The 42828-nt window shown below is 61.6% G+C and carries 44 protein-coding genes and 1 tRNA gene (1 of these 45 running past the window's edge); 35 read left to right on the top strand and 10 right to left on the bottom strand.

The genetic code is table 11. From position 1 onward, the window contains the following. Window positions 1-182 precede the first annotated feature (182 nt). Entirely contained in the window at window positions 183-1076 is an 894-nt protein-coding gene (locus AK81_RS04355; RefSeq protein WP_043197003.1) for a bestrophin family protein, read from the bottom strand. Window positions 1077-1284: 208 nt separating this feature from the next. On the opposite strand from AK81_RS04355, the gene AK81_RS04350 reads away from it, so the two are divergent. Next, the gene (locus tag AK81_RS04350; RefSeq protein WP_043197001.1) at window positions 1285-1581 is read left to right on the top strand and encodes an addiction module antidote protein; all 297 of its coding nucleotides are present in this window, start codon (window positions 1285-1287) and stop codon (window positions 1579-1581) included. Between the two features lie 10 nt (window positions 1582-1591). Here the strand turns inward: AK81_RS04350 and AK81_RS04345 are convergent, their stop codons facing one another. Both AK81_RS04345 and AK81_RS04340 read right to left on the bottom strand, forming a co-directional pair. After that, entirely contained in the window at window positions 1592-2071 is a 480-nt protein-coding gene (locus tag AK81_RS04345; protein WP_043197000.1) for a GNAT family N-acetyltransferase, read from the bottom strand. Between the two features lie 170 nt (window positions 2072-2241). Continuing rightward, window positions 2242-2889: a trypsin-like peptidase domain-containing protein gene (locus tag AK81_RS04340; protein WP_043197011.1), complete on the bottom strand. Its 648-nt coding sequence runs from the start codon at window positions 2887-2889 to the stop codon at window positions 2242-2244. Between the two features lie 341 nt (window positions 2890-3230). Here AK81_RS04340 and AK81_RS04335 point away from each other — a divergent pair, with 341 nt between their 5' ends. The 3 genes from AK81_RS04335 (at window position 3231) to AK81_RS04325 (ending at window position 6115) form a co-directional block, all read left to right on the top strand. Continuing rightward, window positions 3231-3653, top strand: a complete 423-nt coding sequence (locus AK81_RS04335) for a bleomycin resistance protein (protein ID WP_043196998.1) — start codon at window positions 3231-3233, stop codon at window positions 3651-3653. A 469-nt stretch (window positions 3654-4122) separates the two neighbouring features. Continuing rightward, complete coding sequence (locus AK81_RS04330; RefSeq protein ID WP_043196997.1) at window positions 4123-5538, top strand: NAD(P)/FAD-dependent oxidoreductase; 1416 nt, start codon at window positions 4123-4125, stop codon at window positions 5536-5538. Window positions 5539-5617: 79 nt separating this feature from the next. Beyond that, window positions 5618-6115 (top strand): RidA family protein, encoded by a 498-nt coding sequence (locus AK81_RS04325; protein WP_043196995.1) that lies wholly within the window; start codon window positions 5618-5620, stop codon window positions 6113-6115. A gap of 23 nt (window positions 6116-6138) precedes the next feature. Here the strand turns inward: AK81_RS04325 and AK81_RS04320 are convergent, their stop codons facing one another. The 3 genes from AK81_RS04320 to AK81_RS04310 all read right to left on the bottom strand — a co-directional run bounded on the left by AK81_RS04320 (window position 6139) and on the right by AK81_RS04310 (window position 7158). Next, window positions 6139-6357: a hypothetical protein gene (locus tag AK81_RS04320; RefSeq protein ID WP_043196994.1), complete on the bottom strand. Its 219-nt coding sequence runs from the start codon at window positions 6355-6357 to the stop codon at window positions 6139-6141. Then, entirely contained in the window at window positions 6344-6898 is a 555-nt protein-coding gene (abiEi, locus tag AK81_RS04315) for a type IV toxin-antitoxin system AbiEi family antitoxin (RefSeq protein ID WP_043196993.1), read from the bottom strand. Before abiEi ends, AK81_RS04320 begins: the two co-directional genes overlap by 14 nt. A gap of 175 nt (window positions 6899-7073) precedes the next feature. Continuing rightward, a tRNA-Leu gene (locus AK81_RS04310) sits at window positions 7074-7158 on the bottom strand. Window positions 7159-7265: 107 nt separating this feature from the next. On the opposite strand from AK81_RS04310, the gene queA reads away from it, so the two are divergent. The 6 genes from queA (at window position 7266) to AK81_RS04280 (ending at window position 13333) form a co-directional block, all read left to right on the top strand. Then, window positions 7266-8315, top strand: a complete 1050-nt coding sequence (gene queA / locus AK81_RS04305; RefSeq protein WP_043196992.1) for a tRNA preQ1(34) S-adenosylmethionine ribosyltransferase-isomerase QueA — start codon at window positions 7266-7268, stop codon at window positions 8313-8315. A gap of 14 nt (window positions 8316-8329) precedes the next feature. After that, on the top strand, window positions 8330-9445 hold the full coding sequence (gene tgt, locus AK81_RS04300) for a tRNA guanosine(34) transglycosylase Tgt (protein WP_016501406.1): 1116 nt from the start codon (window positions 8330-8332) through the stop codon (window positions 9443-9445). A 42-nt stretch (window positions 9446-9487) separates the two neighbouring features. After that, on the top strand, window positions 9488-9823 hold the full coding sequence (yajC, locus tag AK81_RS04295) for a preprotein translocase subunit YajC (RefSeq protein WP_016484964.1): 336 nt from the start codon (window positions 9488-9490) through the stop codon (window positions 9821-9823). A gap of 63 nt (window positions 9824-9886) precedes the next feature. Continuing rightward, window positions 9887-11749: a protein translocase subunit SecD gene (gene secD / locus AK81_RS04290; RefSeq protein WP_043196990.1), complete on the top strand. Its 1863-nt coding sequence runs from the start codon at window positions 9887-9889 to the stop codon at window positions 11747-11749. 10 nt (window positions 11750-11759) lie between these two features. Continuing rightward, on the top strand, window positions 11760-12668 hold the full coding sequence (gene secF, locus AK81_RS04285) for a protein translocase subunit SecF (protein ID WP_019472644.1): 909 nt from the start codon (window positions 11760-11762) through the stop codon (window positions 12666-12668). 122 nt (window positions 12669-12790) lie between these two features. Further along, window positions 12791-13333, top strand: a complete 543-nt coding sequence (locus AK81_RS04280) for a glycine zipper 2TM domain-containing protein (RefSeq protein ID WP_043196987.1) — start codon at window positions 12791-12793, stop codon at window positions 13331-13333. Window positions 13334-13547: 214 nt separating this feature from the next. Here AK81_RS04280 and suhB read toward each other — a convergent pair whose 3' ends face one another. After that, complete coding sequence (gene suhB / locus AK81_RS04275; protein WP_012270588.1) at window positions 13548-14366, bottom strand: type III secretion system regulator SuhB; 819 nt, start codon at window positions 14364-14366, stop codon at window positions 13548-13550. 151 nt (window positions 14367-14517) lie between these two features. Between suhB and trmJ the strand changes: the two genes are divergently transcribed. From trmJ to AK81_RS04170, 21 genes are all read left to right on the top strand, one after another. After that, window positions 14518-15273, top strand: a complete 756-nt coding sequence (gene trmJ / locus AK81_RS04270) for a tRNA (cytosine(32)/uridine(32)-2'-O)-methyltransferase TrmJ (RefSeq protein WP_043196986.1) — start codon at window positions 14518-14520, stop codon at window positions 15271-15273. Window positions 15274-15276: 3 nt separating this feature from the next. Continuing rightward, on the top strand, window positions 15277-16062 hold the full coding sequence (gene cysE / locus AK81_RS04265) for a serine O-acetyltransferase (protein ID WP_043196985.1): 786 nt from the start codon (window positions 15277-15279) through the stop codon (window positions 16060-16062). 179 nt (window positions 16063-16241) lie between these two features. Then, window positions 16242-16733, top strand: coding sequence for a Fe-S cluster assembly transcriptional regulator IscR (gene iscR / locus AK81_RS04260; RefSeq protein WP_043196984.1), 492 nt, complete (start codon window positions 16242-16244; stop codon window positions 16731-16733). Between the two features lie 46 nt (window positions 16734-16779). Beyond that, the gene (locus tag AK81_RS04255) at window positions 16780-17994 is read left to right on the top strand and encodes an IscS subfamily cysteine desulfurase (protein WP_043196983.1); all 1215 of its coding nucleotides are present in this window, start codon (window positions 16780-16782) and stop codon (window positions 17992-17994) included. A gap of 47 nt (window positions 17995-18041) precedes the next feature. After that, on the top strand, window positions 18042-18428 hold the full coding sequence (gene iscU / locus AK81_RS04250) for a Fe-S cluster assembly scaffold IscU (protein WP_007929523.1): 387 nt from the start codon (window positions 18042-18044) through the stop codon (window positions 18426-18428). A gap of 32 nt (window positions 18429-18460) precedes the next feature. Beyond that, window positions 18461-18784: an iron-sulfur cluster assembly protein IscA gene (gene iscA / locus AK81_RS04245; RefSeq protein ID WP_016501399.1), complete on the top strand. Its 324-nt coding sequence runs from the start codon at window positions 18461-18463 to the stop codon at window positions 18782-18784. 8 nt (window positions 18785-18792) lie between these two features. After that, window positions 18793-19314, top strand: coding sequence for a co-chaperone HscB (gene hscB, locus AK81_RS04240; RefSeq protein ID WP_016501398.1), 522 nt, complete (start codon window positions 18793-18795; stop codon window positions 19312-19314). Window positions 19315-19356: 42 nt separating this feature from the next. Then, complete coding sequence (hscA, locus tag AK81_RS04235) at window positions 19357-21219, top strand: Fe-S protein assembly chaperone HscA (protein WP_043196982.1); 1863 nt, start codon at window positions 19357-19359, stop codon at window positions 21217-21219. A gap of 3 nt (window positions 21220-21222) precedes the next feature. Beyond that, window positions 21223-21564, top strand: a complete 342-nt coding sequence (gene fdx, locus AK81_RS04230; protein WP_043196981.1) for an ISC system 2Fe-2S type ferredoxin — start codon at window positions 21223-21225, stop codon at window positions 21562-21564. Between the two features lie 10 nt (window positions 21565-21574). After that, window positions 21575-21775 carry a Fe-S cluster assembly protein IscX gene (gene iscX, locus AK81_RS04225; protein ID WP_003248529.1) on the top strand — a complete coding sequence of 67 codons (201 nt, stop codon included), beginning with the start codon at window positions 21575-21577 and terminating at the stop codon, window positions 21773-21775. Window positions 21776-22008: 233 nt separating this feature from the next. Beyond that, a complete protein-coding gene (gene ndk / locus AK81_RS04220; protein ID WP_033701183.1) occupies window positions 22009-22434 on the top strand; it encodes a nucleoside-diphosphate kinase in 426 nt (141 codons plus the stop codon). A 28-nt stretch (window positions 22435-22462) separates the two neighbouring features. Then, complete coding sequence (rlmN, locus tag AK81_RS04215) at window positions 22463-23608, top strand: 23S rRNA (adenine(2503)-C(2))-methyltransferase RlmN (RefSeq protein WP_043196978.1); 1146 nt, start codon at window positions 22463-22465, stop codon at window positions 23606-23608. A 14-nt stretch (window positions 23609-23622) separates the two neighbouring features. After that, the gene (gene pilW, locus AK81_RS04210) at window positions 23623-24384 is read left to right on the top strand and encodes a type IV pilus biogenesis/stability protein PilW (protein WP_043196976.1); all 762 of its coding nucleotides are present in this window, start codon (window positions 23623-23625) and stop codon (window positions 24382-24384) included. Continuing rightward, window positions 24381-25415 carry a RodZ domain-containing protein gene (locus AK81_RS04205; protein ID WP_043196975.1) on the top strand — a complete coding sequence of 345 codons (1035 nt, stop codon included), beginning with the start codon at window positions 24381-24383 and terminating at the stop codon, window positions 25413-25415. Before pilW ends, AK81_RS04205 begins: the two co-directional genes overlap by 4 nt. A gap of 3 nt (window positions 25416-25418) precedes the next feature. Continuing rightward, complete coding sequence (gene ispG, locus AK81_RS04200; protein ID WP_043196974.1) at window positions 25419-26528, top strand: flavodoxin-dependent (E)-4-hydroxy-3-methylbut-2-enyl-diphosphate synthase; 1110 nt, start codon at window positions 25419-25421, stop codon at window positions 26526-26528. A gap of 25 nt (window positions 26529-26553) precedes the next feature. Then, the gene (hisS, locus tag AK81_RS04195) at window positions 26554-27843 is read left to right on the top strand and encodes a histidine--tRNA ligase (protein WP_043196973.1); all 1290 of its coding nucleotides are present in this window, start codon (window positions 26554-26556) and stop codon (window positions 27841-27843) included. 39 nt (window positions 27844-27882) lie between these two features. Further along, window positions 27883-28524, top strand: a complete 642-nt coding sequence (locus AK81_RS04190) for a tetratricopeptide repeat protein (RefSeq protein ID WP_043196972.1) — start codon at window positions 27883-27885, stop codon at window positions 28522-28524. After that, window positions 28525-29667, top strand: a complete 1143-nt coding sequence (gene bamB / locus AK81_RS04185) for an outer membrane protein assembly factor BamB (protein ID WP_003248513.1) — start codon at window positions 28525-28527, stop codon at window positions 29665-29667. It begins immediately after the preceding gene. Between the two features lie 116 nt (window positions 29668-29783). Beyond that, on the top strand, window positions 29784-31247 hold the full coding sequence (gene der / locus AK81_RS04180; protein WP_043196971.1) for a ribosome biogenesis GTPase Der: 1464 nt from the start codon (window positions 29784-29786) through the stop codon (window positions 31245-31247). A 211-nt stretch (window positions 31248-31458) separates the two neighbouring features. Beyond that, window positions 31459-32607, top strand: coding sequence for a pyridoxal phosphate-dependent aminotransferase (locus AK81_RS04175; RefSeq protein WP_043196969.1), 1149 nt, complete (start codon window positions 31459-31461; stop codon window positions 32605-32607). After that, window positions 32595-33386, top strand: a complete 792-nt coding sequence (locus tag AK81_RS04170) for an amidohydrolase (RefSeq protein WP_043196968.1) — start codon at window positions 32595-32597, stop codon at window positions 33384-33386. The genes AK81_RS04175 and AK81_RS04170 overlap by 13 nt, the downstream gene beginning before the upstream one ends. Before the next feature lie 168 nt (window positions 33387-33554). Here the strand turns inward: AK81_RS04170 and AK81_RS04165 are convergent, their stop codons facing one another. Continuing rightward, window positions 33555-36110 (bottom strand): PepSY domain-containing protein, encoded by a 2556-nt coding sequence (locus AK81_RS04165; RefSeq protein WP_043197010.1) that lies wholly within the window; start codon window positions 36108-36110, stop codon window positions 33555-33557. Window positions 36111-36363: 253 nt separating this feature from the next. Further along, entirely contained in the window at window positions 36364-38655 is a 2292-nt protein-coding gene (locus tag AK81_RS04160) for a TonB-dependent receptor (protein WP_043196967.1), read from the bottom strand. Between the two features lie 221 nt (window positions 38656-38876). On the opposite strand from AK81_RS04160, the gene AK81_RS04155 reads away from it, so the two are divergent. Together AK81_RS04155 and AK81_RS04150 are read left to right on the top strand one after the other, a co-directional pair. Beyond that, a complete protein-coding gene (locus AK81_RS04155) occupies window positions 38877-39557 on the top strand; it encodes a Fe2+-dependent dioxygenase (RefSeq protein ID WP_043196966.1) in 681 nt (226 codons plus the stop codon). A 3-nt stretch (window positions 39558-39560) separates the two neighbouring features. Continuing rightward, on the top strand, window positions 39561-40310 hold the full coding sequence (locus AK81_RS04150) for a tetratricopeptide repeat protein (RefSeq protein ID WP_043196965.1): 750 nt from the start codon (window positions 39561-39563) through the stop codon (window positions 40308-40310). 156 nt (window positions 40311-40466) lie between these two features. On the opposite strand, the gene AK81_RS04145 is transcribed toward AK81_RS04150, so the two are convergent. Continuing rightward, complete coding sequence (locus AK81_RS04145; protein WP_043196964.1) at window positions 40467-41630, bottom strand: type III PLP-dependent enzyme; 1164 nt, start codon at window positions 41628-41630, stop codon at window positions 40467-40469. A gap of 494 nt (window positions 41631-42124) precedes the next feature. On the opposite strand from AK81_RS04145, the gene AK81_RS04140 reads away from it, so the two are divergent. Both AK81_RS04140 and AK81_RS04135 read left to right on the top strand, forming a co-directional pair. Then, entirely contained in the window at window positions 42125-42622 is a 498-nt protein-coding gene (locus AK81_RS04140; protein WP_043196962.1) for a sigma-70 family RNA polymerase sigma factor, read from the top strand. 20 nt (window positions 42623-42642) lie between these two features. Further along, window positions 42643-42828, top strand: the 5' portion of a protein-coding gene (locus AK81_RS04135) for a FecR family protein (RefSeq protein WP_043196961.1). It continues 777 nt past the right edge of the window; the window shows 186 of its 963 coding nt (coding positions 1-186); its start codon is at window positions 42643-42645; its stop codon lies off the right edge, out of view.

Genomic DNA, 42828 nt, shown 5'->3' with positions numbered 1-42828 from the left:
ATGTAAACGGCACGCTGCGAGCTCACCACGATGTTGGCCAGAAGTGAAAAACTTCCTCGAATAGGCCTGATACATAGATGCAACCGGGTTCCTATGTTCAAAAGCGGCTAGACAGTGTGGGCGAGTCCATACATAGGAGCGGCCTTGTGTCGCGATGGGCTGCAAAGCAGCCCCAAAATACCTCAGGCCCCCACACCCTCAGCACACTGCGCCTCCCGCTGCATCGACTCCAGGTTCCGCTCGATCGTCTCGCAAATGGTATCCATCTGGATCTGGTGCTCACTGAACCTGAACGGGCTCTGCAAATCAGTCCCGATCCGTTCGATAGCCAGCAGCATGAACCCTACTACCGTCGATGCCAGCGGCGTAAACCAACCCAGCGATTCCACCAGCCCCACCGGCACGATCAAACAGAACAAGGTGATGAACAGCCGCGGAAAATACACATAAGGGTAGGGCAGCGGGGTGTTGGCGATCCGCTCCATGCCACCCTGGGCATTGGACAGGTCTACCAGCGTCGACTCCAGCCTGGCCAGCCGGATACTGTCCAGCCGCCCGGCCTGGTATTCCCGGGCCAGCAAGGCCGCCGAACCGCCGAGAATGTCATTGGCGAAGTTGTTCGAACGGTTGCGCCGCTCGAATTCTGCCGGTGGAATGAACGCCATCAACTCGTCCGGGCACGGTTCACCCTTCAGGTGCGCCGCCAGGCAGTTCACATAGGCGATATGCCGGCGCAGCAACGTGGCCTTGACCGGGTTCAGGCCATCCTCCGTGTCATCGATCAGGGTCAGCGTCTGCCGCGCGAAGCTGCGCGACCCGTTCACCAGTGCCCCCCACAACGTGCGTGCCTCCCACCAGCGGTTGTAGGCGCTGCTGTTGCGAAAACTCACCAGCACCACCAGCGCCGAGCCCAGCAAAGTCAACGGGATCAGCGGCAGGGTGAACTTGCTGTTGAAGAACAGCATGAAATCGATGGTGACCAGCACATCCCAGATCAGCAGCCAGAACAGCGACCAGCCGATGTAGCCGATGGTCTTCACGACCAGGCGGTACTTGCGGGTGATGATGTCTTTCACGCGGGGTACCTCGAAACGCGGGGGATGCAGGATCGGACGTCGAGGCTCGGCGAAGGTTCGAGGGTTGTATGTTGCAAGGGATTTTTGTGGCTGTGGCGAAAGGCGGGTCCGACTTGAATGCTTGTATCTATATGGATACGATTGGATGATGATTTGATGTTTCTCGTTGAAAGGATGGAGAACTTTGCAGGCTGCTGAAGGAGATGAAATGAGCGAAAAATTGATCCCGTTTGATATGGCAGCCTTGTTGAGCAGCGATGAGGCAATCAGTGAATACCTTAACCAGGTGCTATCAGATGGCGATACCGAGGAAATCATTCGAGCACTTGGCCATATCGCTCGTGCACGGGGCATGACACATATTGCTACGGAGAGCGGGCTGGGTAGAGAAAGCCTGTACAAGGCGCTGAGCCCTGGCGCGAAGCCTCGCTTTGACACTGTATTGAGGGTCATTCGTGCCCTGGGAGTGGACCTTCTCGTTCAGCCACATGCAATGACCCGCTGATCCAGCTCGGTCAAGTCAGTATTTGCTTCATCTGCACCAACGCTACCCGCGTGCCGTCCCACGCCTGCCGCTCCTCGATGCCGAACGGTGTAAAGCCCAGCTGTAGATAAAGCAGCAAGCCGGCGGTGTTGTGATTGAAGCATGACACCCAGACCTCCCGGGCGCTGTACTGCTGACGGGCCAGCTCGTTCATGGCGGTTACCAGATAACGCGCTACACCAAGGCCGCGGGCGCTGGGGGCCACGACCACGTTGCCCAGGGCGCATACGCCGCCGTGTTCGGCTTTGTAGAAGTTGGCGAAGGCCAAAACAGCGCCGTTACCTTCCACTACCGTGGAGCCGCTGCGTTGGGCTATGGCGTCGCTCAACTGGTCGGGGGTGAGGGGGTAGGTGGCTTTGGGGAACATGTAGAACAGCTCGTCCGGGGTCTGCGGGAGGCTGCAGATGACGGGGATGTCTTCAGGCCGGACGGGGCGGTGGGTCAGGTGCATGGCAGGTCCTTCTTGCGCTGGCTGGCAGGGCTTCTTCGCGGGTAAACCCGCTCCCACAGGTACTGCACAAGACTCAAATCCTGTGCAGGCCCTGTGGGAGCGGGTTCACCCGCGAAGAGGCCATTAGCCGCACATCATAAGCCGCTTTCCATCCTCAATCGCGACCTGCCTCACGGCTTGGCGGCAACCGCCACGTAGCCTTTGACCGAAGCCGGTGCCTGAGGCTTGCCTTTGTGTGCCGTCAGGTACTGAAAACGCCGCCATTCCTTGTCGATCTCGCTGAACGACATGAACACGCTGATGCGGTCCTTGCCAGCCAGGTCCGGGCGCTTGCCCGCGTCGATCTCGCTGGTGGGAATGATGGCCACGTTGATGCCTACCACCTTGCCGTCATCGGCAAACACCGGCCCACCCGACATGCCCTTGGTGATCGGGCCGTCATGCACCGAGTAGAAGACGCTGCCAGGCGTACCTTCAAGCCGTACCAGTGACGGCAGGGCATGGCCCTTGCCCTGCATCGGCATCATGAAACTGTTGAAACCCACCGCCGTCACGGCTTCCCCCGGCACGTACTGGCGCCAGTGCGGCACAGCGCTGGCCTTGTGCTTGAAGAACACCACGTCACCGAGGCCCTCGTGGACAACGTTGCGCAGGAAGGGGGTGTGTTTGGCGGTTACTGCGTAATCCTCGTTCCACTGGATGGCGCTGGCCATCAGCAACATTGGCAGCGGGGCACCAGAAGTGACCACGAAAGCCTGGCTGTAGACGGGATCTGAAACGTACGACGTTGGCACTCCATTGCACCCACTGAGCAGCATCATTGCCGCCATGCAGGGCGCGATTGTTTTCATGTGTCACACAGGGCGTGGAGAAATGGGAGCGCAACTATGGCTAAGTGCCATTACGCTATCAATACTTTCGGCATATATCCGACGAATGACAGCTTAAGTGTTAGTCATGACGGCGGCCAATAGAATGCAGGTATTGCTACAGGTCCCAGAGCCATTGGGGCGGCGTCAAAGAGGAGGGATTTTTTCGGGCGGATCTGATGGGTGTGAGCTGCATTGAGCTGCGTTGGGCGACCACTCTGACAAGCTACCTTTTTCAGGGCGACCTGTTCATAGTTGCCAGTCGACTTACCCTGAAAGGAATCAGAACATTGTTTAAGCTAAATCCCTTGGTGCCCGAGCTGATTGTTTCTGATCTACCTCGCAGCCTGGCATTTTACTGCGGCGTACTCGGCTTCAAGATTGAATACGACCGGCCAGAAGAGCATTTTGCCTTCCTGTCTTTTGGTGGCAGCCAGCTGATGCTGGAGCAGGACTGGCAGAGTGACTCACCCTGGCGGGTCGGCCCGCTGGAGCCGCCGTATGGTCGAGGCATCAACCTGTCGATCGAATGCGCTGATGCACGGGCCTTGGTCGCGTCGCTGGGGGTTGCGGGGCATAGCATCAGAAAGCCGATTGAAGAGCGTTGGTACCGCCAGGGCGGCATGCTGGTCGGCCAGCGCAATTTCCTGGTGCAGGACCCGGACGGCTACCTGCTTCGGTTTGCTGAGGATCTCGGCATGAAGAGCGCCTGAACCAAGGGCGGACAGAGAAAATTGAGCCCAGTTTGCGCTGGGCATTGGACGGGTCTGCCACCGTCGGCTGCCGATGCCTTTGTCCATACAGAATATGTGGCGATGAAATGTCGCCACGGAACGCTATATCTCAAACGATTGCTGAATTCGCCGCATTCATTGCCTCAGCGCACGTTAGAAACTAATCCAGAATCTTCGCCATAACTAACTTTCCTCTTTCGAGTATTGGGTGTCGCCATATTAACTATTTATGTCACCTGCATGATAGTTTCAAAATGGCTGAACTAAGTATTTGCCCACAGCGCTTTTTCCCGAAGCGGGTCATCAACAAAATAGCCGCCCTTCAATTTTAAGCATCAGCCTGCACGCGACGGCCGCCAAGTTGACCGCGGCGGCTGGCGGCCAGGTAGGTGACTCGCCGCCTGTGGGCTGATGCAACCCACACCGAATACCAGGAAAGGAAAGTGTCATGGGAATGACGAGGCGTAAATTTTTGATCGGCGGCGGCGTCGTGGCTATCGGAGCGGGCGCAGGCATTCTGACCCCCTTGCTGACCCGCGAAGGCAGGTTGATCCCCGGCAAACCGCGGTTTGGTTTTGTAGAAGGCACCGAGGGGGCGCTACCCAAGCAGGCAGACGTCGTCGTTGTTGGCGCTGGTATTCTGGGGCTCATGACCGCAATCAATCTTGTCGAGCGTGGTCTCTCGGTAGTCGTCGTTGAAAAAGGTGATATTGCCGGCGAGCAGTCCTGCAGGTTCTATGGTCAGGTCATGACCTACAAGATGCCTGATGCGACGTTCCAGTTGCACCATCTTGCCAAACAACGTTGGCGCGAGATGAATGCCAAAGTGGGTGCAGATACCAGCTATCGCACGCAAGGCCGGGTCGAAGTTCCTTTCGATGAAGAAGACCTGGAAGGCGTCAGAAAGTGGATCGATGTCAAAAGCCGGGAAGTCGCAGCGGACAACCCCTTCAAGACCCGAATCATTCAAGGTAATGAACTCGAACAGCGGCTGCGCGGCGCATCATCGAGCTGGAAGGTTGCAGGTTTCGAGGAAGACTCCGGTAGCCTGGATGCCGAGCGCGCATCGTTTGTCATGGCGGAGTACGCCAAGAAAGTGGGTGTGCGCATCTACACCCACTGCGCCGCAAGGGGCCTGGAAACCCAGGCAGGCGTCATCTCCGATGTGGTGACCGAGAAGGGCGCCATCAGGACTTCTCGCGTGGTCGTGGCCGGCGGCGCCTGGTCCAGGCTGTTCATGCAGAACCTGGGCGTCGATGTGCCGACCTTGCCCGCTTACCAGTCCCAGCAAATCATCAGCGCGGCACCCCGTGCACCGGGGGGCAACGTCGCACTGCCAGGGAACATCTACTTCCGCGAGCAGGCCGACGGTACATACGCCACCTCGCCGCGTGTCGTCGTTGCCCCGGTGGTCAAAGAGTCGTTCATGTATGGCTATAAATACCTGCCATTGCTGGCCATCCCCGACTTCCCGGTGCACATCTCACTCAACAAGCAACTGATCGATTCGTTCACTCAGCCCACGCATTGGAGGCTGGACGAAGTCTCGCCCTTCGAGAAAAACAGGCTGATGACGGCGGCCCCGGATATCCCGGAGCTGGATGCATCTCTGGAAAAGCTCAAAGTCGAGTTCCCTGCCTTCAAGGATGCGAAGTTGATCGATCAGTGGAGCGGTGCCATGGCCATCGCCCCGGATGAGAACCCCATCATTTCGCAGGTCAACGAATACCCAGGCTTGGTCATCAACACCGCGACCGGTTGGGGTATGACCGAAAGCCCGGTGTCGTCCGAGTTGACGGCGGACCTGCTGCTTGGAAAGGCGCCGGTGCTGGACCCGAAACCCTTCAGCCTCTATCGATTCTAAGCACACATATCGCAATGGAATGACCCGTACACGCCTCATTGATGCGTGTACATTCTTGTGTAACCATCAGGAGAGAAGTATGAAATTCGCTTTCAAGACCGTTGCTGCACTGGCGTTGGGCTTAGCCGTTGTCGGCAGCGTTCATGCACAAGATATCGTGCGCCATGGCGCAGGTAGTTTCCCTATCTCGTCGGCTGTAGAGATTCCTGCCGGGAAGTCGATCGTCTATCTGAGCGGTTCTGTCCCGTCGGTGATCCACCCCGATGCGCCCAAGGATTCGCTGGAAGCCTACGGTGATACCAAGGCACAAACCATCAATGTGCTTGAAAGCATCCAGCAGCAGCTGAAAACGCTGGGTCTTGGCCTCACTGACGTGGTGAAGATGCAGGTGTTCCTGGTGGGCGGGCCGGAGAACGGCGGCAAGATGGATTTCGACGGCTTCATGGCCGGCTACACCCAGTTCTTCGGGCCAGCCGCCAAGCAGCCGGTGCTTCCTGCGCGCTCGGCGTTCCAGATTGCAGGCCTGGCGCACCCTGCCTGGCGGGTTGAGATCGAAGTGACAGCGGTTCGTCCCTGAGAGGACGTTTGCTCTAGCCCGACTTAATCGTTGGGCACAAAAAAACCGACCATAAGGTCGGTTTTTTTTGGATTTGGGTTCTCCGAGGCACCGATGAAGCAAAGACCTTGCAGCATCCCTGACTCGCTCAGAATTCGCACGATGTCGTGGTGTAGCAGCTCCTTTTCCACGACCACTTGTAGCGGGGCGAGGTCCGGTATGTTGCTCAGGGCCTGTTGGACTAGCTGGTCAAACAAGTTCATTGGCAATTTCCCAATCGATCAGGTCAAGGCTGCGCTTGGCGCGCTTCATGTCCGCGATTGCAAGGGCTGGCTTGGCGCGCCACAAGCGGCAGCGTTGGTCGTAGTCGATCTGGCCCTGAAGGTCGGCGGCCTTGCGTTTGGTGTGGATGAACTCAAGGGTGCCGAATGTGCCGCAACGTATGATCTGGCTTCGGCCAGACGACATCAGGGTGAGCCAGTTCAGGGGCACCTGCGAAATGATGCCTGCATCGCTAAGGGCGGATTCCAGGCTGATGTAGTTCAGGTTGTTCGCTCGCAGACGTGCAGCGGCGTGGTACAGAACAAGCCCTTGATTTGGCTTTACCGGGGTGTAGAGATAGAGGCCACGGCAGAGCCTGATCAAGGTGCTGTCGTTGGCGGCTCGGCTTAATAGAGCCCGATAGGCGATATCGGTGAGGTCCGGGAGCAGGGCTCGCATATCTGCGGGGGTGAACAGATAGCGTTGTGCAGTGGCTAGCTGCTGCAGGCCTTTATAGAGACGTCGCAAGGGTTGTTCGCGCATGGCGGTGGCTCTACACAAAGTCACGATCAGTGAAACCAAGTGTAGATCTGTAGCGATCCTGGTGCACAGAAAGTTACGTTTTGTGTAACTTTCTGTTGAGTGGAGGGGCGACTGTGCTGCTGGCTGATTAGCAGGCACAAAAAAACCGACCATAAGGTCGGTTTTTTCCGGATTTTGGTGCCCCGAGGGAGACTCGAACTCCCACTCCTTTCGAAAACGGATTTTGAATCCGCCGCGTCTACCAATTCCGCCATCAGGGCGTGTGGCGCGCAGTATAGAGAGGTGCCGCTAGTCGGTCAATCGGCTTTCATGGTCAATTTTCACGCATTGGGCTAAACTTCCCGGCCCTGCCGAACCGAACATCATCATGCGTGTCGCCGATTTTTCCTTCGAACTCCCTGATTCCCTGATCGCCCGCCACCCGTTGGCCGAGCGCCATGGCAGCCGTCTGCTGGTGCTCGATGGGCCGACCGGCGCGCTGTCGCACCGGCAATTCCCCGACCTGCTCGAATACCTGCGCCCCGGCGACCTGATGGTGTTCAACAACACCCGGGTGATCCCGGCGCGGTTGTTTGGCCAGAAAGCCTCTGGCGGCAAGCTGGAAGTGCTGGTCGAGCGCGTGCTCGACAGCCACCGGGTGCTGGCCCATGTGCGTGCCAGCAAGGCACCGAAAGTGGGCGCGGTCATCCTTATCGATGGTGGTGGCGAGGCCGAAATGGTCGCGCGCCATGACACGCTGTTCGAGCTGCGCTTCACCGAAGAGGTGCTGCCACTGCTCGACCGCGTTGGCCATATGCCGCTGCCACCCTACATCGACCGCCCCGACGAGGGCGCCGACCGTGAGCGCTACCAGACCGTGTACGCCCAGCGCGCCGGTGCAGTTGCCGCGCCCACTGCGGGCCTGCACTTTGACGAGGCGCTGCTGGAAAAGATCGCCGCCAAGGGCGTCGAGCGCGCCTTCGTCACCCTGCACGTGGGCGCGGGCACCTTCCAGCCGGTGCGGGTCGACAAGATCGAAGACCACCACATGCATAAAGAATGGCTCGAAGTGGGCCAGGATGTGGTCGATGCCATCGAGGCCTGCCGCGCGCGTGGCGGCCGGGTGATCGCGGTCGGCACCACCAGCGTGCGTTCGCTGGAGAGCGCGGCGCGCGATGGCGTGCTCAAGGCTTTCAGCGGCGACACCGACATTTTCATCTACCCGGGCCGGCCGTTCCATGTGGTCGATGCCCTGGTCACCAACTTCCACCTGCCGGAGTCCACGCTGCTGATGCTGGTCTCGGCGTTCGCCGGTTACCCCGAGACCATGGCTGCCTACGCGGCGGCGGTCGAGAACGGGTACCGCTTCTTCAGTTACGGTGATGCCATGTTCATCACCCGCAATCCGGCGCCACGCGGCCCCGAGGATCAAGCATGAGTCGCACCTGTCGAATGTCCTTCGAACTGCTGGCTACCGACGGCAAGGCCCGTCGTGGTCGCATCACCTTCCCACGCGGCACGGTGGAAACCCCGGCGTTCATGCCGGTGGGTACCTATGGCACGGTCAAGGGCATGCTGCCACGCGATATCGAGGCCATTGGCGCCGAGATGATCCTGGGCAACACCTTCCACCTGTGGCTGCGCCCGGGCACCGAGGTGATCAAGAAGCACAACGGCCTGCACGACTTCATGCAGTGGAAAGGCCCGATCCTCACCGACTCCGGTGGCTTCCAGGTGTTCAGCCTGGGCGCCATGCGCAAGATCAAGGAAGAGGGCGTGACCTTCGCCTCGCCAGTCGATGGCTCGAAGGTGTTCATGGGCCCTGAAGAGTCGATGCAGGTACAGCGTGACCTGGGCTCGGACGTGGTGATGATCTTCGACGAGTGCACCCCGTACCCGGCGGAGCACGACGTGGCACGTACCTCCATGGAGCTGTCGCTGCGCTGGGCCCAGCGCTCGAAGAACGCCCACGCCGACAACACGGCGGCGCTGTTCGGCATCGTCCAGGGTGGTATGTACCAGGACCTGCGCATGCGCTCGCTGGAAGGCCTGGAAAACATCGGCTTCGACGGCCTGGCCATCGGCGGCCTGTCGGTGGGCGAACCCAAGCACGAAATGATCAAGGTGCTGGATTACCTGCCGGGCATGATGCCCGCTGACAAACCTCGTTACCTTATGGGGGTAGGCAAACCGGAAGATCTCGTTGAGGGTGTGCGCCGCGGCGTCGACATGTTCGACTGCGTGATGCCTACGCGTAACGCGCGTAACGGCCATCTGTTCGTCGATACAGGGGTGATCAAGATCCGCAATGCGTTCCATCGCCACGATGAATCGCCGCTGGATCCGACCTGTGACTGCTACACCTGCACCAACTTCTCCCGTGCCTATCTCCATCACCTGGACAAGTGCGGCGAAATGTTGAGCAGCATGCTGAATACCATCCACAACTTGCGCCATTACCAGCGCTTGATGGCCGGTTTACGCGAGGCTATTCAACAGGGTAAATTGGCCGCCTTTGTCGACGCCTTCTACGCCAAGCGCGGGCTTCCCGTACCGCCTTTGGACTGACTGTCTGCATCCATTATTAGAAAATTACATTAGGAGTGCCCAATGAGCTTCTTCATCCCCGCCGCATACGCGGACGCTGCAGCACCTGCCGCTGGCCCAGCCGGTACCGGCTTCGAGTGGATCTTCCTGGTCGGTTTCCTGGTCATCTTCTACCTGATGATCTGGCGTCCACAGGCCAAACGTGCCAAAGAGCAGAAGAACCTGCTCGGCAACTTGCAGAAAGGTGACGAAGTTGTCACCAACGGCGGCATCGCCGGCAAGATCGTCAAGGTTTCCGATGATTTCGTTGTGCTGGAAGTTTCCGACACTGTCGAGCTGAAGTTCCAGAAGGGCGCCATCGCGGCAACCCTGCCAAAAGGTACGCTCAAGGCTATCTGAGTTACCGGTTTTATTTTCCAGTCGGGGCGCGCAAAGCGCCCCGCGTCTTGAACGGGCGGCGTGATGCTGAACAAATACCCTCTGTGGAAATATGCACTGATCGTGCTGGTACTGGTGGTCGGTTTCATTTATTCCGCTCCCAACCTCTACCCGGATGACCCGGCGGTGCAGATCAGCGGTGCCAGCTCGGCGCTGCAGGTGAACCAGGCCGACCTCGATCGCGTCAGCAAGGCGCTGGTCGATGCCAAGATCGCCGTCAAGGGCGTTAGCCTGGGTGAGAAGGGCAGCGGGCTGATCCGCCTGACCAACCAGGAAGACCAGCTGCCAGCCAAGGATGTAGTGCGCAAGGCACTGGGCGATGATTACGTCGTGGCCCTGAACCTGGCACAGACTACCCCGCAATGGCTGCGCAACCTGGGTGCAAGCCCTATGAAACTGGGCTTGGACCTGTCCGGTGGTGTGCACTTCCTGCTGGAAGTGGACATGGACAAGGCCATGACGGCCCGCATGAAAGTCTACGAAGGCGAGGTCAAGACCTTGCTGCGCAAAGAGCGCGTCCGCTACCGCAGCCTGCCTCAGCAGGATGGCGGCATCATGCTGGGCTTCGCTGACGATGCAACCCGCGAACAGGCACATGCCCTGATCCGCAAGAATTTCAATGATTTCGACCTGACCACCACCGAGCGCAATGACCTCGCCGTGCTGCGTCTGGCGCTGACTCAGGCAAAAGTTGCCGAGATCCGCGAATATTCGATCAAGCAGAACCTCACCACCGTCCGCAACCGTGTCAACGAGCTGGGCGTGGCTGAGCCGCTGGTACAGCGCCAGGGCGCCAACCGTATCGTGGTCGAGCTGCCAGGCGTGCAGGACACTGCCGAAGCCAAGCGTATCCTCGGTAAAACCGCCAACCTGGAGTTCCGCTTTGGTGCCGAGCCGGGTGCGTCCAAGGCCACTACCGAAGTGTTCGAGTTCCGCGAAGGCGGCCGTTCTGCCCCGGTCGAGCGCGGCCTGATCATCACCGGTGACCAGGTTACCGACGCCCAGGCCAGCTTTGACGAGCACGGCCGCCCACAAGTGAACATCCGCCTGGATGGCCACGGTGGCGAGCTGATGAGCCGTGCTACCCGTAGCAACGTCGGCCGCAGCATGGCAGTGATCTTCATCGAGCAGAAGCCGGTCACCCGCTACGTGAAGCAGACCGTCGACGGCGTCGAGAAGGACGTTGCCGTACAAAGCTTCGTGGAAGAGAAGAAGATCATCAGCCTGGCGACCATCCAGTCGCCACTGGGCAGCCAGTTCCGCATCACCGGCCTGAACGGCCAGGGCGAATCGTCCGAGCTGGCCCTGCTGCTGCGTGCCGGTGGTCTGGCCGCGCCGATGTACTTCGCTGAAGAACGTACCATTGGCCCAAGCCTGGGTGCCGACAACATCACCAAGGGTGTCGATGCGTCGCTGTGGGGCATGCTGTTCGTCTCGCTGTTCATCATCGCTATCTACCGCGGCTTCGGCGTGATCGCCACCATCGCCCTGGCGGGCAACATGGTGCTGCTGCTGGCGCTGATGTCGCTGCTGGGCGCTACCCTGACGCTGCCGGGTATTGCCGGTATCGTGTTGACCATGGGTATGGCGGTGGACGCCAACGTGCTGATCTTCTCGCGTATCCGCGAAGAGCTGAAATCCGGCATGTCGGTACAGCGCGCCATCCACGAAGGCTTCAACCGCGCCTACACCGCGATCATCGACGCCAACCTGACCAGCCTGCTGGTCGGCGGTATCCTGTTCGCCATGGGTACCGGCCCGGTCAAAGGCTTTGCGGTTACCATGTCCCTCGGGATTTTCACCTCGATGTTCACCGCCGTCATGGTGACCCGCGCAATGGTCAACCTGACCTGCGGCGGGCGTGACATCAAGAAGCTGTGGGTTTGAGGGAGCTGCGATGAAAACCATCAACTTCATGGGCGTGCGCAATGTCGCGTTCGCCATTACCGTGCTCCTCACCGTGCTGGCGCTGTTCAGCTGGTGGCAGAAGGGCCTCAACTTTGGCCTGGACTTCACCGGCGGTACGCTGATCGAGCTGACTTACGAGCGCCCGGCCGACCTCAAGGCGGTGCGTGCCGAGCTGGTCGATTCCGGCTTCCACGAGGCCGTGGTGCAGAGCTTCGGCGCTACCACCGACCTGCTGGTGCGTATGCCGGGCGATGACCCGCAGCTGGGTAACAAGGTGGCCGCTGCCCTGCAGAAGGCTGGCGGCGACAACCCGGCCACGCTCAAGCGTGTCGAGTTCGTTGGCCCGCAGGTGGGTGAAGAGCTGCGCGACCAGGGTGGCATGGGCATGCTCATGGCCTTGGGCGGCATCCTTATCTACCTGGCCTTCCGCTTCCAGTGGAAGTTCGCCGTGGGTGCGATCATCTCGCTGATCCACGACGTGGTGGTCACCCTGGGTATCCTGTCGTTCTTCCAGATTACCTTCGACCTGACGGTACTGGCGGCGGTGCTGGCGATCATCGGCTACTCGCTGAACGACACCATCGTGGTGTTCGACCGGGTGCGTGAGAACTTCCGCGTCATGCGCAAGGCCTCGCTGATCGAGAACATCAACGTTTCGACCACCCAGACCCTGCTGCGCACCATCGCCACCTCGGTTTCGACCTTGCTGGCCATTGCCGCGCTGCTGTTCTTCGGTGGCGACAACCTGTTCGGCTTCTCGCTGGCCCTGTTCATCGGCGTCATGGCCGGTACCTACTCGTCGATCTACATCGCCAACGTGGTACTGATCTGGCTGAACCTGAACAGCGAAGACCTGATCCCTCCAGTCAAGGCTGAAGGTGTGGACGAGCGTCCGTAAGGCCCTGTCCCTACGCCGTACGGCGACCAAAAAGGCGCGAGTGTTGAACTCGCGCCTTTTTTTTTGCTCCAAGGCTGGGAGAAGCGCGGGTTGAGACCCGCCGGTACGATCAGGAGGTTCACGTGAATAAATCAATGCTGGTGGGTGCGGTGCTGGGTGCTGTCGGTGTAACTGCCGGAGGTGCTGTGGCGACCTACAGCTTGGTGAACAAAGGCCCCGAAGTCGCCCAGGTGACTGACGTGCAGCCGATCAAGCAGCAGGTGAAAACCCCGCGTGAAGTATGCAAGGACGTGACCGTGACGCGTCAGGCGCCGGTCAAGGACCAGCACCAGATTGCCGGTACCGTGGTCGGTGCGTTGGCCGGTGGCTTGCTGGGTAACCAGATTGGCGGCGGTACCGGCAAGAAGATCGCCACCGTGGCCGGTGCGGTCGGTGGTGGTTATGCCGGTAACAAGGTGCAGGAAGGCATGCAGGAGCGTGACACCTACACCACCACGCAAACCCGCTGCAATACAGTCAATGACATCAGCGAGAAGGTAGTGGGTTACAACGTGACCTATTCCATCGGTGATCAGGTAGGCAAGGTGAAGATGGACCGCGAGCCGGGGTCGACCATTCCGCTGGACAAGAATGGCAAGCTGATCCTGAGCGAAGCTGCCCAGTAAGTCTGAATGCGGTCTGCTCTGTGTAGGAGCGGCCTTGTGTCGCGATGGGGCGCGCAGCGGCCCCAGGATCTGTGATCCATTAGAGATTGCCGGGGCTGCTTTGCAGCCCTATCGCGACACAAGGCCGCTCCCACAAAAAGCGGATTGCGCATGGCTTCAGCAGGCACAAAAAAAGCACCCCAAGGGGTGCTTTTTGCGTTTTGGCAATTCGCGCTTAGCGCTTCATGCTCTCAGGCAGGTGCGGCTGGATAGCCGTCAGTACCGCCTTGAAGCACTTGATGTTGCCTGCAACGATGTGGCCTTTGTCGAGGAAGTCATGGCCACCGTTGAAGTCGCTCACCAGGCCGCCGGCTTCCTGGATCAGCAGCACGCCGGCTGCCATGTCCCATTCGGACAGGCCCGACTCCCAGAAGGCGTCGAAGCGGCCAGCGGCCACGTAGGCGAGGTCCAGGCTGGCGGAGCCGGCGCGGCGGATGCCGGCGGTCTGGCCAGTCAGGGCACGGAACATGCCGAGGTAGTTGTCCATGTCGGCCATCTGGCCATCACGGAACGGGAAGCCGGTGCCCAGCAGGGCGCCTTCCAGGCTGGTGCGCGAGCTGACGCGCAGGCGGCGGCCGTTGAGCTGGGCGCCACGGCCACGGCTGGCGGTGAATTCTTCCTGGCGTACTGGGTCGAGCACCACGGCGTGCTCAAGGCGACCACGGTATTTGCAGGCGATGCTGACGGCGAAGTGGGGGATGCCGCGCAGGAAGTTGGTGGTGCCGTCCAGTGGGTCGATGATCCACAGGTAGTCTTTACCTTCTTCGCCGGTGCCCGCGTGCATGCCCGTCTCTTCACCCTGGATGGAGTGGTTCGGGTAGGCCTTGCGCAGCGCGTCGACGATCTTCTGCTCGGCGGCACGGTCAACCTCGGAAACGTAGTCCTTAGCCTCTTTCTCGTCCACCTTGATGCTATCCAGGCGTTCGATGGAGCGGAAAATCAGTTCACTGGCGCTGCGAGCGGCGCGCAGGGCGATATTCAGCATAGGCTGCATGGGCGGGTCACCTGGAGATGTTAAAGAAGAAAGCCGATCATTCTAGCAGAAAAGTTTGTCGGCAGAAGTGTCACATTTGCTTTCATGGCGTTACGTCTGTCGGTTCTGTACTATCGAAGGCCCTGATTCCTGCATCTGTGAGCACAACACCTTGCTGCAAAATATTCGTGTTGTTCTGGTCAATACCAGCCACCCCGGCAACATCGGCGGCGCTGCGCGTGCCATGAAAAACATGGGCTTGTCGCGTCTGGTGCTGGTGCAGCCGAAAGAATTCCCCGCCCTGGAAGCCAGTGCCCGCGCCTCGGGCGCCGACGATGTGCTGGATAACGCCCAGGTGGTCGACAGCCTTGAACAGGCGCTGGTCGGCTGTAACCTGGTGATGGGTACCAGCGCCCGCGAGCGCAGCATCCCCTGGCCGTTGATTGGCCCGCGCGAGTGCGGGGCCAAGGCGGTGGAGCATGCCAAGGGGGGCGAAGAGATCGCCCTGGTGTTCGGGCGCGAACACGCTGGCCTGACCAACGAAGAACTGCAGCGATGTCACTTCCACGTGCACATTCCCTCCAACCCCGACTTCAGCTCGCTGAACCTTGCAGCCGCTGTCCAGGTGCTCTCTTACGAGGTGCGCATGGCATCGCTGGCTGCCGGTGAGGCGCCGGGCAAAGTCGAGAAGGTTGACGCCAGCGAGCTGGCGACAATGGACGAAATGGAGCTGTTCTACGACCACCTGGAGAAAACCCTGGTGGGCATCGGCTTCCTCGACCCCGAGAAACCCAAGCACCTGATGCCGCGCCTGCGCCGGCTGTATGGGCGGGTGGCGGTCGAGCGTACGGAAATGAGCATTTTGCGCGGCATCCTCACCGAGACCCAGAAAGTGGTCCGGGGCGAGCCGCATAAACGGAAGGACTGACAGATGTTCGAACGCCTGCGTGAAGATATTCAAAGCGTATTCCACCGTGACCCGGCTGCGCGCAATGCCTTCGAGGTGCTCACCTGCTACCCGGGCATGCATGCCATCTGGCTGCACCGCATGGGCAATGCCCTGTGGAAGCGTGATTTCAAGTGGCTGGCCCGGCTGGTGTCGAACTTCGGCCGCTGGATGACCGGTATCGAGATCCACCCCGGTGCCACCATCGGCCGCCGCTTCTTCATTGACCACGGTATGGGTATCGTCATCGGCGAAACCGCCGAGATCGGCGATGACGTCACCCTTTACCAAGGTGTGACCCTTGGCGGCACCAGCTGGAACAAAGGCAAACGCCACCCCACCCTGGAAAACGGTGTGGTGGTAGGGGCGGGGGCCAAGGTGCTGGGGCCGTTCACTGTCGGCGCCGGGGCCAAGATCGGCTCCAATGCGGTGGTGACCAAGGCCGTGCCGGCCGGCGCCACAGCGGTGGGCATCCCGGGGCGGATCATCGTCAAGAGCGAGGACACCGAAGTCGAGGCCAAGCGCAAGGCCATGGCCGAGAAGATCGGCTTCGATGCCTACGGTGTCAGTGGCGACATGCCTGACCCGGTGGCGCGTGCCATCGGCCAGATGCTCGACCACTTGCAGGCGGTCGACGAGCGGTTGGAGGGCATGTGTGGCGCCCTGACCAAGATGGGTAGCGACTACTGCGCCAAGGAGCTGCCGGCCCTGCCGGAGGACGACTTCACAGAGGTTGCCCAGGTGGCCCAGCGCGACACTCAGTCGCATTGATTGCGCCGCGCTGAAATCATGGTGACATGCGGGGCGTGTGCTCACGCCCCTCGTCTGCTACAATCGCGCCCGCCTCCCAGATGCAAACCCGACTAAAGCAGTAGGTCTAATAGTTGACTTAAATGCTCGGGAATCGCATACTCGTACACATCCCGAAACTCCCGTGGTACCCAATAGCCATGCGACTGACTACCAAAGGCCGATACGCCGTGACTGCCATGCTTGACCTGGCGTTGCACGCGCAGCATGGGCCGGTGTCTTTGGCCGACATTTCCGAGCGCCAGGGCATTTCCCTCTCTTATCTGGAACAGCTGTTCGCCAAGCTGCGCCGCAGCAGCCTGGTCTCCAGCGTGCGCGGTCCAGGCGGTGGCTACCAGCTGTCGCGGGGCATGGAAACCATCCAGGTGGCCCAGGTCATCGATGCGGTCAACGAATCGGTCGATGCTACCCGTTGCCAGGGCCTCGGGGACTGCCATGCCGGTGATACCTGCCTGACCCACCACCTGTGGTGCGACCTCAGCCAGCAGATCCATGAATTCCTCAGCGGCATCAGCCTGGCCGACCTCGTCAAGCGCCGTGAGGTGCAGGAAGTTGCCCAGCGCCAGGACCTGCGTCGTGTCGCAGGCCGAACCGCCCAGCTGGACAAGATTGAGACGTCCGCCGTCGATTGATCCCCCCGGGACGACGAGCGACGCCACCGCCTGATAGGAGAGACAAATGAAGTTGCCGATCTACCTTGATTACTCCGCGACCACCCCGGTCGACCCACGTGTGGCCCAGAAAATGGCCGACTGCCTGCTGGTCGACGGGAACTTCGGTAACCCGGCCTCGCGCTCCCACGTCTTTGGCTGGAAAGCCGAGGAAGCGGTCGAGAATGGTCGTCGTCAGGTTGCCGAACTGATCAACGCCGATCCGCGCGAAATCGTATGGACCAGCGGTGCCACCGAGTCCGACAACCTCGCACTGAAAGGCGTCGCGCACTTCTATCAGACCAAGGGCAAGCACATCATCACCTCCAAGATCGAGCACAAGGCGGTCCTGGATACCGCTCGCCAGCTGGAGCGTGAAGGTTTTGAAGTCACCTACCTGGAACCGGGCGAAGACGGCATCGTCACCCCGGCCATGGTAGAAGCAGTGCTGCGCGACGACACCATCCTGGTCTCGCTGATGCACGTGAACAACGAAGTCGGCTCGATCAACGACATCGCCGCCATCGGTGAACTGACCCGTTCGCGCGGCGTGCTGTTCCACGTTGACGCCGCCCAGTCGGCCGGCAAGGTCGAAATCGACCTGCAAAAGCTGAAAGTCGACCTGATGTCGTTCTCGGCGCACAAGGTCTACGGCCCGAAAGGCATCGGCGCGCTGTACGTCAGCCGCAAGCCGCGTGTACGCCTGGAAGCGATCATTCACGGCGGTGGCCATGAGCGCGGCATGCGTTCGGGCACTCTGCCGACCCACCAGATCGTCGGCATGGGCGAAGCGTTCGCCATTGCCAAGCAGGAAATGGCCGCCGAAAACGTGCGCATCAAGGCCCTGAGCGACCGCTTCTTCAAGCAGGTCTCGGACCTTGAAGAGCTGTACGTCAACGGCAGCAGCACCGCTCGCGTGCCGCACAACCTGAACCTGAGCTTCAACTACGTCGAAGGCGAGTCGCTGCTGATGTCGCTGAAAGACATCGCCGTATCGTCCGGTTCGGCTTGCACCTCCGCTTCGCTCGAGCCGTCGTACGTACTGCGCGCTCTGGGCCGTAACGACGAGCTGGCGCACAGCTCGATCCGCTTCTCCTTCGGCCGCTTCACCAGCGAAGAAGAAGTCGACTACGCCGCGCAGAAAGTCTGCGAGGCCGTTAACAAACTGCGTGAGCTGTCGCCGCTGTGGGACATGTACAAAGACGGCGTTGACATCTCCAAGATCGAGTGGGCCGCCCACTAAGCAGTCGCCGGCAAGAGCGGCTCCCCTGATGAGGAAGGAATAGCACCATGGCTTACAGTGAAAAGGTCATCGACCACTACGAAAACCCACGCAACGTCGGCAAGATGAATGCCGAGGACCCGGATGTCGGTACCGGCATGGTCGGTGCTCCAGCGTGCGGTGACGTGATGCGTCTGCAGATCAAGGTCAACGAGCAAGGCATCATCGAAGACGCCAAGTTCAAGACTTACGGCTGCGGTTCGGCCATCGCTTCCAGCTCCCTCGCCACCGAGTGGATGAAGGGCAAGACCCTGGACGAAGCCGAAACCATCAAGAACACCCAGCTGGCGGAAGAACTGGCGCTGCCGCCAGTGAAGATCCACTGCTCGGTACTCGCCGAGGATGCCATCAAGGCAGCCGTTCGCGATTACAAGCAGAAAAAAGGCTTGATCTAAGTCGCCTGCAAGGTAAGAGGTAAGGAGTTCTGATGGCTATCAGCATGACAGAAGCCGCCGCCAACCACGTGCGGCGTTCCCTCCAGGGGCGCGGCAAGGGCGAAGGCATTCGCCTGGCCGTGCGCACCACCGGCTGCTCGGGCCTGGCCTACGTGCTGGAGTTCGTCGACGAAGTGGCGGGCGAAGACCAGGTGTTCGAGAACCACGGCGTGAAGGTCATCATCGACCCGAAAAGCCTGGTGTACCTTGACGGCACCGAACTGGACTTCGTCAAGGAAGGGTTGAACGAAGGCTTCAAGTTCAACAACCCCAACGTGCGCGGTGAGTGTGGCTGCGGCGAAAGCTTCAACGTCTGAGGCTGGCTGTGGGTACTCCTTGTCATTACGCTCTGTTTGATCTCCAGCCGTGCTTTCGGCTGGACCTCGACAAGCTGGCCACTCGCTATCGCGAGCTGGCCCGCGAGGTCCATCCTGACCGCTTTGCCGACGCTTCCGAGCGTGAGCAGCGGGTAGCGCTGGAGAAGTCCGCGGCCCTCAACGACGCCTACCAGACGCTGCGCAGTGCGCCGCGCCGTGCCCGCTATCTGCTGGCCATCGGTGGCCACGAAGTGCCCCAGGAGGTCACGGTCCACGACCCCGACTTCCTGCTGCAGCAGATGCAGTGGCGCGAAGAGCTCGAAGAGCTGCAGGACGAAGCCGACCTCGATGGTGTTGCCGTGTTCAAGAAGCGCCTCAAAGGTGCCCAGGACACGCTGAACGAGGATTTCGCCGCCTGCTGGGATGTGCCTGCCGAGCGCGACAAGGCCGAACGCCTGATGCGCCGCATGCAGTTCCTCGACAAGCTCGCCCAAGAAGTGCGCCAACTGGAAGAGCGCCTCGACGATTAACCCGGCGTTGCCCGTGATGACGCCTAAGGTATTCAGATAAGCATGGCCCTACTGCAGATCGCCGAACCCGGTCAAAGCCCTCAGCCGCACCAGCGCCGCCTGGCGGTGGGTATCGACCTGGGTACCACCAATTCTCTGGTCGCTGCCGTGCGCAGCGGTCGCAGCGAACCCCTGCCCGATGCGCAGGGCAACGTCATTCTGCCCTCTGCGGTGCGCTACCTGGCTGGCCACAACGAGGTTGGCCTGGCTGCGCGCGAGGCGGCCGCCAGTGACCCGCTGAACACCGTGCTGTCGGTCAAACGCCTGATGGGGCGCGGCCTGGCCGACGTCAAGCAATTGGGTGAGCAGCTGCCGTACCGCTTCATTGGCGGCGAATCGCACATGCCGTTCATCGACACTGTCCAAGGCCCGAAAAGCCCGGTGGAAGTGTCCGCTGACATCCTCAAGGTGCTGCGTGAGCGCGCTGAAGCGACCCTGGGCGGTGACCTGGTGGGCGCGGTGATCACCGTGCCGGCTTATTTCGACGACGCTCAGCGCCAAGCGACCAAGGATGCGGCCAAGCTGGCCGGCCTGAACGTGCTGCGCCTGCTCAACGAGCCGACTGCCGCTGCCGTTGCCTACGGCCTGGACCAGAATGCCGAAGGCCTGGTGGCCATCTATGACCTGGGTGGCGGTACTTTTGATATTTCGATTCTGCGCCTGACTGCTGGTGTTTTCGAAGTGCTGGCCACCGGCGGTGATACCGCCTTGGGTGGTGACGACTTCGACCACGCCATTGCTGGCTGGATCATCGAGCAGGCCGGCCTGTCCTCCGACCTCGATCCGGGTACCCAGCGCCAGCTGTTGCAGGCCGCCTGCGCCGCCAAGGAAGCCCTGACCGACGCTGACGTGGTCAGCGTCAACCACGGTGCCTGGCAGGGTGAGCTCAGCCGGGCCGCCTTTGATGCCATGATCGAGCCGCTGATCGCCCGCAGCCTCAAGGCCTGCCGCCGCGCCGTGCGCGACAGCGGTGTCGAGCTTGAGGAGGTAGGTGCAGTGGTCATGGTCGGTGGTTCGACCCGCGTACCGCGTGTGCGTGAGGCTGTCGGTACACTGTTTGGCCGCACGCCGCTGACCTCGATCGACCCTGATCAGGTGGTCGCCATCGGTGCCGCCATCCAGGCCGATACCCTGGCCGGCAACCGCCGCGAAGGTGGTGAACTGCTGCTGCTTGACGTCATCCCGCTGTCGCTTGGTCTTGAGACCATGGGCGGGCTGATGGAGAAAGTGATCCCGCGCAACACCACCATTCCGGTGGCGCGTGCCCAGGAGTTCACGACTTATAAAGATGGCCAGTCGGCCATGATGATCCACGTGCTGCAGGGCGAGCGTGAGCTGATCAGCGACTGCCGCTCGCTGGCACGCTTCGAGCTGCGCGGTATCCCGGCGATGGTTGCCGGTGCTGCAAAAATCCGCGTCACCTTCCAGGTGGATGCCGACGGCCTGCTCAGCGTTGCCGCCCGTGAGCTGGGCTCGGGCGTGGAAGCCAGCATTCAGGTCAAGCCGTCCTACGGCCTGACCGACGGCGAAATCGCCCGCATGCTCAAGGATTCCTTCGAACACGCAGGTTCCGACAAGCAGGCGCGCCAGTTGCGCGAGCACCAGGTGGACGGCGAGCGTCTGCTCGAAGCAGTACAGGGCGCCCTGGACGCCGACGGCGAGCGCCTGCTCAGCAGCGAAGAGCGCGAAGCCATCGAATTCCAGATGCAAGAACTACGTGATTTGCTTGCCGGCACCGATGGCCCAGCCATCGAGCAACAGACCAAGCGTCTGTCGCAGGTGACCGACGCATTTGCCGCCCGTCGCCTTGATTCGACGGTCAAAGCCGCACTGGCCGGGCGCAACCTGAATGAGATCGAGGAGTAACCGATGCCGCTGGTGACATTCCTGCCGCACGAGAAGTTTTGCCCCGAAGGGCTGACCGTGGAAGTGCCGACCGGGACCAACATCCTGGAACTGGCCCACGACCATCACATCGAGATGGAAAGCGCCTGCGGCGGCGTCAAGGCCTGCACCACTTGCCACTGCGTCGTGCGCAAGGGCTTCGACTCGCTGGAAGAAGCCGACGAGCTGGAAGAGGACATGCTGGACAAGGCATGGGGCCTGGAAGCGCAGTCGCGCCTTGGCTGCCAGGTGGTCGTTGGTGATGCAGACCTGACCATCGAGATCCCCAAGTATTCGCTTAACCACGCTGCCGAAGCACCGCACTGAGGTCCTGTACATGAGTCTGAAATGGGTTGATGTACTTGAGATCGCCATCCAGCTTGCAGAAAGCAAGCCTGAGGTCGATCCTCGTTATGTGAATTTCGTCGACCTGCACCGCTGGGTGCTGGCATTGCCAGAGTTCAGCGACGATCCGTCACGCGGCGGTGAGAAAGTGCTTGAGGCAATCCAGGCCGCCTGGATCGACGAAGCCGACTAAAGGCTTGTGCCAAAAGTCGCCGAGCGCCGATCAGGCAAGGCGAAAACAGGCGAGGAAGCGGAATTTACTGGTTGTAAATGAGCATTCCGAGCCTGTTTTCAACGCAGCATGATCGGCGCGCAGGCACTTTTGGCACAAAGCCTGTGCGTCATTTGCAGGTTAGGCAATCCCCTAAAACCCGCGTATAATTCGCGGGTTTAATTTTTCGTAACACTCATATTCTGGAGTTTTCCATGGCTGTTCAACGTACTTTCTCGATCATCAAGCCTGACGCAGTTGCCAAAAACGTCATCGGCAAGATCACCACTCGCTTTGAAGACGCCGGCCTGAAAATCGTTGCCTCGAAAATCAAGCAACTGTCCAAAGCCGAAGCCGAAGGCTTCTACGCTGAGCACAGCGAGCGCGGCTTCTTCGGTGACCTGGTTGCCTTCATGACTTCCGGCCCGGTTGTTGTTCAGGTTCTGGAAGGCGAAAACGCCATCGCTCTGAACCGTGAGCTGATGGGCGCTACCAACCCTAAAGAAGCTGCTGCCGGCACCATCCGTGCTGACTTCGCCGAGTCGATCGACGCCAACGCCGTTCACGGTTCGGACTCCGAAGCTGCTGCTGCTCGCGAAATCGCTTACTTCTTCGCTGCTACCGAGGTAACCACTCGCTAAGCGAAAGCTTACGGGTGAGGGTGAATCCATGACGACATCTACTGGCAAAATCAACCTGTTGGGTCTGACCCAGCCGGAAATGGAACAATTCTTCGACTCAATCGGGGAGAAGCGCTTCCGTGCCGGCCAGGTGATGAAATGGATTCACCATTTTGGCGTGTCCGACTTTGCGGACATGACCAACGTAGGCAAGGTCTTGCGCGAAAAGCTCGAGGCCGTTGCCGAAATTCGCCCACCGGAAGTGGTGAGTGAAGACATTTCTGCAGACGGCACCCGCAAGTGGGTGATCCGCGTTGCCTCCGGCAGCTGCGTCGAGACCGTCTACATTCCTACCGACGACCGCGGCACCTTGTGCGTATCGTCGCAAGCCGGCTGTGCCCTGGATTGCAGCTTCTGCTCCACCGGCAAGCAAGGCTTCAACAGCAACCTCACCGCCGCCGAAGTCATTGGCCAGGTGTGGCTTGCCAACAAATCCTTCGGGACCGTTCCTGCCAAAGTCGACCGCGCGATTACCAACGTGGTCATGATGGGCATGGGCGAGCCCTTGCTGAACTTCGACAACGTCATCGCCGCCATGAAAATCATGATGGATGACTTGGGCTATGGCATTTCCAAGCGTCGCGTCACCCTGTCCACCTCGGGCGTGGTGCCGATGATCGACGAACTGGCCAAGCACATCGACGTGTCGCTGGCCCTGTCGCTGCACGCACCGAACGACGAACTGCGCAACAAGCTGGTACCGATCAACAAGAAGTACCCGCTGAAAGTGCTGCTGGAGTCGTGCATGGGCTACATGTCCACCTTGGGTGGCAAGCGCGTGCTCACCGTCGAGTACACGCTGCTCAAGGACATTAACGACCAGCCCGAGCATGCCGCGCAGATGATCGAGTTGCTGCGCGATGTGCCGTGCAAGATCAACCTGATCCCGTTCAACCCGTTCCCGCACTCGGGCTACGAGCGGCCGAGCAATAACGCCATTCGTCGCTTCCAGGACCTGCTGCACCACGGTGGTTTCAACGTCACCACCCGTACCACCCGTGGTGAGGACATCGATGCCGCTTGTGGCCAGCTGGTCGGCCAGGTCAACGACCGTACCCGTCGCAGCGAGCGCTACATCGCCGTACGCCAGATTTCCGCGGACGTCGAGCTTCAAGACAGCGCCGCCAGCCACTGACCGGAACCTTGCCCATGAGCCTGCGCGCTGCGCTGTCGATCCTTGCGCTTTTGCTGCTGGCCGGCTGCGTGTCGGGCGGCGCGGGCGACCCCCTGGCCAGCCGCCAGGGCAGGGCGGATGCGGGGCGTGCTTATGTGCAGCTTGGCCTGGGTTATTTGCAACAGGGTTTGACCGAGCAGGCCAAGGCGCCGCTGGGCAAGGCCCTGGCCCTGGACAGCCGTGACGCCGACGCGCATGCCGCCCTGGCGCTGGTGTTCCAGGCCGAAGGTGAGCCGGCACTGGCCGAAGCGCACTTTCGCAAGGCCTTGCAGGCCCGCACGGGCGACACGCGAATTCGCAACAATTACGGCAGTTTCCTTTATGCTCAGGGGCGATTTGCCGAGGCCGAGCAGATGTTTCGCCTGGCCAGTAGCGATACCCTGTATCCTGAGCGCTCACGCGTGTACGAGAACCTGGGCCTGACCGCCCTGAAGCTCGAACGCCGCGAGCAGGCGCACGCGTATCTGCACAAAGCGTTGCAACTCAACCAGCGGCAACCGAAAGCGTTGCTGGAAATGGCTGAGTTGTCCTACGAAAACAGGCATTATGTGCCGGCCCGGGACTACTACGATCGTTTCAGCCAGCTGAGCGACCACGATGCCCGTAGCCTGCTGCTGGGCAGCCGCCTTGCCAGGGTGTTCGACGAGCAGGGCACACTGGCCGAGCTGGGCCAGCAATTACAACGACTTTATCCCGGTACGCCGGAATATCAGCAATACCTGTCGGAGCAACGATGAACGCCGCGCATCCCGAAGTAGCAGTAGCGCCTGGCCAGAACCCCGGTGAGCTTTTGCGCCTGGCCCGTGAGAAACGGGACTGGTCTCAAGCCGAGGTGGCCCGCAAGCTCAACCTCACTGTCAGTTCGTTGAACCATGTGGAAACCGGCGCCTTCGACAAGCTGCCCGGTCATACCTTCGCCCGTGGCTATATCCGCGCCTATGCCAAATTGATGGACCTTGACCAGGCCACCCTGGTAGAAGCCTTCGACCGCTACACCGGTACCCACGCCAAAGGCAGCGATGTGCACTCGCTGGGCCGTATCGAAGAGCCGGTACGCCTGTCGCACAACATCCTGCGCGGCGTCAGCCTGCTGTTGCTGGTGGCTGTGGTCGGTGGTGGCTTCGTCTGGTGGCAGGACCAGGGCAGCCTGCGTGGCAAGGACCTGGCCAAGATGGCCCTGGAGCACGTCGAAGTCGAAAGCGCCGACGGCACCACTCAGATTCACCCGCTTGACGAGCCTGAAGATCAGGCCGTTACCGCTGGTCAGCAGCCCGAAAGCGCGCCGCTGGCACTGGAGCAGGGCACTGCCGAACAACCTGCCGCTGCCGCCGAACAGGCTCCGGCAAGCCCGGCGCCAACGGCTGCTGCACCCGCACCCGCCCAGCAGGTGCCTGCGCAACCTGCAGCCAGCGTTGCGCCTGCTGCGTCTGCCCCGGTAGCACCGGCTACCCCTGCACCGGCCGCTGTTGCGCCCGTGGCACCTGCAGCCGCCGTGGCCGCTGCCGAGCCAGCCGCAGTGCCGGCAGGTAGCGCCAAGGTCGCCATCCAGTTCACCGCCGATTGCTGGACCCAGGTCTCCGATGGCAACGGCAAGGTGCTGTTCAGCGCCGTCAAGCGCAAGGGGGACAACCTCGAGCTGACCGGCAAGCCGCCGTTCGCGGTACGCCTGGGCTTTGCCCGCGGCGCCCAGGTCAGCTACAACGGCCAGGCCGTCGATGTTGCCCCGTTCACCAGTGGCGAGACTGCTCGCCTGAAGTTGGGACAGTAAGTCATGCACGGCGAATCTCCGATCAAACGTCGCGAATCCCGCAAAATCTGGGTCGGCAATGTGCCGGTGGGTGGTGATGCACCTATCGCGGTGCAGAGCATGACCAATACCGACACCAACGACGTGGCCGCCACCGTGGCGCAAATCCAGCGCCTGGTCGATGCCGGCGTGGACATCGTGCGGGTTTCGGTGCCGGACATGGACGCGGCCGAGGCGTTTGGCAAGATCAAGCAACTGGTCAGCGTGCCGTTGGTCGCCGACATCCACTTCGACTACAAGATCGCCCTGCGCGTGGCCGAACTGGGCGTCGATTGCCTGCGTATCAACCCGGGTAACATCGGCCGCGAAGACCGTGTACGCGCCGTGGTCGATGCTGCCCGTGACCGTGGCATCCCGATCCGTATCGGCGTAAACGCCGGTTCGCTGGAAAAGGACCTGCAGAAGAAGTACGGCGAACCGACCCCGGCGGCGCTGGTGGAGTCGGCCCTGCGCCATGTCGAGCACCTCGACCGCCTGGACTTCCAGGACTTCAAGGTCAGCGTCAAGGCATCCGATGTGTTCATGGCCGTCGAAGCCTACCGCCTGCTGGCCAAGCAAATCGTGCAGCCGCTGCACCTGGGCATCACCGAAGCCGGTGGCCTGCGTTCAGGGACGGTGAAATCCGCCGTCGGCCTCGGTATGCTGCTGGCCGAAGGCATTGGCGATACCATCCGTATCTCGCTGGCGGCCGACCCGGTCGAAGAAGTGAAAGTCGGCTACGACATCCTCAAGTCGCTGCACCTGCGTTCGCGTGGCATCAACTTCATCGCCTGCCCGAGCTGCTCGCGGCAGAACTTCGATGTGGTCAAGACCATGAACGAGCTGGAAGGGCGCCTGGAAGACCTGCTGGTGCCGCTGGACGTGGCGGTGATCGGTTGTGTGGTCAACGGCCCGGGTGAAGCCAAGGAAGCCCATGTAGGCTTGACCGGCGGCACGCCGAACCTGATCTACATCGACGGCAAGCCGGCGCAGAAGCTGACCAATGACAACCTGGTCGATGAGCTGGAAAGGCTCATCCGCCAGAAAGCGGCCGAAAAGGCCGAAGCCGACGCGGCGCTGATCGCCCGTGGCTGACACACAGAATTCGTAAGGACTTTTCGTGAGCAAATCGCTGCAAGCCATCCGTGGCATGAACGACATCCTGCCAGAACAGTCGCCACTGTGGCGCTACTTCGAAGGCACCGTGGCCGGTCTGCTGGACACCTACGGGTACAGCCAGATCCGTACGCCGATCGTCGAGTTCACCGAGCTGTTCAAGCGCTCGATCGGTGAAGTGACCGACATCGTCGAAAAAGAGATGTACACCTTCGAGGACCGCAACGGCGATTCGCTGACCCTGCGCCCCGAAGGCACCGCCGCGTGTGTACGTGCCGTGCTGGAGCATGGCATCACCGGCAACGGCCAGGTGCAGAAACTGTGGTACATCGGCCAGATGTTCCGCCACGAGCGCCCGCAGAAGGGCCGCTACCGCCAGTTCCACCAGATTGGCGTGGAGGTGTTCAATCTGGACGGCCCGGACATCGATGCCGAGCTGATCATGCTGACCTGGCGCCTGTGGGGCCTGCTGGGCATCCAGGACGCGGTCAAGCTGGAGCTCAACAGCCTGGGTACCAGCGAAGCCCGCGCGCGCTACCGTGACGCGCTGGTCGAGTTCCTCTCGGCGCGCCTGGAGCAACTGGACGAAGACAGTCAGCGTCGCCTGAAAAGCAACCCGCTGCGCATCCTCGACAGCAAGGACCAGAACACCCAAGCGGTGCTGGTCGGCGCGCCGAAGCTGGAAGATTACCTGGACGAAGAATCGCGTGTGCACTTCGAGGGCCTGAAGGCCCGTCTGGACGCTGCCGGCATTCCGTTCGTGATCAACACCAAGCTGGTGCGTGGCCTGGACTACTACAGCAAGACCGTATTCGAGTGGGTCACCGACAAGCTCGGTTCCCAGGGCACTGTTTGTGCCGGTGGCCGCTATGACGGCCTGGTCGAACAGATGGGCGGCAAGCCGACCACTGGCGTAGGTTTCGCCATGGGTATCGAGCGCCTGATCCTGCTGCTGGAAACCCTGGGCAAGGTGCCGGAGTCCATCAACCGCCAGATCGATGTCTACCTGTGCGCCTTTGGCGAGCAGGCCGAGCTGGCTGGCCTGCGCCTGTCCGAAACCCTGCGTGACCGCTTGCCGGGCTTGCGCCTGGCAGTCAACGCCGGTGGCGGCAGCTTCAAGAGCCAGTTCAAGAAAGCCGACAAGAGCGGTGCACTGTTCGCCCTGATCCTGGGCGACGACGAACTGGCCAAGCAAGAGATCGGTTTGAAGCCCCTGCGTGGCCAGGGCGAACAACAGAACATTGCCTGGGATGCTCTGGCAGAGCACCTGGAAACCGCGATCGCGCAAGCGTAACGCGGTTCAACAAGCGAATAGGCGAAAAGGAGTATTGGGGTGTCGAGTACCGATGATGATGACCTGGCAGGGGTCAAGGACTGGTGGAACCGCAACGGCAAGCCGCTGCTGACCGGCGCATTGCTGGCGGGCGTGGTGGTGTTGGGCTGGAATACCTGGCACAAGTACCAGAACAACCAGTCGCAAGGTGCCTCGCAGCTGTATCAGGCGTTGCTTGAGACCAGCCTGACGCCGACTGCCCAGCCAGACGCCACCAAGGTTGCGGAACTGGCCGGCAAGCTCAAGAGCGAGTTTGGCGGTACTGCCTATGCCCAGTACGGCAGCCTGTTCGTGGCCAAGGTCGCGGTCGAGAGCGGCAAGCTCGACGACGCCGCTGCCGAGCTGAAAGGCGTGCTGGACAAGCCGGCCGACGTGACCCTGGGCGAGATTTCGCGCCAGCGTCTGGCGCGCGTGCTGGCCGCCCAGAACAAGGCCGAGGATGCCCTCAAGCTGCTCGACGGCGACGCCGACAAAGCTTTCCTGGCCAGCCGTGAAGAGTTGAAGGGTGACCTGCTGGTACAGCTGGGTCGCGCCGACGACGCGCACAGCGCTTACGAAAAAGCCAAGGCTGCGTTGTCCGATGAGGCGGCGGTCGGTGGCCTGCAATTGAAGCTGGATGACCTGGCTAAAGGGGACGCGTAAGTGATCGGTTGGAAACATGCAGCAGTGCTGACCCTGGCCGTACTGGCCGCCGGTTGCAGCAGCAACAGCAAGAAGGAACTGCCCCCGGCCGAGCTGACCAAGTTCACCGAGGAAGTGGTGCTGAAGAAGCAGTGGAGCCGTTCGATCGGTGATGGCCAGGGTGAGACCTACAACACCCTGGTACCGGCCATCGAAAACGACCGTATCTACGCGTCCGACGTCAATGGCGAAGTCTTCGCCCTCGACCGCATCACCGGTGACGTGGTGTGGAAGAAGGACCTGGAGCTGCAGGTTTCCGGCGCTGTTGGCGTGGGCTACGGCCTGGTCATGCTCGGCACCCTCAAGGGTGAAGTCATTGCCCTGGACTCCAGCACCGGTGAGGAGCGTTGGCGCTCGCGCGTGACCAGCGAAGTGCTGGCCCCGCCAGCCAACAACGGTGATGTGGTTGTGGTGCAGACCCAGGACGATCGCCTGATCGGCCTGGATGCCGCCACCGGCGACCGCCGCTGGATCTACGAGAACTCCCCGGCCGTACTGACCCTGCGTGGCACCGGTGCACCGATCGCTACCAACCGCCTGGCCGTCGCCGGCCTGTCTACCGGCAAGGTGGTGGCGGTGGACATCAACAACGGTGTGCCAGTGTGGGAAAGCCGCGTGGCCATCCCGAAAGGCCGTTCCGAACTGGACCGTGTGGTTGATATCGACGGCGGCTTGCTGCTGTCTGGTGGTACCCTGTACGTCAGCACCTACCAGGGCCGTGTAGCGGGCCTGGACCTGGAAAGCGGCCGCGAGCTGTGGCAGCGCGATGCTTCCAGCTATGTGGGCGTCGCCCAGGGCTTCGGTAACGTCTACGTCAGCGAAGCTTCGGGTACCGTGGAAGGCGTGGATGAGCGCTCCTCCAGCGCCCTGTGGAGCAACGACAGCATGGCTCGCCGCCAGCTGACCGCCCCTGAAGTGTTCAGCAGCTACGTGGCTGTGGGTGACTTTGAGGGTTACCTGCACCTGCTGAGCCAGGTGGATGGCCGCTTCGTCGGCCGTGAACGTATCGACAGCGATGGCCTGCGCGCCCGCCCACTTGTGGTCGGCGACACCATCTATGTCTTTGGCAACAGCGGCAAGCTCGAGGCACTGACCATCCGCTGAAGCTATGCTTGAAGCCTTGGCGGGTTTCAAGCCGCGGCGTAGGACACGCCGCCCAAACTCCGGCCGCTGCCTTGCAGCGGCCTTTGCATTTTCAAGAATTCGAGAGTGGAGAGCCGATGGTTCCCGTAATTGCCCTGGTGGGCCGCCCGAACGTCGGCAAATCCACCATGTTCAACCGCCTGACCAAAACCCGCGATGCCATCGTGGGTGACCTGTCGGGCCTGACCCGTGACCGCCAGTATGGTGATGCCAGCTGGCAGGGTCGTTCCTTCATCCTGATCGACACCGGTGGTATTACCGGTGACGAAGTGGGCATGGACGAAAAAATGGCCGAGCAGTCGCTCATGGCCATCGAAGAAGCCGACTACGTGCTGTTTCTGGTCGATGCCCGCGCCGGTATGACCGCCGCTGACCAGATGATTGCCGAGCACCTGCGCAAGCGCAACAAGTCGGCGATTCTGGTTGCCAACAAGATCGACAACATCGACCCCGATGTTGCTCGCGCCGAGTTCTCGCCGATGGGCATGGGCAACGCCATTCCGGTGGCGGGTTCCCAGGGCCGTGGTATCAGCGCCCTGATGGAAGCCGTGCTCGGCCACCTGCCACGTGATGCCGAGGAAGAAGCCCTCGACCAGGACGTCGCCGAAGGCGAGGAGGCCGTGCGCATTCCTGGCCCAAGCGAGAAGGATGGCATCAAGATCGCCATCATCGGCCGCCCGAACGTTGGCAAGTCGACCCTGGTCAACCGCATGCTCGGCGAAGAGCGTGTGGTGGTCTACGACGAGCCGGGTACTACCCGTGACAGTATCTACATCCCGTTCGAGCGTGATGGTGACAAGTACACCTTCATCGACACCGCCGGGGTGCGCAAGCGCGGCAAGATCCACGAGGAAGTCGAGAAGTTCTCGGTGGTCAAGACGCTGCAGGCGATCAAGGACGCCAACGTCGTCATCTTCGTCATGGACGCCCGGGAAGGGGTGGTTGACCATGACCTGAACCTGCTGGGCTTCGCCCTCGAAGCCGGCCGCGCCATCGTCATCGCGCTGAACAAGTGGGATGGCATGGAGTCGGGCGAGCGCGCCTACGTGAAGACCGAGCTGGAGCGCCGGCTGTTCTTCGTCGACTTCGCCGACATCCACTTCATCTCCGCCTTGCACGGCACCGGCGTAGGCAACCTGTACAAGTCGGTGCAGGCCGCGTTCACCTCGGCTGTGACCCGTTGGCCAACCAGCCGCCTGACGCAGATCCTCGAAGATGCTGTCAGCGAGCACCAGCCACCGCTGGTCAACGGCCGCCGCATCAAGCTGCGCTATGCCCACCTTGGTGGTGCCAACCCGCCACTGATCGTGATCCACGGCAACCAGACCGAGAGCATTCCAAAGTCGTACTCGCGTTACCTGGAAAACACCTACCGCCGGGTGCTGAAGCTGGTCGGTACGCCGATTCGCATCGAGTACAAGGGTGGTGAGAACCCGTACGAGGGCAAGAAGAACACCCTCACCGACCGCCAGGTCAACAAGAAGCGCCGCTTGATGTCGCACCACAAGAAGGCCGAGAAGAAGCGCCGCGACAAGCGCTGATTCCGCGTCAGCTTCTTCGCGGGCTTGCCCGCTCCCACAGGTGCTGCACAGTATTCAAAATCTGTGGAGGACTTGTGGGAGCGGGCAAGCCCGCGAAGAGGCCCTTTGATCCAAAGCAATCCCCCTATTGTTTCAACCTTTTTCCTGACTGCTCGATCCGCTATGCTCGGACTCCACCCCGTGCCGGATACACCCCAGGAAAGAGGGCTCCATGATCCGCAGCAAACTGCCGAATGTCGGCACGACCATCTTCACCACCATGTCCCAGCTCGCCGTGCAGACCGGCGCGCTCAACCTGTCCCAGGGTTTTCCTGATTTCAACGGCCCGCAGGCCCTGCTCGATGCAGTGGGCCGGCATGTGGCTGCCGGGCACAACCAGTATTCGCCAATGACCGGCCTGCCGGCCTTGCGCCAGCAAGTGGCGGCCAAGGTGGCGCGGCTGTATGGCGCACAGGTGGATGCCGACCAGGAAGTGACCATCACCCCCGGTGCCACCGAGGCGATCTTCTGTGCCATCCAGGCGGTGGTGCATGCCGGTGACGAGGTGATTGTCTTCGACCCGTGCTACGACAGCTACGAGCCCTCGGTGGAACTGGCCGGTGGCCGCTGCGTGCATGTGCAACTGAGCGACGGCGACTTCCGTATCGACTGGCAGAAGTTCAGCGATGCGCTGAGCCCACGCACCCGCATGGTCATCCTCAATTCGCCGCACAACCCCAGTGGCGCACTGATCACCCGCGAAGACCTTGAGCAGTTGGCAACGCTGATTGCCGACCGCGATATCTACCTGGTCAGCGACGAGGTCTACGAGCATCTGGTTTACGACGGTGTTCGCCACGCCAGCGTGCTGGCCCACGCGCAGCTGTATCAACGTGCCTTCGTGGTCAGCTCGTTCGGCAAGACCTACCACGTGACCGGCTGGAAGACCGGCTACGTGATCGCGCCCCCGGCGCTGAGCGCAGAGCTGCGCAAGGTGCACCAGTACGTCAACTTCTGCGGCGTGACGCCATTGCAGTGCGCCCTGGCCGACTTCATGGCCGAGCACCCTGAGCATATCGATGAGCTGCCGGCCTTCTACCAGGCCAAGCGCGACCTGTTCTGCGGCTTGCTGGAAGGCTCGCGTTTCAACTTTACCCGCACGGCGGGCACCTATTTCCAGCTGGTGGACTACTCGCAGATCCGCCCGGACCTGAGCGATGTCGACATGTCGCTGTGGCTCACCCGCGAGCACGGTGTGGCGACCATCCCGGTATCGGTGTTCTACCAGCAACCCATCCACGAGCAACGCCTGGTACGCCTGTGCTTTGCCAAACGTGAGGAGACGCTGCGTCAGGCAGCGGAACGACTATGCGCGATCTGAGCACACTGCCCAACCTGAAAGTTGCCCTGGTGCAAACCACCCTGGCCTGGCATGACCGTGAGGCCAACTACGCGCACTTCGAAGTGCTGCTGGAGCAGGCGGGGGAGGTGGACCTGGTGATTCTGCCTGAGATGTTCACCACCGGTTTCTCGATGCAGTCCGAAAGCCTGGCCGAGCCGGAAAACGGCCCGACCTACAAGTGGCTGAAGGCCCAGGCGAAGAAGTGCAACGCGGTGATCACCGGCAGCGTGATCATCCAGGCCGCCGACGGCAGCCACCGCAACCGCCTGCTATGGGCGCGGCCGGACGGCGAAATCCTGCACTACGACAAGCGCCACCTGTTCCGCATGGCCGGTGAGCACAAGCACTACACCCCGGGCGAGCGCCAGGTGCAGTTCGAGCTGAAGGGCTGGCGGATTCGCCCGCTGATCTGCTACGACCTGCGCTTCCCGGTGTGGAGCCGTGATGCCCAGGACACCGACCTGTTGCTGTATACCGCCAACTGGCCGGCTGCGCGCCGCCAGCACTGGAACCGCCTGTTGCCGGCGCGGGGCATCGAGAACCTGTGCTATGTAGCGGCCGTGAACCGGGTAGGCACGGACGGCAAGGGCTTTGCCTATTCGGGCGACAGCCAGGTGCTGGACTTCCAGGGCGAAAGCCTGCTCAGTGCCGGCGAGGCAGACGGGGTGTTTACCGCCGTGTTGAGTGCGGCGGAACTGTCGGCGTACCGGGCCAAGTTCCCGGCCAACCTGGATGCCGATACTTTCGAACTCCATTGAACCCAAACCGGGCCGTTACTGGCCCGTTGTAGGAGCGGCCTTGTGTCGCGATGGGGCGCGAAGCGGCCCCTTTTTCAGCTTCGCCGCAAAAATTGCTGGGGCCGCTGCGCGCCCCATCGCGACACAAGGCCGCTCCTACAGGTTTTGGGTTGCTGACACTGGCCAGTATCAGTAAACATCCCGCCGATACCGCCCATCCTCGATCAGTTGCTGCACAACGGCTTCCCCGAGCATGCCGTCAAGCGCCGCATCCACCCCCGCAGCCATGCCTTGCAGGCTGCCGCAGACATACACACAGGCGCCATCCGCCACCCAGCGCTTGAACTCTTCAGCCTGCTGCAGCAACACATCCTGCACATACACCTTCTCGGCCTGATCCCGCGAGAACGCCAGGTCCAGGCGTGCCAGGTCGCCGTTCTGCAGCCAGCCTTGCAGCTCGTCACCACACAGCAGGTCATGCGCCCGGTTACGCTCGCCAAACAGCAGCCAGTTGCGCTGCTCGCCAGCATTCACCCGTGCCCTGATCAGGCTGCGCAGGCCGGCCAGGCCTGTGCCGTTACCGATCAGGATCATCGGTGCTGCGGTCTCCGGCAGGTGGAAGCCGCTGTTGCGCCGCAGGCGCAGGCTCAGCGTACCGTTTAGTGGCAGGTATTCGGTGAGCCAGCCGGAGCCCAGGCCCAGGTTGCCATCGGCATGGCGCTCCTGTCGCACGATCAGCTCCAGCGCGCCGTCACTGGCGATCGAGGCGATGGAGTACTCGCGGCTGCCGATCGGCACCAGTGCATCCACCAGCGCTTGCGGCTGCAAGCCGACCAGGTGATCACGGCGCGCCGGCAGTTGGCGGCCAGCCAAGGCCTGGGCAAGCGTTTCGCCAAGGCCATTCACTTGTACCCGGGCGCTGGCGTCCAGTGCCATGCCTTTGAGGAACGCGTCGATCCGTGGCTGCCCATTGAGCGGCAAGACCTCGACCAGGTCGCCGGCCTCCCAGCTTGCAGGCTCTTCAGGCAGCAGGCCAAGCAAGTACACCGGCTGGCCCTGGCTGCCCGGGTTGAGCAGTTCGCGACGCACCAGTGACCAGTTGCCAAAGCTTGGCGGCTGCCAGGCGGCCACTGGCTGGGCGCCGGTCAGTTGCGCCAGCTCCTGTTGCCATTGCTGCAGGGCGGCCTGGTCGGCGTTGTCCACTTCCACCGGGCTGAATGCGCTGCTGGCGCCGCGCTCCCCCAGCCACGCCTGCAGGCGACGGGCGAAGCCGCAGAAGTGCGGGTACTGGCGGTCGCCCAAGGCGAGCAGGGCGTAGTTGAGGTGGTTCAGTGCCCACGGCTGGCCGAGCACCTTGCGCTCGAAGGCGCGGGCGCTGTCGGGTGCTTCGCCGTCGCCGAAGGTACTGACCACGAACAACGCACGGCGGGCTTGGCGCAGGTCGTCTTCACGCAGTTCGGCCAGCGCGCGTACCTGCACCGGCAGGCCGGCTGCCTGCAACTGGCCGGCACTTTGCCAGGCCAGTTGTTCGGCAAAGCCGCTCTGGCTGGCAAAGCCGATCAGCCAGCTGTCACCGCTGCCGCTATTGCTGGCAACGTTGCCACGGGCTGCGCGTACCTGGCGCTTCTTGCGGCGGCGGTCGAGGTACAGCAGCCAGCCCGTGACGAAGAACAGCGGCATGGTCAGGCTGGCGATGGTGACGATGATGCGCCCTGGCAGGCCGAAGTACTCGCCGACGTGCAGGGCGTAGACGCTCTGCAGCAGCTGGGCCTTGAAGGACTTGTCGGTATAGCGGTCGTGTCTTTTCACCTGGCCGGTGGCCGGGTCCAGCTCCAGGGTGTTGAAGGCCCGCGGGTGATCGGCGCTGTCCAGCAGGTAGAACAGGTTGGCCGGCTGGCCGCCAACCGGTGGCAGCCGCAGGTTGTAGGCGGCCAGGCCTGGGCCTGCGGCGTTTTTGAGGTTGGCCCAGATCGCGTCATAGTCGACCACCAGCGGCGGGGCATTCTTGTCGATTTTCTGCGGCCCGTGGCGGCCACGGCCTTCGCCGCGTTTTTGTTGCTGGCCGGCGGCCGGCGCGTCGGCCAGCAGCTTGTTCAGGCCTTCGCGGTACCACTCATAGGACCAGAACAGCCCGGTCAGGGCGAACAGAAGATAGAACAGCAGGCACCAGGTACCGGCCACGGCGTGCAGGTCCCAGTTGAAGGCTCGGCCTTTCTTGGCCCAGTCGAAGGTCAGCCAGGTGCGCCAGTCCAGCGCCTTGCGCGGCCAGCGCAGGTACAGGCCGGACAGGCAGAAGAACACCAGCATCAGGGTGCAGGCACCGGTGATCTGCCGGCCGGTGTCGCCAATCGCCAGAAAACGGTGCAGGTTGAGCATGAGGTTGAAGAAGCCTTGCCCGGCCACTTCACCTTTGAGTTCGCCGGTATACGGGTCGGCATAGCGCAGCTCGCCACGGCGCTCGCCCGGTGCCGGCATGAAGAAGATGCGTGCGGCATTGCCTTCACGCACGTCGACCCACAGCATCGACACCTTGTCGTGTTGCTGGGCCTCGACCCGTTGTACCAGTTCGGCCGGCGGCAGCACGCCCTCGGCGCGCACTTCTACCTTGAGTACATCGGCATTGAACGCACGCAGCAGTTCTTCCTGAAACGAGTACAGGGCCCCGGTGATGCCCATCAAGGCCAGCACCAGGCCAGCGGTGATGCCAAAGAACCAGTGCAATTGGAACAGCGTCTTCTTCACCACATCGATCACCTTGTGTTGCTGCCGCAGACTGCGCGGCGTGCATTATGCCTTGATACGCAAAAGCCCCGCTCAATGAACGGGGCAGGGGTGGGCTTCTTTTATTGGAAGCCTGAAGCGGCCCTTTCGCGGGCTTGCCCGCTCCCACAGGTACACCACAGGTTTTGAAGGTTGTGGTGTACCTGTGGGAGCGGGCAAGCCCGCGAAGAGGCCGCTACAGGAGCAGCCTTTCTAGCGGATCAACCCAATCCCGACATCAGAAGTGGACGCTGGTGGTCAACAGAGCAGTCCGCCCGGCCGCCTGGTTGGCAAAGTGGGTGGAGAAGGCCTTGTCGTAGTACACCTCGTTGGTCAGGTTCTGCACGTTCAGCTGCAGGTCGACGTTCTTGGTCAGCTTGTAGGCGGCCATGGCGTCGTAGCGTACGTAGCTGTCGACCATGGTGGTGTTGGCCACACTGCCGTACACGTCATCCACGTAGAACGCACCGCCACCCACGGTCAGCTTCGGCGTGATCGAGTAGGTCGTCCACAGGCTGGCGCTGTTGTTCGGGGTGTTCGGCAGCTGGTTGCCGTCGTTGGCTTTGCCCAGCGGGCCGCCGTCGATCTGGCGAGCCTGCATGTAGGTGTAGCCAGCAAATACCTGCCACTTGTCGGTGAGCTTGCCGCTGGCCGACAGCTCGATGCCCTGTACGCGGGTTTCGCCGACGTTTTCGTAAGTGGTGGTGTCCACCTGGACGCGGGCGTTTTCCTTCTCGGTGCGGAACAGCGCAGCGGTCAGCGACAGGCGCTGGTCGAGCAGGTCCCACTTGGTACCGATTTCGTAGTTGGTGGTTTCCTCTGGCTCCATGTCGCTGGCCAACAGGTTGCCGTTACGGTCCGGGGTGCCACCCAGCGGGTTGCCTTCTGTACCTTCGCCGAGCATCGAGCCTGGTGGTGTTGCAGAAGTGGCGTAGGACACGTAGATGCTGCCGTTTTCGGCCGGTTTCCACACCAGGCCCAGCTGGCCGGTCACGAACTCGCTGACATCTTTACCTTTGGCTGTGGTAGTGCCAGCGGCGTTGTAGGTCTTGTAGTCGGTGTCGAAGTGGTCGTAGCGCAGGCCCATGTTGACCAGCCACTCGGGGGTGAGCTCCAGGGTGTCGAACACATAGATCGCGCGGGTCTTGCTATTGGTGGTGGTGCCAGCGTAATTGCGCGAGATGCTGCCGTTCCACGGATCATCCGGGTTCGGGTTGCTCAGCGAGGTGCAATTGTAGCCGCTGCTAGCGCCGATCATGCCGGGGGTGCAGTTGGTGTTGGCTGCGCCGCCGGGCACGGTGTCGGTATTGACGGTGTAGGACGAACGGTCACTCTCTTCACGGCTCAGTTCGATACCGGTGGAGAAGCTGTTTTTCATACCACCGACATAGAATTCGCCGAACAGGTCGGTCTGGTTGGTGGTGGTGGCGGTGTTGCCGACACGGGTGTTGGCACGGCGCCACACACTGCCGTTGTTGACGTTGCCCTTGCTGTCGTCAGGCTGGGTCAGGATGTAGTCCTGCATGCTGTTGCCGTGACGCAGGGTGTTCTTGATGGTCAGCGCGTCGGTCAGGTCGTGTTCGATCGCGAAGGTGGCGATGTCTACACGGCTCTTGCGGAAGTCACGGCCGGTCAGGCCATAGAAGTTATCGCTGTCGCCGCCGTCATTCGGCTTGCTCGGGTGTGCCGAGGTGCGCCCGCCGCTGCCGTTGGTCGGGATGGTGTACGGGATGCCCGAATCCGGCAGGTCGTCGCTTTCCAGGTGGTAATAGTCGAGGTTGACGCGGGTCGGGGTGCCCAGGCCGAAGGCCAGCGACGGGGCGATACCCCAACGGTCGTAGTTGACCTTGTCGCGGCCGGCGACGTTGCTTTCGTGGGTCATCAGGTTCAGGCGGCCGGCAACGGTATCGCTGAACTGGTAGTTGCCATCGAAGGTGTAGCGCTGGGTCTGGTCGCTGCCCCAGGTCCAGGCGCCGTCCAGCGAGTTGCCCAGGTGTGCACGCTTGCTCACCAGGTTGATGGTACCGCCGGCAGCGCCACGGCCACCGATGGCCGAGTTCGGGCCCTTGGCAACTTCCACCGACTCGATGGCGAAGATTTCGCGGGTTTGCGCGCCAGTGTCACGCACGCCGTCCAGGTAAGTATCGCCCTGGGCGTCGAAGCCGCGGATGAACGGACGGTCGCCTTGCGGGTTGCCGCCTTCGCCGGCGCCAAAGGTGATGCCTGGCACGGTGCGCAGGGCATCCTGCAGGGTCAGGGCGTTGGTGTCCTTGATCACTTGCTGCGGGATGACGGTAACCGAGCGCGGGGTGTCTACCAGCGGCGCGGTGTACTTCTGCGAGGCGGCCTTCTCCACCTTGTAATCGGTGCTGGCCTGTTCAGCCTTGCCGTTGACGCTGGTGGCGTCGAGGGTGATCGCGCTGTTGGCGGCCGGGTCGGCGGCGTAGACCGATGTGGCGCTAAGCGCGACGCCGATGGCGGATACGATCAGGCGTGGTGAACTCACTGCAGATGGTACGTACTGGCGCATTGCTAAGGACCTTCCCCAAGGTGATGTGGCCGCGGATCTTAATGTAAGCAATTGTGACTCACAATTGAGATCCGTTACCATTCGTGAAGAATTTACAATCTTTACAATTTGCCTTTACGGTTTCATCAAGCTGAAACGTCTTAAGCGGCGAATGGGGCTTGTGTAGCGCAAAAGGGAATCAATATCATTGACACGTTTACATTTCCTAACGGTGCTGCGCCATGCTGCTTCACATCCCAGGCCTGTTTGACGCTGATGAACTGGCCCGTATCCGCGAGGCGCTGGAGCAGGCCGACTGGGCCGATGGCAAGGTGACTGCCGGTTACCAATCGGCCAAGGCCAAACACAACCTGCAGTTGCCGGAAGGGCACCCTTTGGCCAAGGAAATCGGCGCTGCGCTGATCGACCGCCTGTGGAAAACCCCGCGCTTCATGTCGGCGGCCCTGCCGCACAAGGTGTTCCCGCCGTTGATCAACTGCTACCGCGAGGGTGGCAATTTCGGCTTTCACATTGATAACGCCTTGCGTCAGCCCCAAGGCAGTCCGGAGCGGGTGCGTACCGACCTGTCTTCGACGCTGTTCCTCAGCGACCCGGACAGCTACGATGGCGGCGAGCTGGTGATTCAGGACACCTACGGCGTGCAGCAGGTCAAACTGGCTGCCGGTGACCTGGTGCTGTACCCCGGCACCAGCCTGCACAAGGTCAACCCGGTGACCCGAGGCCAGCGTTATGCCGCATTCTTCTGGACCCAGAGCCTGGTGCGCGAGGACAGCCAGCGGGCGCTGCTGTTCGAGATGGACAATGCCATCCAGCAACTGACCGCTGATGTGCCGGAGCACCCCTCGTTGCTGCAGCTGACCGGCACCTACCACAACCTGTTACGCCGCTGGGCCGAGGTCTGAACCGTGTCTTATCAGTTGCGACGTGAGGAAGTGGTGGATGTGGCCGGCTTGCAGGCCATGCTGGAGGAGAGCCCCGGTAAAGCTGCCCAGGCAATCCTGGCAGCGGCGGGGCAGGGCGCGGTCGAGGCGCAGTTGCTGCTGGGGCAGATCCTGCTGGATGGACGCGGTATCGAAGAAGATGCCACCGTGGCCCGGCGCTGGTTTGGCATCGCCGCACAGGGCGGCAGTGCCATGGCGCACAACATGCTCGGGCGTTGCCTGGAGCATGGGTGGGGCGGTGAGCCAAGCCTGACGCAGGCGGCCATTCATTATGCGCGTGCGGCCGACGCCGGGCTGGACTGGGGCCTTTACAACCTGGGCAACCTGCTGGCCACCGGGCGCGGCGTGCCGGCCAACCAGGCACAGGCGCTGCAGTGTTACGAGAAGGCTGCGCAGCTGGGGCATGCCAAGTCGATGAACCTGTATGGGCGTTACCTGGAGCAGGGCATTGCCACGGCGCCCAGCCCGGCGCGGGCGGTGCGCTGGTATCGGCGCTCGGCCGAGGCGGGGGATTTCCGTGGGATGTTCAGCCTGGGGCTGGTGCTGGTCGAGCGCGGGCAACTGGCCGAGGCTGGGCAGTGGCTGGAGCAGGCGCGGGTTGAGGGGAACATGAACTTCCTGCGCGCGGCGTTGGTCACCTTGCAGGGCGCGGGGCCGGTGTTGATGGCCTTTGCGGCGCGCTATGCCGAAGAGATCGAACGGCGCGAAGCATGATGTCGACTGTGCCGCCCTCTTCGCGGGCTTGCCCGCTCCCACAGGTATTGCGCTGGGACTGAAGGAAGCATCGCACCTGTGGGAGCGGGCAAGCCCGCGAAGAGGCCGGTACAGGAGAGCACACATGAAAACGGGGCCTTGCGGCCCCGTTTTGCATTACAGGTAGTAAGCCTTCAGCGGCGGGAAGCCGTTGAATTCGACTGCGCTGTAGCTGGTGGTGTAGGCGCCGGTCGACAGCCAGTACAGGCGGTCACCGATGGCCAGGTTCAGCGGCAGGCCGTACTTGTAGTTTTCGTACATGATATCGGCGCTGTCGCAGGTCGGGCCTGCGATGACGACTTCTTCGGTTTCGCCTTTCTTCTCGGTCCAGATCGGGAACTTGATGGCTTCGTCCATGGTTTCGATCAGGCCGGAGAATTTGCCCACGTCGGTGTAGATCCAGCGCTCGACGGCAGTGCGCGACTTGCGCGCCACCAGCACCACTTCGCTGACCAGGATGCCGGCGTTGGCAATCAGCGAACGGCCTGGCTCCAGGATGATTTCTGGCAGCTCATCACCGAAGTCTTCCTTGAGGAAGCGGATGATTTCTTCGGCGTAGGTTTCCAGGCTGTTGGTACGGGTGATGTAGTTGGCCGGGAAGCCGCCACCCATGTTGATCAGCTTCAGTTCGATGCCGTCTTCTTCCTTCAGGCGCTCGAAGATCACCTTGACCTTGGCGATGGCGGCGTCCCACACGCTGATGTCGCGCTGCTGCGAGCCCACGTGGAAGGAGATGCCGTAAGGCACCAGGCCCAGGTCACGGGCGAGGATCAGCAGGTCCATGGCCATGTCGGTCTGGCAGCCGAATTTACGCGACAGCGGCCAGTCGGCAGTGGTGGAGCCTTCAGTCAGGATACGCACATACACTTTCGAGCCCGGTGCGGCCTTGGCGATGTTGCGCAGGTCGGCTTCCGAGTCGGTGGCGAACAGGCGCACGCCCTTCTCGAAGAAGTAGCGGATGTCCTTGGACTTCTTGATGGTGTTGCCGTAGCTGATGCGGTCAGCGCTGACACCGCGGTCCATCACCTTGTCCAGTTCGTAGATCGAGGCGATGTCGAAGCTCGAACCTTTCTCTTTGAGCAGGTCGATGATTTCGACGGCCGGGTTGGCCTTGACCGCGTAGTAGACCTTGGCGAATTCGAAACCGGCGCGCAGGTCGTCATAGGCCTGGCTGATCATCTGGGTATCGATGAGTACGAACGGGGTTTCCTGCTTGTCGGCGAACGCCTTCATTTTCTGGAAGGTGTCACGCGCGAAATAATCTTCGACCTGGATCGACATGCTCAGGGACTCCATGGGCAAACTGAAAATTTAAGTGGCTGCAAACTGAACGTCCTCCGTATCCCCACTTTGGTTCGCCTACTCAGTACTTGAGCCGGATGGATCGTTTCCAGCATGGACGTTCGGCGCGCACTTTAGGGCGTGAAGAATGCAGAATCAACAGGCAATCCGGGCGTGATCGACGTGGATCGACCACCAGTCATTTGAATAACCGACTCGTGTGACCGGCTGATGTTCCCCACGATGTTTCAAGCGTTAAATATTGTGGAATAGACCGTGTTGGCCCCTTTGCGGGTAAACCCGCTTCTATAGGCTTTTCGCAATTCTTGTGGAAGCGGGTTTACCCGCGAAAGGGCCAGAGGTGTTCATATTTATGGCCACATTTTCCTGGTACCCGCGTACAGGAAATGGCGCATAAATTTTTTGTTACCGACTGGCGGATTTGCTGGTTTTGATGAGAAACATTACTATTCGCACCCTTATCCGCCTCCCTGATGACCCAGACCGTGTCCGGACACAAAGGCTTCCTCGACCATTACCATGAGCTGATCGGCACCTGGACGCGCAAACTGCGCAGTCGCCAGCAGGCCGAGGACCTCACCCACGATGCCTTTGTCCGGGTACTGGAAAACCCGCGCGAGCAGGTCGAGCAGCCGCGCGCCTACCTGCACCAGACCGCACGCAATATTGCCGTGGATGGCTTCCGCCGCGAAGACCGCCGCCAGGCCCTGGCGCTGGAAGCTTTCGACGAGGGCACTGGCGGCAGTGATGACCCGGAGGCCTACGTGCATGCGCTGGAGCTTGCCGACAGCGTCGAGCGGGCGCTCGCCGAGTTGCCGCTCAACTGCCGACAGGTGTTCATCTGGCAGAAGCTCGAAGGCCTGACCCAGGCCGAGATCGCCGAGCGTATGGGGTTGAGCAAGAACATGGTCGAAAAGTATATGATCCGCACGCTCCGGCATTTGCGTGAGCACCTGGATGTGTCGGCATGATGAGTCAGGAGACCTTTTCGATGAAACAGCACGGTACCGATACCGTCCGCGAGCAGGCGGCCGCATGGTTTGCCCGCGTGCAGGATGCGCCTCGGGATGCCGGGCTGCAGAAACAGTTGCGCGCCTGGTTGGCCAGCGACGAACGGCACCGCGAGGAGTACCAGCACCTCAGCCGCGTGTGGCAGGCCGCCGACTTCATTCCGCGC

This window comes from Pseudomonas putida W15Oct28, from assembly GCF_000708715.2.
Classification (GTDB): Bacteria; Pseudomonadota; Gammaproteobacteria; order Pseudomonadales; family Pseudomonadaceae; genus Aquipseudomonas; species Aquipseudomonas putida_R.
The sequence above is the reverse complement of the archived record's forward strand: the minus strand, read 5'-3'. Positions and strand labels throughout refer to the sequence as shown.

Excerpts from the sequence above, each read along its gene's own strand:
- fdx (WP_043196981.1), top strand. The coding sequence starts at position 21,223 with ATGCCGCTGGTGACATTCCTGCCGCACGAGAAGTTTTGCCCCGAAGGG.
- ndk (WP_033701183.1), top strand. The coding sequence starts at position 22,009 with ATGGCTGTTCAACGTACTTTCTCGATCATCAAGCCTGACGCAGTTGCC.
- hscA (WP_043196982.1), top strand. The coding sequence starts at position 19,357 with ATGGCCCTACTGCAGATCGCCGAACCCGGTCAAAGCCCTCAGCCGCAC.
- der (WP_043196971.1), top strand. The coding sequence starts at position 29,784 with ATGGTTCCCGTAATTGCCCTGGTGGGCCGCCCGAACGTCGGCAAATCC.
- AK81_RS04205 (WP_043196975.1), top strand. The coding sequence starts at position 24,381 with ATGAACGCCGCGCATCCCGAAGTAGCAGTAGCGCCTGGCCAGAACCCC.
- AK81_RS04255 (WP_043196983.1), top strand. The coding sequence starts at position 16,780 with ATGAAGTTGCCGATCTACCTTGATTACTCCGCGACCACCCCGGTCGAC.
- ispG (WP_043196974.1), top strand. The coding sequence starts at position 25,419 with ATGCACGGCGAATCTCCGATCAAACGTCGCGAATCCCGCAAAATCTGG.
- AK81_RS04330 (WP_043196997.1), top strand. The coding sequence starts at position 4,123 with ATGGGAATGACGAGGCGTAAATTTTTGATCGGCGGCGGCGTCGTGGCT.
- abiEi (WP_043196993.1), bottom strand. The coding sequence starts at position 6,898 with ATGCGCGAACAACCCTTGCGACGTCTCTATAAAGGCCTGCAGCAGCTA.
- iscX (WP_003248529.1), top strand. The coding sequence starts at position 21,575 with ATGAGTCTGAAATGGGTTGATGTACTTGAGATCGCCATCCAGCTTGCA.
- rlmN (WP_043196978.1), top strand. The coding sequence starts at position 22,463 with ATGACGACATCTACTGGCAAAATCAACCTGTTGGGTCTGACCCAGCCG.
- queA (WP_043196992.1), top strand. The coding sequence starts at position 7,266 with ATGCGTGTCGCCGATTTTTCCTTCGAACTCCCTGATTCCCTGATCGCC.
- tgt (WP_016501406.1), top strand. The coding sequence starts at position 8,330 with ATGTCCTTCGAACTGCTGGCTACCGACGGCAAGGCCCGTCGTGGTCGC.
- AK81_RS04345 (WP_043197000.1), bottom strand. The coding sequence starts at position 2,071 with ATGCACCTGACCCACCGCCCCGTCCGGCCTGAAGACATCCCCGTCATC.
- AK81_RS04175 (WP_043196969.1), top strand. The coding sequence starts at position 31,459 with ATGATCCGCAGCAAACTGCCGAATGTCGGCACGACCATCTTCACCACC.
- iscA (WP_016501399.1), top strand. The coding sequence starts at position 18,461 with ATGGCTATCAGCATGACAGAAGCCGCCGCCAACCACGTGCGGCGTTCC.
- AK81_RS04320 (WP_043196994.1), bottom strand. The coding sequence starts at position 6,357 with ATGAACTTGTTTGACCAGCTAGTCCAACAGGCCCTGAGCAACATACCG.
- AK81_RS04325 (WP_043196995.1), top strand. The coding sequence starts at position 5,618 with ATGAAATTCGCTTTCAAGACCGTTGCTGCACTGGCGTTGGGCTTAGCC.
- cysE (WP_043196985.1), top strand. The coding sequence starts at position 15,277 with ATGTTCGAACGCCTGCGTGAAGATATTCAAAGCGTATTCCACCGTGAC.
- AK81_RS04170 (WP_043196968.1), top strand. The coding sequence starts at position 32,595 with ATGCGCGATCTGAGCACACTGCCCAACCTGAAAGTTGCCCTGGTGCAA.
- secF (WP_019472644.1), top strand. The coding sequence starts at position 11,760 with ATGAAAACCATCAACTTCATGGGCGTGCGCAATGTCGCGTTCGCCATT.
- pilW (WP_043196976.1), top strand. The coding sequence starts at position 23,623 with ATGAGCCTGCGCGCTGCGCTGTCGATCCTTGCGCTTTTGCTGCTGGCC.
- AK81_RS04160 (WP_043196967.1), bottom strand. The coding sequence starts at position 38,655 with ATGCGCCAGTACGTACCATCTGCAGTGAGTTCACCACGCCTGATCGTA.
- iscR (WP_043196984.1), top strand. The coding sequence starts at position 16,242 with ATGCGACTGACTACCAAAGGCCGATACGCCGTGACTGCCATGCTTGAC.
- AK81_RS04340 (WP_043197011.1), bottom strand. The coding sequence starts at position 2,889 with ATGCTGCTCAGTGGGTGCAATGGAGTGCCAACGTCGTACGTTTCAGAT.
- suhB (WP_012270588.1), bottom strand. The coding sequence starts at position 14,366 with ATGCAGCCTATGCTGAATATCGCCCTGCGCGCCGCTCGCAGCGCCAGT.
- AK81_RS04350 (WP_043197001.1), top strand. The coding sequence starts at position 1,285 with ATGAGCGAAAAATTGATCCCGTTTGATATGGCAGCCTTGTTGAGCAGC.
- AK81_RS04140 (WP_043196962.1), top strand. The coding sequence starts at position 42,125 with ATGACCCAGACCGTGTCCGGACACAAAGGCTTCCTCGACCATTACCAT.
- AK81_RS04145 (WP_043196964.1), bottom strand. The coding sequence starts at position 41,630 with ATGTCGATCCAGGTCGAAGATTATTTCGCGCGTGACACCTTCCAGAAA.
- yajC (WP_016484964.1), top strand. The coding sequence starts at position 9,488 with ATGAGCTTCTTCATCCCCGCCGCATACGCGGACGCTGCAGCACCTGCC.
- AK81_RS04155 (WP_043196966.1), top strand. The coding sequence starts at position 38,877 with ATGCTGCTTCACATCCCAGGCCTGTTTGACGCTGATGAACTGGCCCGT.
- secD (WP_043196990.1), top strand. The coding sequence starts at position 9,887 with ATGCTGAACAAATACCCTCTGTGGAAATATGCACTGATCGTGCTGGTA.
- iscU (WP_007929523.1), top strand. The coding sequence starts at position 18,042 with ATGGCTTACAGTGAAAAGGTCATCGACCACTACGAAAACCCACGCAAC.